This is a genomic window from Myxococcota bacterium (assembly GCA_039030075.1).
GTDB lineage: Bacteria > Myxococcota_A > UBA9160 > UBA9160 > SMWR01 > JAHEJV01.
The window spans coordinates 115,344-171,498 of sequence record JBCCEW010000007.1; the positions used below are offsets into that span (position 1 = coordinate 115,344).

Consider the following 56,155-nt stretch of genomic DNA (forward strand, 5'->3'; position numbering starts at 1 on the left):
TGTGAACCCGACGAATACGATCCAGGCCTTCAGCCTCTACGTCGCCGATCAGATCAAACGCAACCTCGAGACCCTCTTCGACTGACCATGCCCCCTCCCCTCGATCCGCAACTGGCGACGCGCTTCGCCGCCGTGCTCGACACGCTGCTCCCCGCGCACCCCAACGGGGGTGTCGCCGCGGCCGGCAGCCTCGGCATCGGACCCGAGGTCTGGGAACGCTGTGGACCGTCAGGCTGGGCGGACGGACTCGCCGCGCTCGATGCCTTCAGCCGCGCGCAGACGGGCCAGGCGTTCGCGGACCTGCCGGGTGCCGAGCGCGAGGCCGTGCTGCGTGGCTTCGACGCGGCAGACCCAGGCGCCCTGGGCGGGCTCGTGTTCCACACCTACGCGGTCTACTACCAGGAGCCCCGGGTGATGGAAGCGCTCGGGCTCGAGGGCCGGGCGCCCTTCCCGAAGGGTTACGCACTGGAAACGGGTGATCTCTCGGGCCTCGAAGCCGTGCGCGCCCGGGGCCCGCGCTACCGCGAGATCTAGACGCGGAACCCGGCAGGGGCGATGATGCGCGGGCCTTTTGCGCTGCCCGCCACAACTGGGAGACCCCCCCGATGTCCGACGCGATCCGCCCCTTCCGCATCGAAGCCAGCGACGAGGAACTCGACGACCTCCGTCGCCGCCTGCGCACGACGCGCTGGCCCGAAGCCGAAGCCGTCGACGACTGGTCCCAGGGCATCCCCCTCGCCTACGTGCAGGAAGTCTGCGCCTACTGGGCCGAGAAGTACGACTGGCGTGACCGCGAGGCGCGTCTCAACCGTTTCCCGCAGTTCCAGACCGAGATCGAGGGACTGGACATCCACTTCATCCACGTGCGGTCTCCCCACGAGAATGCCCTGCCCCTCGTGATCACCCACGGCTGGCCCGGCTCGATCGTCGAGTTCCAGAAAGTCATCGAGCCCCTCACGGATCCGACGGCCCACGGTGGCGACGCCGGTGACGCATTCCATGTCGTCTGCCCGTCGCTGCCCGGCTACGGCTTCTCGTCGAAGCCGGCGACCTCGGGAACCGGCGTCGAGCGGATCGCCGACCTCTGGGCCGCGCTGATGGCTCGTCTCGGCTACGACCGCTACGTCGCCCAGGGCGGCGACTGGGGCGCGATGGTCACCACGCGGATCGGCATCCAGGACACCCAGCACTGCGCGGGCATCCACCTCAACATGCCGATCGCCCCGCCGGACCCCGAGACGATGAACGATCTGACACCCGGCGAGCAGGCCGCGCTCGCGTCCATTCAGCACTACCAGCAATGGGACTCGGGCTACTCGAAGCAACAGAGCACGCGGCCCCAGACCCTCGGCTACGGCCTCGTCGATTCACCCACGGGCCAGGCCGCCTGGGTCCTCGAGAAGTTCTGGGCCTGGACCGACTGTGACGGTCATCCCGAGAACGTGCTCACTCGCGACGAGCTCCTCGACAACGTGATGCTCTACTGGCTGCCCGGAAACGCGGCCTCCTCGGCGCGTCTCTACTGGGAGAGCTTCGGGAGCGAGGGGGCGGCCCTCGATCCGGTCACGATCCCCACAGGCTGCAGCATCTTCCCGAAGGAGATCTTCCGCTCCTCGCGGCGCTGGGCCGAGAAGCGCTTCACGGATCTCCGCTACTGGAACGAGCTCGAGAAGGGCGGCCACTTCGCCGCCTTCGAAGTGCCCGAGACCTTCGTGAACGAAGTGCGCAGCTGCTTCCGCGGCCTGCGCTGAGCGCGCCCGGCACTGGCCGGGACGACGCGTCCGCGTGAGCGAAGGAGAGCCGGCGGCCCGCGACCCCGAGGTCGTCGATCCGCCGGCTCGTCCCGCAGCCCCGTCCGACCAGGAGAGTTAGGGACAGGGCACCGTGCCCGAACAGTTGTTCAGGAAGCCCGGGTCGCGTCCGGTCTGATTGACGTCGCTTCCACTGTTCGAGTTGAACGTGTTGTCCTTGTAGCTGCCCGTGAGCGAGGCAGCGTCGAGCACCAACCCGGAGCCGCCGTTCGCGATCGCGGTGTTGCCGACGAAGTGGCAGATCTCTGACCCGCCCGAGCAGCTGAAGCCCTGCAGGGTGTTGTTCGAGGACGTGTTGGCCACGACGTTCGCGCCGTCGTCGACCCCGATGCCGATGCCCGTGTTGTTCGCGGCGAGATTGCCCTTCACCACGCAGCGGCCGTTGCAGAGGATTCCCGCCGCAGCATCGTTGTCCGAGGCGTTGTTCCGCACGAGGACGACATCATCCCCGGCCGACAACCCGCCCCCGGCGGACGAGCCGATCGTGTTCCCGTCCGCGACGCTGCGCGAATCCAGGGCGATGCCGACACCGTTCCCGGCGACGACGTTGCCGAAGCTCACGGATTCGCTTCCGAGATCGAGGCCAGCGGAGTTGTTTCCCCGCGTGAGCGTCTGGCTCGTCACCGACCGCGCGCCCGCCTGGACGCCGTCGCCTGTGTTCCCCTCGGTGACCGTGCTGGAGACGCGGCTGCCGATGCCTGCGCTGACCCCGTTGAGCGTGTGGTCTCGCGCGTGACTCCGCGTGACGATGGAGTGGACGCCCGTGCTGATCCCGGTCTGACAGTCTTCCGTAAGCACGCGGTCTACGCGTCCTTCGTCGCCGACCCGGACGCACGAAACGGTGAAGTTCCGAACCACGCCGTTTCGCACCACCATCCCCGCGCCGGCGAGGGCCCCGTTGATGCCGCTGCCGACCTGACCGCCCCCGTCCACGGTGAAGCCGTTCAGATCGATCTCGACCGGGCCGACGCCGCTGGACACGGCAATGATGCCCGAGAGGTCCGAGGTCAGCCGGTAGCTTCCCGCAACCGTGATCGACACCGGATATCCCCCTGTGTCGCCTGGGGTGACGCTGCCCGCGACGGCGCGGTTGTCGTTGATCTCGATGACGCCGTCGACGGCCATCGCGCCGAGCGGAAACGACACGAGAGCACTCAGACAGAAGAATAGACTCGCGATTCGCATGGTCGAACTCCTCATCGACGCTACGGGCACGGAACCGTGCCCGCGCAGCTGTTCTGCATGCCCGGGTCGATCCCGGACTGGTTCACGTTGCCGAGCAGGTTCGACGTGAACAGGTTCTTCTTGTAGGTGCCCGACACGGCTCCGGCGGCGGTCAGGCGCAGCCCGAAGCCCGCCACGTTGTCCTGGGCGAAGTTCCCGACGACGGCGCAGGAGAACGCGGAGAGGGCGTCGCAGTCGATGCCGTCACCCGCGTTCGCGTGGGTCGCGTTGTGCTGCACCAGCCCGGAACCGCCCGTCTGGATGCCGTCGTTCGTATTCCCGGCGGACGCGTTCGCGACGATGCTGCAGCGGAAGTTGCAGTCGATGCCGTGGGAAGGCACCACCGAGCCGTTGCCGAAGGTGACGTTCTCGGCGACGGACATGTCGTTCTGCGCGAGGATGCCGGGACCCGACGGGTTCGAGGAAGCGACGTTCTGCTCGACCTGACCGCGGCTGTTGGTGTCGATCCCACCGAGTTCGTTGGCGGCGGCCACGTTGTGGCTGATCCGGCTCTGGCTCTCGGTGCTGATCCCGAAGCTGCCGTTGGCCTCGGTGACGTTCCCTGACACGAGGGCGTTCCCCGTGAGCCGGATACCGCGACCTCCGTTTCCGAAACTGACGTTGTCGACGGCCTGGACTTCGGTCGTTCCACCGATCCCGTCGCCGCCGTTCCGCGTCGTGATGTTCTCGCGCACCAGCGCGATCGCACCGGCATCGATGCCGCGCACCGAGCAACCGGTCACGTGGAGCCGCTCGGCGACCCCTTCGGTTCCGAGCGAGATGCAGTCGCTCGCGAAGTTGCGCAGGAAGCCGTTGCGCACCGTCACGCGCCTGCGGCCGATCGCGTTGATCCCGATCCCCGCGCCGCTTGGGCAGCTGATCGTGACGCCCGAGCCCGTGCACCCGCCCGAACCGCCGTCGATCGTGAAGCCGTTCAGGTCGATCGTCACGTCGTCGGCGATCACGAGCAGGGCCCCGGAACCCGAGGGCGGCGTCAAGCTACCGGTGAGCACGAAGCTGCCGCTCCCGATCTGGTACGGGAAGCCACCGCCTGCCGTGATGAAGGCCTGGTTGAGTTCGATCACGCCGTCCACGGCGCCGGCAGGGGCGGACCCGAGCAGGGCGCCCGTCGCGGCGACGGCGAGAAGAGAGCGAATGATGCGCTGCATGGAAGATCCTCCAGTCCAGAGAGAGGGAAGAGCGATGGTCACGACGCGTCTCCGTCGTCGCGTCGCCGGGCGAGTGCCGCGACGAGGGCCGCCCCGAGCAGAACGCTCGAGAGACCCGGTTCCGGGAGTGCCACCAGGTCGCCGGCACCCCAGTTCGCGTCGGACCCCGTGCCGTCGTAGGCGAGTGACCAGGTGCCGCTGCCCGGCGTGTAGTCGAGGGCGTCCTCGTCGTCGAAGAAGATCGAGCTGACTAGGCCGCTGCGATCGAAGGAGAGTCGGATGTCGCCGTTCGGCATGAGCTGGACGGCATCGGTGTCGAGGGTCAGTGCCGCACTGCCGAGGCCGCTACCGTCGTAGAAGACGCTGTAGCTACCGCCCGAGAACGCCACGACCTCTTCGTCGTCGACGGTTCCCGCGACCGGCAACGCCACCGTGGTGTCGAAGGAGAGCAACAGCTCGGACGCCGCCCCCACGCCGACCGCGTCGATCGCGACGCCGTCGGGAATGGACTCGGCGCTCCCGTCGAACTCGAGGCTGTAGGTGGACCCGTCCCAACGGACGACGTCGCGGCGCTCGGCAGTGACCCCACCGGGCGAGAGGGAGACGGTGGTGTCGAAGGCGAGCAGGAACTCTCCCCCGAGATCCTCGTAGCCCACGATGTCCGCATTCGCGGGCAGGCTGCCGAGGGGCAGCAGGCCGATCACGCCGCCCAGGTCTTCGGCCACGTCTTCGTCCTGGACGGTCACGCCGCCCAGCGACAAGGTGATGTCGGGGGAGACGTCGATCGCGCCGACCGGGGCGGCGAAGAGCGCCAACCCGATCGCGGCCCAGGCATGGCGCCATCCCGCGGATCGGCGGCGCGACGCGCGGGTACAGAACTCCCGTTTCCGCATGGCGGTCCCTCCTGGTCTGGGCGAGCCGGCTGGCTCGCATGGGAGGAGCGAACCACGGGCGGCTTAACGGAGGCGAAACGGGCGGCCGGCGAAGTCCCAACACCCCGATTCCGTGCTGGTTTCGGCGCCGCGACCCCGAACGCCGCGCCGTGCCCGGACGGCCCGCCCCGCCGTCGGTCGTGCGAGAATGCGCACGGCCCCGGGAGCCGGGCGCTGCCGGGGAGGAACCATGCACTTTGGCGTCTGCGTCGCGTCTCACATCGGCGACATCGACTACGTGGTCCGGGCGGAGGCGCTCGGCTACCACGCCGCCTGGTTGGCCGACAGTCAGATGCTCTGGTCGGACTGCTACGCCGCGCTCGCCCTCGCAGCGGACCGCACCGACCGGATCCGCCTGGGTACCGGTGTCGCCGTCTCGGGGACGCGCCCCGCGCCGGTGACCGCGGCCGCGATCGCGACGATCAACGCGCTCGCCCCGGGGCGCACCTTCCTCGGCGTGGGCGCCGGAAACACGGCGATGCGCGTGATGGGGGAACCGCCGCATCGGATCGCCGCGTTCGACCGCACCCTCGACACACTGCGGCCGCTGCTGCGGGGCGAGGAAGGCGTGCATCACGCGGCGGGCGGACCGCGTCCGATCCGGCACCTGATGCCCGACCACGGCTTCGTGAACTTCGACGACGCGATCCCGCTCTACGTTTCGGGCTTCGGGCCGCGCTCCCTCGGCCTGGCGGGAAAGCACGGCGACGGAGCCGTGCTCTCGCTACCGCCCAACCCCGCGGCGATCGAGCGCGTCTGGAAGTTCGTCGAAGCCGGGGCCACCGCGGCGGGCCGCGCCCTCGATCGCGCACGCTTCCGCACCACCGCCCTCACCACGATCTCGGTGCTCGATCCCGGCGAGGCCCTGGACTCGCCCCGGGTCCGTGCCGAGAGCGGCCCGTTCGCGATGGCGACGCTGCACTACGCCTACGATCAGTGGCGCCAGTTCGGACACCCGCCGCCCGCGGCCGTCGCCGAAGTCTGGGACGACTACTGCGCGCTGCTCGACACGGTTCCGAGTGACCGCCTGCACCAGCGCGTGCACGCGGGACACAACTGCTGGGTGCTGCCGGAAGAGGAGCGCTTCGTCACGCCCGCGCTGCTCGAGGCGTCCTGTCTGATCGGCACGCGCGACCAGCTCGTCGATCGCCTCGGCGTGCTCTCGGAGGCGGGCCTCGACGAGGTCATGATCCTCCCCGGCTGGGAGCCGCGCACGGCGGTGCTCGAACGGGTCGCGAGGGACCTCTTCCCGGCCTTCCGAGACGCCCGCTAGTGAACGCGGTGTCCCAGGAGTGGATCGAGACGCTACCCCTCACGTTTCGGTGGACCCAGCTCCTGGTCTGGACCGGCGTCGGCTTCGTCGTCGGGGCGGGGAGCACCTGGATCGGAGCGCGCCTCGCCACGGGACCGGTGCCGGACGCCAGTCGTCGGCACTGGACCGAGACCGCGCGCTGGCTCTACCCGACGCGGACCGTCTTCTCGGTGTCGGTCACCTGCCCGCTGGTCGCAATGGGACTCACGGCGCTGTTGCGGGTGGGGCCGTTCTCACCGCTCGGTGCCACCTCGTTCGCGCTGTTCGTCGCGGGGAGTACCTACCTCGGCGCCGCCTGGATGCGACGCGCCGTGCGACGACGCCTCGACCGAACCCTCGAACGCGCGCCGCGGCCCGGAAACTGGAACTGGCAAGCGGTGATCCTGGCCTACCCCCACGTGATCGTCGTGCTGGCGATGGCCTTCCTGGTGGGCCGCGATCCCTTCGCGATGCCCGACCTCGCCTGGGCGCTGCTCGGGACGGCGCTCTACCTCGGGTGTCTGGTTCGCGCCGGACTCCCCCTGCTGCGCGTGCTCGGTCAGGCAAAGCCCCCGAACGCCCGGCTCCAGGCGGTGGTCGACCGCGTGAGCGAGCGGGCAGGCGTCAGGCCGCGGGCCAGCTGGGTGCTGAACTGGTCGATGCCGAACGCCCTGGCCCTGCCATGGACCCAGGAGCTCGTATTCTCCACGCGGATCCTCGAGGTGCTCTCCGACGAGGAGCTCGAGGCCATCACCGCCCACGAAGTCGGCCACCTGCGGGAATCGACGCGAACTCGGGCCGCGCGCACAGCTTTCGCTCTCTGCCTCTTGCCACTCGGCTTCGCGCACTACGCCACACTGGAGCACGGCACGTCGTTCTGGTGGGTGATGGCCGGCCTGCTGGTGGCAGTGCTCGCAGCGTCGCGTTGGTCGCGGCGTCTCGAGGCCGCCGCCGACGCCCACGCGGTGGACCACGAGAGCGAAGAGGGCGTACACGCGCGCGCGCTCGAAGCGCTCTACCGCGCCGCCGACACACCGGCCGTGCTCAGCAAGGGCACCGGATCGCACCCCAACCTGTTCGACCGCATGGTCGCGTCCGGCGTGACGCCCGACTACCCGCGACCGGCACCGCCCGCGCGACACCGCATGCTCTTCGGCTTCCTCGGCGTCGTGGGCTCGATCCTGCTCGCCAACTATGCGCTGTTGCGTGCCCCCGGTTGGCTCGTGTCAGAGGAAGATCCGTCCCTCGAAGCCTACGAGCGCCAGGTGGCCTGGACGGCAGGACGCCGCGGGCTGCACGACCTCGGCCTGTGGGAGACGAACACCCGCGACTGGGAGACGGGCATCCGCTACCTCGACCTCGCCACCACGACGAATCCTCGCGGCCACCATGCCCCCGCCGATGCCGCCTTCCTGTTGGCCCACGCGGGACGCTGCGGCGAGGCGGCCGCGCGGCTCACCGTCTCCGAGGACCGCATGGCCGAGCCCGAATCCTGTCCGCGCATTCGTCGCGCGCGCGAGGCCCTGGTCAGCTGCGAAGAGGACGAGGCGGTGAGCGCCCCGCTCTAGCGCCAGCGCGGGGACGCGCCCTCTCCTCACCGCGCGCGCCACTCGCTAGGGTGGAGCGCCGGGGGAGGGGTGCATGAATCCGTGTCCGAACTGTTCCGCGGGCCTCTACGGCCACGCGTGCAAGATCCGCTGTCCGCGTTGCGGTTACTTCGAGAGCTGCTCTGATCTCGAGCCGCATCCGCCGCGTCCCGGCGCTGGAGAGCCCACGACGACCCCGCGACCGGGGCCTCGGAGTGCGGCAGAAAGCCCGCGCAAGTCCCCGTAGACGCTCAAGTCCCGGCCGCTTCCGGTCGATTCGAGCGGTGTGGAAGACCCGCCGCATTCCGAGCGCTCGCTCTCGAACCCGCCCGCGCGGCTGCACTCCGTGCAGGTGCTGCGCGCCGTAGCGGCGCTCGCGGTGCTGGGCTGGCACGCGGTCTGGGTCACCCGCGCGTTCCCCGAGGCCCTCCCCGCCCTGCCCGCCTTCCTCGCGATCGGCTACGCGGGCGTCGACCTCTTCTTCGTCCTGTCCGGGTTCATCGTCTGCCACATCACCGCGGGCCGGCAGGTTCGCTTCGGCGGGTTCGTCCTGCGCCGCTGGGTACGCATCGTCCCGCTCTACGCGGTGTTCACCGGACTCGCGCTGTTCGCGGTGGCGCTGCACCCCGCTTGGGATGGCAAGGGCACCCTCTCTTTCGGCTACGCCCTCGCCTCGTTCACGGTGTGGCCGATGCGCGAGACGCCCTATCTCGATGTCGGCTGGTCCCTCGAACACGAGCTGATCTTCTACGCGCTGGCCGGCGCGTGTTTCGCCTGGGCCTCACCGCGGGTTCTGCTGGCGGCGGTGCTCAGCCTCTTCGGCGTCGGACTCGTCGTCCACGTCGGATCGCCAACGGCGCTCGCCGGCCTCTGGGACGGGCACGTCTTCTCCCTCTTCCACGTTCAGTTCGCCATCGGTGTGGCGATCGCCCAGACCCGTCCGGTCTGGGCCCGCTTCGGCCACGCGCTTCCGATCCTGCTGGGCGTCGGCCTGGCCCTGGCGACGGGCGCCTGGCTCGACGGCACCGGCGCTGCGATCCATCCGACCGGCGCAGTCGGCCTGGTGCGGGTGCTCGGCTTCGGGTTCGCGGGGGGCGCGCTCCTCGTCGGCGCGCTCAACACGGAAGCGCGCGCAGCGACGGGTGCCCACCGGTTCCTCTCGAGTCGCGGGGGACGCGCCGCGATCGCCCTCGGCGACGCGTCCTTCGTCCTCTACCTCTCCCACTACTTCGTGTTCTCGATCGTGTCCAAGCTCGCCACCGGTGCGCCGGCCGCCTGGGCGATTCCGACGCTCGTGTTGGCCACCGCACTCGCCTGCGGCTTCGCCTGGGCGTTCCACGTCGCGGTCGAGGCGCCGTTCCTGCGCCGCGCCCGGGCTCATCTGACGCCGGAGAAGCCCCCGGCGCACGCTGCTTCCACGCCGACAGCCGCCCGCGCCTGGGCCGGAGGAAATCCCTGACATGCCCTTGTCCCTCGCACGCCGTGCGATCCGGGTGCCGCACCTCGGCCCCTTCCTGGTCGGGATCTACCGCGCGTGGATCGCACTGGGCGTCGCTGCGCGCGCGATCCGTGCGGCCGGCCTGTGGTGGTGGCGTTCTCGCGAGATCACGAACTTCACCTACGACCTCATGCCGCTGAACCGGGAACACCTGGTCGCGTCGCTGTCCGTCGTCACCGGAGAACCGCACGCGCGGATCCGTGGCTGGATCGCCGAGCTCGAAGAGGATCGAGAGCTCCTCGACGCGCTGCGCCTCGCCGCCGCTCGTGGCCCGGACTCGGCCATCAGCGACACCACGCCCCGCTTCGGGCGCCGCCTGGCCTGGTACGTGCTGGTGCGCTGGCGGAAACCGCGGAAGGTGGTCGAGACCGGCGTCGACCGGGGGCTCGGTGCGGCGACGCTCACGGCGGCCCTCGCGCGCAACCACGCGGAAGGGCATCCGGGCGAGTACATCGGGATCGATCCGAATCCGGCCGCCGGCGGGCTCCTGATCCCCGATCTCGCGCGCTTCGGACGGGTCCTGCGTGGCAGCTCCCTCGATCATCTCACCGAAATCGACGCGATCGATCTGTTCATCCACGACAGCGATCACTCGGAGGCCCACGAGCGCGCGGAGTTCGAGCTCGTGGAGTCGCGTCTGAGCGAGGGTGCGATCGTCGTGACCGACAACGCCCACGTCACCGGCGCGCTCCTCCAGTTCGCCGAGCGAACGAAGCGCCGCTACCTCTGCTTCTCGGAACAGCCCCGCTTCCACTGGCACCGCGGTGCCGGCACGGGGATCGCGTTCGACTGACGGGCGCCGTCGCTCAGTGCCAGAGGCGCTTCCACCAGGGCTCGTCTTCGGGCTCGGGCTGCGCGGCCTGCGTCTCGGCCTCGAGGCCGATGCGCTCGCGAATCTCGGCGATGTCCCAACCCGTCAGGTTGGCCAGGGTCTTCGCCTCGTCGTCCTGCCGCTTCGCGAGCCCGTCGAAGTAGCGCTGGGCCTCTTCGCAGCTCGCTTCGCCGGTAAAGGGATGGCGCAGCACGTAGCGCCCCTGAAAGTTCTGCCGGTCGCCCGTGCTCTGGAAGGCCAGGTCGTCGGGGAAGTGTTCGGCGTCGTAGCGCACGTGGAGCCGCGTCACGAAGACGTCCTGCGGCGCGGGCTGGGGCCGACGCGGCATCGGCATGGGCGTCGGCGGTCGGATCCCGGGCTTGGGTTCGTCGACCCAGAAGACACCGAGCTGACGGAGTTCTTGTGCCGACAGCGGGTCGGCCGCGCAGGGATCACACCAGGCCATGTCCCAGGCGTACTCGAGGAAGACCGCGTTGCCGTTCTCGCGAGCGACGGCGGTCTGGAACATGTCGCGGTAGAAGGGAGCGAAGTCGTCCTTGACGTAGGGTGGCAGGTCCATCCCGGTCGGCAGCTTCACGGTGCGGTAGTTCGTCGTCTCGACGCGACCGGTGCGGGTGAGCGCGTAGACGAAGAGCTCCTGGGGGCCATCGGCGTTCACCATGCCGAGGCGAATCGGCAGTACGAACTTCGGCGACTCGAAGGCGATCTGGAGCGGTCGCAGCTGCTGGTAGCCGAGCTTCGTCTGCTCTTCGAGGTTCACCTTCGCCACGAAGAAGCGCATGCCCTGCTTCAGATAGGAGGACACGACCGACTCGGCGCCCTCGGGAATCCGGTAGTCGTTCTGCACGAGCCAGGTGACGAGGCCCGCACTCTCCTTCGCCGACAGGATCAGGATGTCGTACTCACCGACGGTGTACTCGGCCTCGATGGTGACGCCGAGGCTCTTGGCGCTGCCGGCCCTGTCGACCGACAGGGCGGCCTGCGGGGGCAGCGCCGATTCGAGGCGTCGGTAGCGCAGGTTGCACGGATCGCCGTCGAAGTACTCGACCAAGCGCGGCGCGGTGTAGGCGTCGAGATGCTCGATCAGCGCGTGCTCGGCGACGTGAATCTGCTCGCGCTCGAGGAAGGTCGGCACCGGGATCACCATCGCGAACTCGGTGAGGCTGCCCTTGTAGTCGTTCGCCATGGTGAGGACCGTGCGGTCCTCGTCGCGCACCAGCACCACCTGCGAGGCCTGGTTGTAGAGGGTGGTGTCGGCGCGGGCGACGTAGAAGCCGCAAAAGGCGCTAGCGGGCGTCGCCCCAAAGAGCAGGGCGACCAGGGTCCAGACGAGGGCTCGCGGGGACATGGATCGGATCTCCTTCGTGGGATTCGGGGTCGGCGATCGGGACCGGTTCGAATTGGGGCGCAGCCGCCGGTTGGAGCTCTGGCGCGGCTTCGACGCGACGCGACGCCGGCCATTCATAGGACGCGCCGGGAAACCAGCGGTCGAGCGCGACGACCAGAGGCGTCATGCCCACCAGGGCATAGAAGAGGGAGGTGGGTTCCCAGAGCACGAAGCGGCCCCAGGCCGCCGCGGCGGCGACCGCCACGGCGAACGCGATGCGGCCGCGGCGCGACGCGGGGGTCGTGCGCGGATCCGAGATCATGAAGAACGCGAAGATCCAGAGTGCACCGCCCGACAGCTGGTGGAGCGGGATCCGCAGCGGATCGCCCAGCAGGAGCGCGCGCCCGAATACGAGGGCGGCGGTCGCGGCGAGGAAGGCCCAGGTGACGTCCGAGCGTTCGGCGCGGAAGACGACGAGGGAGCCGAGCCCCGCGAGCACGAAGACGCCGGTCGCCGTGCTGCCCCATTGGCCCGGCGAAACCCAGCTGGCCGGCCACGCGCCGAGGTTCGAACCGACGAGCATCACGACGATCGCGAAGGCCGTGGGGTTCCAGACGTGTTTGCCGTTCCAGCGCAGCAGGAACTTGCTCGCGATCGCGACGAAGGCGGCCAGCGGGACCAACCACGACACCTCGCTGCGGAGCAGCAGGCAGAGGGAGAGGCCCGAGATGAGCGCACTGCGCGGCTCGAACGGCGCTCCATCGATCGACCGCGCGAGCAGCGCCTGCGTCGCGAGTGCGACCAACAGAGTGGGCACCCAGACGGGAAGCGGGACGCCGAAATCGAGCGCCAGCTGACCGTAGACGAACAGCCCGCCGAGCATCGCGAGCTGGAAATGGCGCGGATCGGCCAGGCTTCCGAGTCTCCCCCGCATCGCGGCGAGGGTAACCAACGGCTGGTGACGCCGTGGCGGGGTCGAACGCGAATTTACGCAGCGCTCTCGTAGAGCCGGGCGCGATCGGCCTCGAAGCGCCGGCCCGCGAAGAAGAAACACGGAATCGCGAGACCCGCGAGCAATGTAAAGCCGATCAGGGTCCAGGTGTAGGGCTCGGCGACGCCCCGGGCCTGGAGCACGTCCACGAGGATGCCTCCACCGGTAATCCCGATCCCGAGCCCGACGAGGTTCAGGGCGAAGAGGTAGAAGGCCACGACCGTGGCGCGAATCTTCAGCGGCACGAGCTCCTGCACCGTCGAGAAGGTGGGGCCGTAGAAGCTGCCGAGCTGGAAGTAGCCGGCGAACACCCCCACCCAGAACCAGGTGCTGTCGGGGGGCACGAGCCGGTAGGCGATCCCGAGTGGCGCCATCACGAGCATCACCCAGAACAGGAACATCGGACGCCCCAACCCGAAGCGCCTCTGGACCCAGTCGCCCCCGAGACCGCCGAACAGATTGCCGAGCACGCCGCCCCCCATCCCGATCCAACCGGTCCAGCGGGCGATCTCGGCGCGCTCGAAGCCGCGTTCTTCCACGAACCAGAGCTGATCGAAGGCCGCCGCGCCCAGCACGAAGTGAAGCGAGACGCCGCCGGCGATCGTGAGTACGAGCGCGGGGGAGCGTCGCAGCGCGTCCTGCAGGACTGCGATGATCTCGCGCAGCGTCGGCTGCGGTTCGCGCTCCTCGGGGAGGATCTCGGTGTTCCCGTACCCCCGCGGCGTTTCCTTGACGAAGAGCAGGACGATGGCGAGACAGATCCCGATCGCGCCGAGCGCGTAGAAGCAGCCGCGCCAGCCGATCGCCGGTCCGAGATATCCGGCGATCAAGAGCGACACACCGACCCCGATCGGGACGCCCATGTAGTAGATGCCGGCGGCGAGGCCGAGCCGCGTCGCGGGGAAGCGATCGGAGAGCATCGACATCGAGGTCGGCGTGCAAACCGACTCCCCGATACCGATGAAGGTGCGCGGAATCGCCAGCGTTCCGAAGCCGCGGGCGAGGCCCGAGACTGCGGTCAACGCGCTCCACAACGCCAGCCCCGCCGCCATCAGGCGCGGCCGATGGAGTCGATCGGCGAGGGTGCCCGCGAACAGCCCCATCGTGCTGTAGAAGAGGATGAAGGCGAAGCCCGTGAGCAAACCGAACTGGGTGTTGGTGAGACCCAGGTCCGGAATGATGAAGTTCGCGAAGCTCGCCAGCAGCTGGCGGTCCACGAAGTTCATGACGTTGATCAGTGTCAGGAACGCCAGAAAGCCGTAGCTGCCGCGAGAGACCCGTTCTTCCATGGGGGCGGGAGTATGTCACTTCCCCGGGGGCGAATGCCGTCTTTCCGAAGCGGGATCGCGAGCCGCAGCGCCGGAATTGGTCCCTCTCCCAGGGGCCAATTGGACCTTGTGAGGGGTCCGCACCGGGACCATGCTCGCCGTGTGTCGTGTGATGTCCCGGCCTTCCTCGATCGTTTCTTCGCCTTCGGCGCCGAGCCGAGTGTCGACCGCTATCTCGCGCTCTTCCATCCCGAGGCCACGCTCTTCGATTCCGGTATGCCGGAACCGATCCCGGTCGCAGCGATCCCAGAGCACTTCCGAACCATCCTGGCGGTCATCCCCGACCTCCAGATGGTCCCCGAGCGCTGGCGGGAGGACGACGACACCGTCTTCGTCGAAGCGCGGAACACGGCCACCGTCGGGAACACGCCCATGGAGTGGCGCTCGATCTACTGCGTGGACCTCGACGGCGGACACGTGATTCGCGGCCGACGCTACTACGATCGGCGTGGACTCTTCGCGCGCCTCGACCCCCATCTCCCGGCGTTCCCCGCTACCACACCGCTTTCCGCGCCCACGCCGCCCGGCCCGATCCCGGCGATCACCGGCCGTGCCCTCGTCGATGCCATCGGCGAGCTGTGGAAGCGGGGGCGTCCCAGCGAGCTGCCGCTCTCCTTCCGCGAGGACGCGGCCGCCTGGTTCCCCGCCCAACCGGCGCCGCTGGGACGCGAGGCGCTCGCGAGCTACGCCGAGAGTTTCCTGGGGCGCTTCGAACGCTTCGACTTCACCCCCCTGCGCAGCGCCGGCGACGAGAACCTGGGCTTCCTCGAGTGGGAAGCCCGCGCGCAGATCGGGACCCTGTCCTTCGCGCTGCGCGGATCGGACCGCTTCGACCTGGCACCGGGCGGTGTGCTCGCCAGCCGCCGCTATTTCGACACCCTCGAGCTCGCCAACCTGTGGGCCGAGCATCTGGAACCGACTTCCTGACCGCGATCACCGCCCCACCCCGTTTCCCGCGCCACGAGGCCACCGCCCATGTCCGAGACGATCCATCGCACCTGCAACCTGTGCGAGGCCTGCTGTGGCCTCGACTTCGAAGTCGAGGCCGGGCGCATCGTCTCCGTGCGTCCCGATCCGGACGATTTCCTGTCGGCGGGCTTCGCCTGTCCGAAGGGCATCGCGAACGCGGACGTCCACCACGACCCCGACCGCATTCGTGAACCGCTGCGCCGCAACGCCCAGGGCGGCTACGACCCGATCTCCTGGGAGGAGGCCTTCGCCGAGATCGGGGAACGCTGTGGCGCGATCCGCAACGCCCATGGTGCCGACGCACTCGCGCTCTACATCGGCAACCCGGTGGTACACGACTTCGGGGCCGCACTCGTGCGCGCGGGGCTGGTCGCCGCCCTCGGCACGCGCAACTGCTACAGCGCCGGCACCCAGGACACGAGCCCGCGCTTCGCGACGTCCTGGCACCTCTATGGCAGCTCCTTCCTCACGCCGATCCCCGACGTCGAGCGCACCGACTACCTGCTTTGCATCGGCGCGAACCCGCTGATCTCGAACGGCAGCCTGCTCACCGCACCCAACATGCGCGCGCGCCTGCGTGCGCTGCGCAAACGCGGCGGAAAGCTCGTGGTGGTCGACCCGCGGCGGACCGAGACCGCGCGCGAGTGCGACGAGCACGTGGCGGTCCTCCCCGGCGGTGACACGGCCCTCCTGCTCGGGATGGTCCGCGCCCTGCTCGAGGCCGGACGCGTCGACCGAGGCGCCGTCGGCCGGATCGCCCAGGGCTTCGACACCGTCGCGGCACGGGTGCAGCGACTCGACCCCGCCGATCTGGCCCGGGCCAGTGGCGTCGACGCCGCCGTGATCGAGCGTCTGGCCCACGAGTTCGCCGACGCGCCGAGCAGCGTCGCCTACTCCCGCCTCGGGGTCTGCAACAACCGCACGGGCACCCTCGGCACCTGGGCCACGGACCTTTTGAACCTCGCCGCCGGACGGCTGGGAGCCGTCGGTGGCGCGATGTTCACCACGCCGGCGGTCGACCCGGCGCGGCTCTCCCAGCTGCCGGGCATGGACGGCCACGACCGATTTCGCAGCCGAGTGCGCGATCTGCCCGAGACCCTCGGCGACCTCCCCTCGGCGTGTCTCGCGGAAGAGATCGAGACGCCCGGGGAGGGCCAGGTACGCGCACTGATCACCTACGCCGGAAACCCGGTGCTCTCGGTGCCCAACGGCAAGCGCCTGGACGCCGCCCTCGCCTCCCTCGAGTTCATGGTGTCGGTGGATCTCTACCGCAACGAGACCACCCGCCACGCCGATCTCTTGCTCCCGCCTGCGGGTTCTCTCGCCGAGGAGCACTACGACCTGATCTTTGCGCCCGTGGCGATCCGCAACTTCGCGCGGCTCTCGCCGGCGGCGGTCGAGCCGGGCCCGAACGAGAAGGCCGACTGGGAGATCCTGCTCGGGATCGCCGAGGCCCTCGGCGGGGGCTTCTCCGGCATCGGCCCGCTCGACAAGCTGCTGGGCGTGGGTGCCCGGCTGGGCCGGCGCTTCACCCCCACCCATCTGCTCGACCTCTTGCTGCGCACCGGCGCGCACGGCGATGGCTTCCTGCCCGCGCCCCTGCGCTTCGGTCGCTTCAAGAACGGACTCTCGGTCGAGGCGCTGCGCAAGCACCCGCACGGGGTCGATCTGGGACCGCTCGAAGCCGGCGTCACGCGGCGGGTGCTGCACCGAGACAAGCAGGTGAACGCCGCGCCGGCGCCGCTGCTCGCCGCGCTGGATGCCTGGGCGCAAGACCCCACCGAAGGAGTTCCCGAAGAGGGCGAACTCCTGATGATCGGACGTCGCGAGACCCGCACCTGCAACTCGTGGATGCACAACGTGCCGGCGCTCGTGTCCGGTCGGGAGCGCTGCGTGCTGCTCGTGCACCCCGACGATGCGAAGCGCGCTGGCGTGAGCGACGGTGAGCTCGCGCTGCTCGAGAGCCGGGTCCATTCGGGGCCGGTGCCGGTGCAGCTCTCGAACGACCTGCGTCCCGGCGTCGTGAGCCTGCCCCACGGTTGGGGTCACGAACGGGCGGCCGACTCGCTGCGTACGGCGGGGAAGCGTCCCGGCGTTTCGTTCAACGACTGGAGCGACGATGCCACCACCGAGACGGTGGTGGGCCAGTCGATCCTGAACGGGGTGCCGGTGCGGCTTCGCCCCTTGTCGGACGAAGCCACCTGTTCGGCAGCCTGAGCGACGGAGCCTCGGCCCGGTTTCCCGCTAGTCGGCGAGGAAGCCGAGTTGGCGATCCGCGGCGTCGGCGTCGAAGTCCTCGAACTGGATCAGGCCGAGCTTCGTATAGGCCTCGCGCACCTTCGGCGTGAGCAGCCCGAGCTTCTTCAGGTTCGGGACGATGCGCTGGAAGAGCATGCTGCGGAAGGCCTTCCCGATCTCGGACTCGAGCACGACCTTCTGCACTTCCTTCTCGTTCCATCCCATGAGGTGCGCCAGGTCGGAGCCGACCAGCCGGTCGCGCATCAGCTCGGATGCGTAGATGATGAAGTCCTCGCGGTCGGCGAGCTCGTTCGCGGGCATGTCCTTGTAGTAGTCGCGAAGCGAGAGCACGCCGAACGCCACGTGCCGAGACTCGTCGCGCATCACGTACTTGAGGAGCTCCTTCAAGAGTGGCTCCTGGGCGATCTGGAACAGGTTGCCGAAAGCCGCCATTGCGAGGCCCTCGATCAGGATCTGCATGCCCAGATACTTGAAGTCCCAGCGGCTGTCCTGGATGGTGGCGTCGAGCAGCTCCTTCAGGTTGGCGTTGATCGGCCACTCCCACTCGAGCTTCTCGTGGACGTAGCGACTGAACACTTCGACGTGGCGTGCCTCGTCCATCGTCTGCGAGCTGGCGTAGTACTTCGCGTCGACCCAGGGCACGCCGCCGACGAGCTGGGACGCGACGATCATGGCGCCCTGCTCGCCGTGCAGGAACTGGGAGAGCTGGAGCGCGAGCTGCCCGTGCTGGACCTTCGCCCGCTCCTTCGCATCGAGCTTCTGGTAGGGGCCGTAGTCGTGCAGCGGGTTGATCGCCGCGGGCACGATCTCGCTCTCGGGCTCGACGTGGGTGTCCCAGGCGAGCTGGGTGGTGCCGTTCCACTGCTCGCGCTTCGACTTCTCGTAGAGGTCGCGGAGCCCTTCCTTGACGCTGCCGTAGTTCCAGGCGTAGCTCGAATCGAAAGACACGAGGATCGTCTCGAGCTCTTCGTCGATCCCGTCCAGCGTGTTCACCACCGGGTTGGCCATGGTCGCGTTCTCCTTCGCCAGAGCCCCTGGGCGCGGGAGCCCTCAACGAGCGTCGCGGATCCCAAGGTCGCCAGCAAGCGCGAGACCGTCGCGCGCATAGGCCCTGAAGCGCGATCGACGAAGCGTCTCGGCGCCCCGAAAAGGGCGACGCCCGAGAGAGCCAAGACTCTCCCGGGCGTCGAAGGTTCCAGCGAAGAACGGCGGGCTCCACCTCGCGTGCACCGCGCGTTCCCACGTCTCGCCGACGCCGCGCACCACGTGCGTTCGTCGCCAGGACGTTCGTATGCTCGTCTGCCGACCCACGGGATCGCGGCCTAGGGCGCGATCGACCACGGAACGAGCACACGCTGTGTTGGGGACCTCCACTGGAACCAGAACCGGCGCCGAGGATACGCAGACGCCGGGTTCGCGATCAATCGAAAACCGACACACCGGACCGATTCCCGACCGGCAACCCGCTCGCACCGACGGTGATTTTCCCCTTTTCCGTCGGAGACCTAGCGGATGAGTTACCGGTCGCTTGGGAACCGGGGCGTTCGGTGGTAAAAAGGGAGGCGAAGCTGCGCAGGCTGCTTTCGCTCTCCGGAGCGAGTCAGGGTTTCCCATGGTTTACGTACGCGACGATCTCGGCGACGAGAGCTACTACGAGCAAACCCGGCGACAGACCGAGGGCTTCGACGCCGGTCTCTTGCGCGAGCCCCTGGGCGTCGTCCCCGCACAACGTCCGATCACGCTCGCGCCGGATGCGAACGTCACCGAAGCCATGCGCATGATGCAGCGAGAGCACCGCGGCTGCGTCCTGGTCACCGACGACGGCACGATCGAGACGAAGCTCACGGGGATCTTCACCGAACGCGACGTGCTCTTCCGGATCGTCGACCGGGGTCGCAACCCGGCGGCACTGCCGATCGGCGACGTCATGACCGCCGACCCGGAGACGCTGTCGATCCACGCCACCGTCGCCTACGTCTTGAACAAGATGTCCGTCGGCGGCTTCCGCCACGTGCCCGTCGTGGACGACGAGCGCCGACCCGCTTGTGTGATCTCGGTGCGCGACGTCGTCAACTTCCTCGTCGACGCGTTTCCGAGGGAGATCCTGAATCTCCCGGCCGAGCCCGAGCCCGAGCCGCCGCGGTCACGAGAGGGCGCCTAGGGTCGACCGCGCCGCCTGCTCCCGAAGACGGAGCGGGGGTCACAGGGGGGACGCATGTTCGGACGCCGGCCCGACGCCCGGCTGGTGACGGATCTCGCGCCGGTGCGGCGCATCCTGCCCCACGTCTCGCCGCGTCGGAACGACTCGGTGTTCCATCTGGAGCAGCAGGTCGACGTCGAGGCGGCCCTCGAGTTCCTCGACAAGCACAACCTGAGCCGGCCGTCGGACCGTCCCGCCACCCTCTTCCATCTGCTGCTGCGATCGCTCTCCCAGGGCTTCGTCCTCCGCCCGGGCGTCAACCGCTTCGTGAAGGGCGGCCGCCTCTGGGAGCACGACTCGATCCAGCTGACCTTCTCGGCGAAGCGAGAGCTCGTCGACGGCTCGCCGCTCTTGATCCTGAAGCGGCGCTGCGACCCCGAACACGAGAGCCTCGACGACCTCGTCGACGACGTCTACGCGCGACTCCTCCCGGCCCGCGACGGCGAGGTCCTCACCAGCGACCGCGAAGCCTCGCTCCTCGTCCGGCTTCCCGCGTTCCTCACCGCGTGGCTGGTGCGCGGCGCGGATTGGCTCGATCACTTCGGACTGCTCCCGCGCGCCCTCATCGAACCGGATCCGCATTTCACGTCGCTCTTCGTGGCGAACCTCGGCTCGGTCGGACACGACGCGGGGTTCCACCATCTATGGGAGCGCGGCACCTGCTCGTCCTTCTGCGTGATGGGACGTGTGCAACCGGGTCCCTCGGGTCGAAGACGCGTGAAGCTCTGCTGGACCTACGACGAGCGCATCGAAGACGGGCTCTACTCGTACGGCTATACGAATGGGGTCCAGGAGCGACTCGAACGTCCCGAGCTCCTGCTCGAACCGCCGTCGGCTCTCGACGACGCGACACCCACCTGAGCAACCGAACCGGGCTTGTGCGAAGCTGTCCAACGACGGAGGGTGGGATGGCTTCGGGATCCGGTACCGGCGCAGCCCGGGACACCCGGTTGCGGAGCGACGACGGACGCTTGGTGCGCGGGCGGAAGAGTCGCGCGCGCATCCGAGCGGCGGCACGCAAGTTGTTTCGCGAGCGTGGCTTCGACGGTACGACCTTGCGCGCGATCGCGGCCGAGGCCGAGATGGGCGCCAGCTCGATCTACCGCCACGTTGCCTCGAAGCACGAGCTGCTGGTCCTGGAACTCGCGGAGCTCCAGGAAGAGGCGTGGCTCCAGTTCCGCAAGCGCGACGATCGCGGCGCCGCGACGGCCTCGCGCGTGCGGGACTTCCTCGACGTCCAGCACGGTCTGCTCGCCTCGAACGCCGACCTGGTGGTGATCGCCCTGCGGGCCACCACCTACCCGGACGCTCCCGTCGCGCGGCGCGCCCTGGCACTGCAGGACCGTACGATCGGCCTGCTCACCGAGATCCTGCAGTCCGGTCGACGCGATCTCGCACCGGGAATCGAGCCCCTGGCCGCCGCGCGGGCGCTGTTCCACGCAGCCAGCGGAGCTCGCATCAGCTGGGCGAATGGCCTCGTCTCCGAACAGGGGTGCCGCCGGGCGGTCGACGAGTGCGTCGCCCTGCTCTTCCGTGGGCTCTCGGTGGGTGCGCGCCCGGAACCGACGCGGCCCCTCCCGGCGCCACCTCCCGACGCGCCCTGAGCCCTTCCCTGACTGGCGCGGGCTCCCGCGCCGAGCCCTCAGAGGTCTGCGTCGCGCTCGATCTCGGCCGCCTTGGCCTCGAGCCAGCGGCGGTAGTCGGGCCCGGTCCAGGCGCGCTGCTCGCCGTTGCGCGTACGCTCGGCGTTGTAGTGGTACTGCCAGGCGTTGAGGCGGTTCGCGCGTGCGGAGTCGCGCTCGGCAATCACCTTCGCAGGAACGCCCGCAATGATCGAGCCGGGCGGATACTCGCGGCCCTCGGGCACCATCGCGCCGCCCGCGACGATCGACCCCTTCCCGATCACCGCTCCGTCCATGATGACGGCGTTGATGCCGACCAGACAGTGATCCTCGATCGTGCAGCCGTGCACCGTGGCGTGGTGGGTGATCGAGCAGAACGCGCCGATCCGCGTCGGGAACTCGTACCCGATGTGGATCATCACGAAGTCCTGGATGTTCGACATGCGGCCGACTTCGATCTCGTGGCACTCGGCGCGCATCACGACGTTGTGCCAGACGGAGACATCGGCCGCGAGGGTGATCTTGCCGGTCAGCTCCGCGGTCGGTGCGATCCAGCAGGACGGGTCGATGGTCTGCAGGTCGCTCACGCCCCGGCCTCGAAGATGGCCTGGCTGCGCGCGCGCAGATCCGGGTCGACGAGGTAGTCGAGCGCCGTCATCGCGAGAGACTTCGCGCCATCGATCGCCGCCGCGTCTCCCATCTCCGAGCCCGCCCACTCGGCGAACTCGGGGTTGTGGATGGTGCAGTGCGGTGGCGCTGCCGCCAGCATCGGATGGATCGACGGGACACGATGGCTCACGTTGCCCATGTCCGTGCTCCCCTGCATGCCATCGGGCAGCTTGTCGTAGGGGAAGAACTCGCGGCCGAGCGCTTCCGCGTTGTGACGGAACGCTTCCGCGAGCGGCTCGTTGTATCGGATGTCCAGGTAGTCGGCCTCGCCCCAGACGAGGTCGAGCTCGGCTCCGGTCGCCTCAGCGCCCGCACGGAAGCAGCCTTCGACGCGCGGTTTCAGCTCCAGGAGTTCGGCCTTGGTCGCGGCGCGGACATAGAAGCGCCCGGCCGCGCGGTCCGGGACCACGTTGGGTGCCTGCCCACCGTCGGTGATGATGCCGTGGATGCGTTCGGTGGATTTGATGTGCTGGCGCAGCGCGGCGATCCCCTGGTACGCGACGACGAGTGCGTCGAGGGCATTGATGCCCCGCTCGGGCATGGCCGACGCGTGCGCCGTTCGGCCCCGGTAGACCACTTCGGCTTCCGACATGCACACGCAGGGCATGTTCACCAGGTTGACGCTCGCCGGGTGCATCATCATCGCGGCGTCGACGCCTTCGAGGGCCCCCTTCCGCACCATCAGCTCCTTGCCACAGCCGTGCTCTTCCGCGGGCGTCCCCAACACCCGCACCCGGCCCGGCAGCCGCTCGCCGAGGGCCGCCAGGGCGATGCCCGCGCCGACCCCGGAGGTCGCGATCAAGTTGTGCCCGCAGGCGTGCCCCACGTCGGGGAGGGCATCGTATTCGGCCAGGACGGCCACCGTCGGCGGCTGGCTGGCACCGGCGCCGCCGAAGTCCGCCGAGAAGGCGGTCTCGAGGCCGTAGGCCGGTGCCTCGACGTCCAGACCCGCGCTGCGAAGCCATCCGACCAGGTGTTTCGCCGCTTCGTGCTCCTGGAACGCGAGCTCGGGATGGGCGTGAATGGCGCGGGATATCCGCAGGAGCTCGGGCCGCAGCCGCTCGACGGTCTCGCAGACTTCGCGCTTCAGCGCCTCGAGGTCCTGGGTCATGCGCTCCTCCGCGTTGCATCCCCGGCACGGTAAGCCTATCTCAGATGCCCCGTCTCGGGCGCGACGCCCGTCGGAAGTGAGGTCCGAACCCCTGCCATGCGTGCCATCGTCGTCGAGAAACCGACCCCCCACTCCGAGCTCCGCGTAGGCGAAGCTCCCGAACCGACCGTGGGCCCGCGCGACGTGAAACTGGAAGTGCACGCGGCCGCGTGCAACTTCTTCGACACCTTGATCGTGCAAGAGCGCTACCAGGTGAAGCCGGGCTTCCCCTTCGTTCCCGGCGGCGAAGCGGCCGGCGTCGTCATCGAGGTCGGCCGCGACGTGACGCGCTTCTCCCCCGGCGACCGGGTCCTCGCCCTCGGTTCCACGGGCGGCTACGGCGAACGCGCCGTGTTTCCCGAAGCGGCCGTCCAACCGATCCCGGATGCGATGCCCTTCGACGATGCGTCAGCGATCCCGATCACCTACCCCACCTCCTACGCCGCGCTCGTCTACCGGGCGGCGCTGCAGCCGGGCGAGACGCTGCTCGTGCACGCCGCCGCCGGCGGCGTCGGGCTCGCAGCGGTGCAGATCGGCCGGGCGCTCGGGGCGCGCGTCATCGCGACCGCCGGCGGTGCCGACAAGTGCGCCGTCACCGTCGAGGAAGGCGCGGAGGCCGCGATCGACTATCGCTCCGAGGACTTCGTCCAGCGCATCCAGCAGCTCACCGACGGTCGCGGTGCCGACGTGATCTACGACTCGGTCGGCGGCGAGACCACCCAGAAGAGCCTCAAGTGCATCGCCTGGAACGGTCGGCTGCTGATCGTCGGGTTCGCCGGTGGCGACATTCCCGAGATCCGCGCGAACCGGATTCTGTTGAAGAACATCGCGGTCACCGGCGTGCACTGGGGCGCCTACGTCGAACACGAACCCGAGCGCGTCCCCGAGTGCTTCCGGGAGATCTTCGCGCTCTACGAACGAGGCGCGCTGCGACCCCGCATCTTCGGCGAATACCCGCTCGCCGAACTTCCCGACGCCCTCGAGCTGTTGGCCTCTCGCAAGACCCACGGAAAGCTGATCATCCACCCGCAGGAAGGCGGCGCCTAGCAGGTTGCTGGAGAACCCTGCTAGCTCTCGCGCAGCGCCTCGAGGATAGCGAGGCGCAAGAGCGGCAGGTTGACCTCGTGGTGTCCGATCACCTCGAGGCCACGCGCCACGGGGCGCCCGATCACGTTGGCCCCCGTGCGGTAGTGACGCTGCATGTCGAGGTTCGCCGCCGTGACATCATCGAGAGCAACGCCCTGGTTGCGGGCAATCGAAACCAGCTTGAGGAACACCTCGGGCATGATCACGGCCGAGCCGATGTTCAACCACACGCCGCCTTCGAGTTCGGTGGCGATGCGCGCGGCGATCCGGAAGTCGATGTGGGACGCCTCGCCGACGTCCGCACCCGATACCGACGGGTGCATGTGCACCGTGTCGGTGCCGACCCCCACGTGCACCGTGATCGGCACCTCGAGCCGCGCGCAAGCCGCCAACACCGAGTGATCGGCGTGGGGCAGCTTCTCGGCTTCGAGGCACATCGCGTGGCCGAGCCCGATGCCCTCGCGCGCCCCGCGCGTTGCAGCCCGCGCGTAGGCCTCGGCGGTCTCTCGCGCCCAGCCGAAACTCCCGTCGCGAATCGTCACTTCGACGTGCTCGCTGGTTCCCCCGATGAGCGCGATCTCGTAGTCGTGGATCACGAAGGCGCCGTTCACCGCGAGGGCGTCGATGATGCGCCGCTCCAGGAGATCGATCAGCACGGGCCCGCAGCCGACCTTCACGACGTGCCCGCCCATCGCCGCCACCACCCGAGCACCCGCGCGGTGGGATCGGGCGATGGTCTGGGCCAGCTCGCGCAGGCTCGACGCCCCCAGGAAATCGGGCAGCGATTCGAGGAACTCGCCCACCGTGGCGTCTTCCGGAGCGACCGGACGGAAGCCCTGGAGCGTCGACTTGTTGCGGCGGGCCCCCAGCGCCCGATCCTTACCGACGGAGAGATCCAGCGGTCCCGGCCGCTCACGACGACTCATCGACGGCGGCCCTCTGGGGCGTGCAGGCGAACCTGCCCCCATACGTCGACGCACCACCGCCGGGTGGGGGAACAGCGGACCCTCATGGGGGCGGAGTGGCTACGGGGTGTCGACATCGAACGACGGGCCGTACGTGGGCCCTCGACGCTAGCAAAGCTGTGCCGGCTCCGACCCGTGGCGCTGCTCTGCTAGGCTTCGCGGCTCCGCTTCGGCGGAGTGCCCTCCCCTGACAGGGCCCCGGCCCGTGCGCCGCCCTCGCCCGTCCGAGACCAAGGAGTTGCCGTGAGCAGCGAAGAACAGTCGCAAGACCCCCTCCAGAGCCTCGCCGAGGTCAAGGTCGATCTGGCGAACCTGTACAAGGAAGAGGTCTTCACCGACCTGCGCATCGCCACGATCCGGCGACTGACCCCGGTGCGTCCCGACGGCACGCCCGACGAGAGCCGTCCGGCGCTCTACTCGGCCCAGACGACGCTGATGTCCCAGGCCGGGCCTCTGCCGGTCGAATCGCCGATCGAAGCGGCTTCCCTCGAAGAGGCCGCAGAGAAGTTCCCGGCCGCGATCCAGGAAGCGGTCGACCGCCTGGTCGAGGAAGCGAAGGAGATCCGGCGACGCGAGGCGTCGCGCATCGTGGTGCCCTCGGCGGTGCCGCCGGGTGGCGGTCAGGGTGGCCCGGGCGGCGGAATCATCGGCGGAGGCGGCGGCAGCGGCCTGCTCTAGTGGCCACCGCCGCAAAGCCCCGGTGACCCCCGACCCCACACCGCTGGACGTCGAGGTCAGCGCGTCGATCGGCCGCGTGTCGGCGCTCTTCACACGGCCGGCGGACGCCCGAGCGCAGCTGGTGCTGGCCCACGGCGCCGGCGCCGGCATGCGACACGCGTTTCTCGAAGGTGTGACCGCGCGCCTCGCCGAGAACGGCATCGCGTGCTTCCGGTACCAGTTCCCCTACTGGGAGGCAGGACGTCGTGCGCCGAACCCGCCGCGCGTCCTCACGGCCACGGTGCGCGCGGCGGTCGAACGCGCCCACGCGGAGGCCCCCGACCTGCCTCTGTTCGCCGGCGGGAAGTCCCTCGGCGGTCGGATGACGTCGACGGCGATGGCCGCAGAGCCCCTGCCCGCAGTGCGGGGGCTCGTGTTCTTCGGTTTTCCACTGCACGCACCCGGAAAACCCGGCAACGAACGCGCCGCACATCTGGCGTCGGTGCCCTGTCCCATGCTGTTCCTCCAGGGCACGCGCGACAAACTCGCGGACCTCGACCTCTTCGCGCCGGTCTTCGACGAGCTGGGCGCGCGTGCGACGCCACACATCGTCGAGGGCGCCGACCATTCCTTCCAGGTGCTGAAGCGGTCTGGGCGCACCCACGAGGAGGTGCTCGACGAACTCGTGGCCCAGGTCGGTGCTTTCGCGGACCGGGTGGGGAGCGCCTAGCGCGCGCGCCTGGATTCACGCCGCCAGACTCACGCCGCCAGGCGCAGCTCGAGCCGCGACCGTCCGCGCACCAGGAACGAGTCGAGGAACTCCACCTCCGGGCAGGCACGCTCGCAGCGCATCAGGTGGGGCAGCAAGGCCTCCAGCGCGACGCGGGCCTCGAGGCGCGCCAGCCCGGCTCCGACGCAGAAGTGATGCCCCTGACCGAAAGCCAGGTGGCCGCGCGTGTCGCGCTCGATGTCGAAGGTGTCCGGCGCAGCGAAGCGTCGCTCGTCCCGGTTGGCGGCGCCGACCAACAGGACGACGTGCGCATCTGCCGGGATCTCGGCGCCGTGCCGCGACAACGTACACCGCGTCGTTCGGTTGACGATCTGGATCGGGCCGTCCCAGCGAAGCGACTCCTCGATCGCCGCCGGGAGCCAGCGGTCGGGGGCCGCGTGCACCATTGCCAGCTGTTTCGGGTGGGCGAGCAGGGCGTCGACGGCGTTGCCGATCAGGTTCGTCGTGGTCTCGGTACCCGCCATGAGCAAGAGCTGGACGAAGAGGTACACCTCGAACTCGCTGAGCTCGAGACCACCGTCATCGGCCTGAAGGAGCTGGCTCAGCAGGTCGTCCCCCGGATCGGCCGCGCGCTCGCGGATGATCGGCTGCAGGTAGTGACGGAACTGGGCCATCGCCTCGATCATGCCTCCATCCAGGGAGGCCTCACCGGTCCCCGCCGCGAGGATGGTGTCGGCGAGCTGCTTGAACTTCTCGCGCCGGCTCGACCCCAGCCCGAGGAGCTCCCCGAGAATGCGCACCGGCAACGGATCGGCCAGGCGCCCGATGACGTCGATCGGGTGGTCTCCCACCATCGGCTCCAGACAGTCATCCACGATCTCGCGCACCTGCTTCTCGAGATTCTCGATCCGGTCCCGGCGAAAGCTCGGACGCACCAGCGCGCGCATCGCCGCATGGGTGGCGCCGTCCTGATGGGCGAGCATGCGTGCGCCCCGCGCCTCCAGGGGTGACGTGCGCATGAAACGGAAGTACTGGATGGCCATCCGCAGCCAGTGGAAGGGGCTCGGGCGATCTCCGGCAGCCAGACCCATCGGCCGCTTCCACTGGGACGAGAACCACTCGGGGTGCCGCAACGCCCAGGAGACATCCTCGAACCGCGACAACACCCAGGCGTTGGACTCAGGCGCGTAGTGGATGGGTGCGGTGTCGCGAAGAGCCCGGTAAGCCGAGTATGGGTCGGTCTTGTGCGCGTGAGAATACGGCTCGAACAGCAGCGGCATCCGCATCACCCCTGCAAGCAATCATATGGAGCCAGCCAGCGAGCATCCACCCCAAAAACGAGTGACGGGCGTCACCAGGCAGTGATGGGGCCGGCCGGTCAGACAGCGCCGAGGATCAACCCGCTGGTGGGGACGCCCGTGCCCGCCGTGACCAGCACGTGCTCGACCCCGTCGACCGGGTTGTGCGAGGTTCCGCGCACCTGACGGACGCCTTCGGCGATGCCGTTCATCCCGTGGATGTAGGCCTCCCCCAGCTGGCCCCCATGGGTGTTGATCGGGAGCCGACCGCCGAGCTCGATATGGCCTTCGCGCACGAAGTCCTTCGCCTCGCCGCGGCCACAGAAGCCGAACTCCTCGAGCTGCGTGAGCACGAAGGGCGTGAAGTGGTCGTAGATGATCGCGGTCTGGATGTCCTCGGGGCCGACCTCGGCGGTCTCGTAGAGCTGGCGGGCCACCAGCCCCATCTCGGGAAGCCCCGTGATTTCCGGCGTGTAGTAGCCGGTCATCATCTGCTGTTCTGTGATGGCGCCCTGGGCGGCGGCCGCGACGCGGACCGGCGGCTGACGCAGATCTCGCGCCCGCTCGAGGCTCGTCAACACGACCGCCACCGCTCCGTCACTCTCCTGACAGCAGTCCAGCAGGTGCAACGGCTCGACGATCCAGCGGGAGTTCTGGTGGTCCTCGAGGGTGATCGGCTTCTCGTAGAACCAGGCCGAGGGGTTGGTGGCGGCGTGCTTGCGATCCGCAACGGCAACCCGACCGAAGTCTTCGCTGGTCGCCCCGTACTCGTGCATGTAGCGCTGGGCATTCATCGCCACCCAGGACGCGGGGGTGAGCAACCCGTAGGGCGAGTGCCAGCCGAAGTGGATGGTTTCGGTGCGAGGCGTCAGCGCCTGCCCCTGCACGCCGGTGCCGAAGCGCTGCTCGGAGCGTTCGTTCATGGCGCGATAGCAGACGACGACTTCACAAACGCCGGACGCGATCGCCATCGCCCCCTGCAAGAGCGGAGCACAGGCGGCACCACCGCCGAAGTGGGTCCGCCCGAAGAAGCGCAGGTCACCCCCGCCCAGAGCGCGGTTGACCTCGATCTCCGGGTTGTTGTCCATCGTGTAGGTGGCCATGCCGTCGACGTCGCTCGGCGGGATGCCGGCATCTTCGAGCGCAGCGGAGATCGCCTCGACGGCGAGCCTCAGCTCGGAGCGGCCCGAGGCCTTCGAGAACTCGGTGGCGCCGATCCCGACGATCGCCGCTTTGTCCTTCAGGTCGTTCGCGAAGCCGGTCACGAGGGAAGCACCACCACCACTTCGCCCCGCACGTGATGACCGAGGTCGTTCTCGCCGACCACGGCCACCGTGACCTCCCCGCCCGACGCCTTCGACTTGACCTCGCCACGCAGACGCATCGTGTCGCCGGGGTAGTTGGGCGCGCCCAGGCCGATGTCGACCGAGCGGATCAGCGCTTCGGGCCCGGCCCAGTCGGTCACGTATCGCCCGACGAACCCGTTCGTCGTCAGGATGTTCATGAAGATGTCCGTCGAGCCGCGCTGCTTGGCGAGCTCGGCGTCGTGGTGGACATCCTGGTAGTCGCGCGAAGCGATGGCACCGGCGACGATCGTCGTCCGGGTGATCGGGACCTCGAGGGTCGGCAGTGCGTCCCCCTCCGCGATCTCGGGGTAGCGCAGCGTCGCTCGGCTCTCGCTCATCACGCCTCCGGAGTCGCCCTGGACCTCTAGGCCTCGAGCTGGGCGTAGGCGTCGCTCACCAGATGGCTGCCGAGATCGGCCAGGGTCTGGTTGGCCCCGCCGATCAACAGCTCGTTCTGCTTCGCCCACAAGAAGTAGCGGTGGATCGGATACTCGATGTCCGAGCCGATGCCGCCGTGCAGGTGCTGCGCGGTGTGCACGACCCGGTGGCCGGCCGTGGCCGCCCACCACTTCGCCGTCGCGATCTCGGCCGTGGCGTCGCGCCCTTCGGCGATGCGCGAGGCGGCCTGCATCACCACGCCTCGCAGCGCCTCGACGTCGATCCACGCGTCGGCAGCGCGCAGGGCGACCCCCTGGAACGTGCCGATCGGCTTCCCGAACTGCTTGCGCTCGGAGACGTAGGTCGCCGTCTGCTTCGTGGCGCCCGCCGTCACGCCGACCTGGATCGCGGCCAGCGCGATCGCCGTTCGCTGTTCGAGGAAGCGCACGATCTCCTGCCCACCGTCGGGCGCGCCCAGCACATCGAGGGCCATCGCACCCGACAACTCGACCCGCCACTGCGGCTCGCCGTTCGTGATCACCTGGCGCTCGAGGGTCACACCGGGACCCTTCGGGTCGACCAGGAACACCCCGACGCCGCCGCCGCAGCGGGCCGGCACCAGCAGCGCGCGTGCGAGATCGGCCGCGGCAACGCAGTGCTTCTCGCCGTCGAGGCGCCAGCCGTCTCCGGAACGAATCGCTTCGGTGCGCGGCTGCGCGGCATTGGAGCTCGCGTACTCGACGAGGGCGGCCGAGAGCACCGCCTCGTCCTCGGCCACCGGGCGCAGCCAGGTCTCCTGCTGTTCGGGCGTGCCGAACTCGGCGATCGGCATGGCACCGAGGACGGCCGTCGCGAGGAGCGGCACGGGCGCGAGGTGACGTCCCTGCTCTTCGAGCACGACGCACAGCTCTTCGATCCCGAAGCCGCCGCCGCCGAGCTCTTCGGGAATCGCCAGGGCCGTCAGGTTGGCGCGCGCGAGCTCACCCCAGAGCTCGAGATCGAACCAGGCTTCGCCCTTTTCGAGCTCGAGCAAGCGGTCGTGCGTGACGCGGTCGCCGAGGATCTGCTGGGCGAGCGCGCGAATCGCTTCTTGTTCTTCGGTGAGTGCGAAATCCATGGATCCACCTCTGGGCGATTGGGTTTGGGACTAGGCGTCGGGAACGGCGTGGAACAGGGGCAAGACGAGGTCTTCGTCCACGCGGGTGAATTCGACTTCGACGGGCATGCCGATCGTGATGTCGGCCGGGTCGACGCCGACCAGGTTCGACACGACCCGCGTACCCTCTTCGAGCTCGACGAGGACGATCGCGTTCGGGTATGCGAAGGGCGGGATCGCCGGGTGGTGGGCGACGACGAAGCTGTAGACCTCGCCCCGCCCGGAAGAGACCACGAAGCCCCGCTGGAGCGATTGACACTTCGGGCACATCGGTGTCGGCGGATGCTGCAGGTGCCCGCAGTCGAGACAGCGCTGGATGCGCAGCTCGCCCTGGGCCACGCCCTCCCAGAAGAAGGCGTTGTCCGTATTCTGCGCGGGCTTCGGGCGCGGGAGCGCTGCTGCCGACGGTTTCGCAGCGGGCGGTATGAACTTCAGCAGGCGGAAGGTCATGCGAGCGACCTCTTCGCCCTCGGCATCGCGATAGACCAGCAGCTCGTCGACGAAGCGACCGATGCCGAGCGCCGTCTTCTTCTCCGGGGAGACGCTCGCCACCTGGGTGGTGACGCTGAGCCGGTCTCCATCGCGCAGGTAGCGCGCGTAGTCCTGGCGACAGTTGGTGGCGACCACCGACGTGTAGCCGGCTTCGTCCAGGAGTCGGAGCACCTCTCCCGCAGGCTCGACCCCGCCCTCTCGGGCCGGCGGTCGGAGCCCGCGCATGGTCCAGGCCTGCAGCATGGTGGGCGGCGCGACGCACTCACCGTGCACCGACTTCGCCGCGAAATCGGCGTCGAGGTACACCGGGTTGTCATCGCCGACCGCGTCGCACCAGTGGCGCACCATCGGCGTGTTGACGGCGTCGCGCGCCTGCTCGGCCGGTCCCTCGCGTCCCAACCAGGGCGCGAGCTGTTCTTCCAAGGCGTCGGGGGGCACGGGGGAAGCGCTAGCGACCCGCGCGGGGCAGACCGAGCCCGAACATACCGATGAGCTCGCGTTGCACCTCGTTCACGCCGCCGCCGAAGGTGTTGATCTGGCAGGCGCGCCACTCGGTCTCGAGCTCGCCGCGCAGCACGTCGCCGGCGCTGCCGCGCTTGACGGCGCCCGGCATCCCGACCACTTCGAGCAGCAAGCGGTAGACCTCGATCACGGCCTCGGTGCTGTGCACCTTCGATGCCGACGCCATTGCAGGATCGACGACGCCCTGTTCGAGCTGCCACGCCATGCGCCAGTTGAAGACCTTCATGGCTTCGAGGCGGGCGTGGGCCTCCCCGAGGCAGGACTGCACCCAGGGCTTCTCGGCCACCGACTGGCCGTCTTCGGCCTCGGTCTTGCGCGCCCACTCGAGGGTGTCCTCGAAGAGCTTCTGCGCGTAGGTGCTGAACGCCGCGAGCCCGATGCGCTCGTGGTTGAGCTGCAGGGTGATCAGCCGCCAGCCCTTGTTGACCTCTCCGACGACCATGTCGACGGGAACCCGCACGTTCTCGTAGTAGCTCATGCAGGTGTGACCGCCGCCGACGGTGTGGATCGGCGCGCTCGAGAAGCCCGGATCCTTCGTGTCGACGATCAACATCGTGATGCCCTTGTGCTTCGGGGCGTCGGGATCGGTGCGCACGGCGAGCCACACGTAGTCGGCAGAGTCGGCACCACTCGTGAACATCTTCGTGCCGTTGATGACGTAGTGGTCCCCGTCGAGCACGGCTTCGGTCTTGAGTGCGGCGAGGTCCGTGCCGGCGTCGGGCTCGGAGTAGCCGATCGCGAAATGGATCTCGCCGGCGAGGATGCCGCGCAGGAACTTCTGCTTCTGCGCTTCCGTGCCCGCTTCCATCAAGCAGGGCCCGACCGTGTTGAGCGTGACGAAGGGGATCGGCGCGCCGGCACGGCGTGCTTCCTCGAACCAGATCATCTGCTCGATCGCCGTGCGGCCCTGACCGCCGTACTCGGTGGGCCAACCGACGCCCAGCCAGCCGTCCTTGCCCATCTGGCGGACGATTTCCTTGTGCAGCGGGCCGTTCTCGAGCCCCACCAGCTTCGGCCGGACCTCGGGCGTGATCAGCTTCGCGAAGTAGTCGCGGAGTTCGGCGCGCAGCGCCTTCTGTTCGGGGGTGTAGTCGACATGCATGGGAGAACTCTCCGGCTGCGCGGACGGCGGGCCCGCTCGAAATGGCACTTAGTCAAGCGACCAAGTTGGGAAAGGATAGCGTGTCGCCCGGAAACGGCCCCGCGCCGGGCGGCGGGTCCGTAACTTGCTGATTTTGTTCTGAGAACTCGGCCTCCTGCGAGGCGGGCGAGGGGCTCAGTCCGGGTACACGAACGCGGGCGTGGGCGTCAGCTCGATCCACAGCGGCTCGTCGCCGAGTTCGCGGACGCTGGCTTCGGAGCTCGTCACGCCGACCTCGGTCACCGTGTGCTCGACGCGCACCCGGTCCGCATCGATGTCGAGCTGCACCAACACGGGCGGCAGCGGATCCCCGGGGCCCACGAAGTGGGGCGGTTCGTACCATCCCACCCAGGCGCGACCGTCGTTGCCGTCGAGCGCGTAGACGTGCACCTGCTGCGAGTCGAGGGGCAGTCGTTCGATCTCTTCGCGACGCGCCAGTGCGCGCTCGAGCTGGCGGTAGGCGAAGAAGGCGGGATAGCCGCGGTGCCCATCGCGCTCGAGGAGGCCCGACCAGGCCGCGAGACCCGCTGCCGCGTGGAACGAAGGATCGCTCCACCAGGTGGCGTCGGTCGCGCTCGCCAACTCTGCGCGCCGCACCCCGCGACGCGCGAGCACCAGTCCCTTGGTCACCACGTTGCGTGCCGCAGACGCCCGTGCCCAGGCGATCGCCTCGGGGCTGCCGCGCAGCAGCGCATCGAAGGCCGCGGCGATCGCGCAGCGGTCCGACTCCGGGGTGGCCGGGCCGAGCCGGGCGCGCTCGGGTCCCTTCTGATCGCAGCGGGAAGGCGCGCCTTCCTCGGCGACCGGTGCGGTGGTTCCGCCGATGACCTGGATCGGTTTCCCTCCGCCGTTCACCGCCAACCAAGCGAGCCACGCGTCCAGCTCTTCGGCCGAACCCGACGCTTCGATCGTCCACTCGTCGAACACGTCCGTCGCCGTCGCCAACGCATCGAGCCGCGCGGCCACCGCGCCCGGCGGTGCGCCGCGCGCGCGCAAGGGAGGCAGCACCACGACCACGCGATCCGAGGCCTCGCGGAATGCGGTCTGGAACCGCACGAGAAGCTCGGGATAGTCGGCGAAGGGCTCGATCCCGCCGGCGTGAAGATCCGAACCGATGCGAAAGCGGCGCACGGACCCGTCGAGCCCGGGCGCGTCGAAGTCGCCGTCGTCGTCGTAGCGTTCCACGACGCTGGCGGCCCACTCGGCGAGCGCCGCGCGCTGCTCCGGATCCGCCGGGAGATCGCTGCGGGGTTTGAGCAGCGTGTCCGACGCCCTGAGCGCGTGGAAGTCGAGACACAGCTCGAGGTCGCGAATCCCTGCGCTCTGGAGCGCCACCACCCATGCGTCGACGCGTTCCCAATCCGGCACAGCGCCGGGCTCCCAGCGCAGCCAGGCGCAGGGCGCGTTGGCGACTTCGAGCCCCACGCCCGCGAGGGCCTTGCCCACCGGAGCGAGTTCTCGCGACATGGTGCGCGCCGTGCCCCAAGCGAAGGGCGCGTCCGACTCGACCCGGGGCGGCGGCTCGGGAAGCGGAGCGGCCCGCTGGGGCTCCGTCGCGCAACTCGCGCACAAGAGTGCCGTGAGCCCGAGGGCCGCTGCGCGCGCCTGGCGTACGCCGATTCCGTGCCCAGCCATCTCGCCGGCGGAGGTTACTCGGGTTGGGTCGACGTCGCTGCCGGCGGGGGCACCTCGGGCAGCCAATCTTCCGAAGGCGCCTCGTGGCAGGTCCTCAGCAGCTCCGCTGCACGCTGGTTCGCCGGAGCCGAGAGCCCCTCCCGCTCCGCAATCCGGACGACCGCGCCGTTCCGCGCCTCCACTTCGAGCGGCCGCCCTGCCAGGCGATCCGCCAGCGTCGATGGAGCGCCCCCGGACATCAGCGTCGTCAGCCGCTCGCGGATCTCCTCGGCGAGCCTTGGATCCAAGGCGATTCCGCGCGCCGCCGCGACGCGCACGGTTTCCGTCGCCAGTGCCCCGCACCAGCGACGCCGCCGCGCGCCGTCGATCTCCGGCAGAGGACGACCGGCCAGCGCCGCGACGGCTCCACTCGCCGCGTTCCAGGCGAGCTTCTCCCAGGCGGCGCGCTCGGGATCCGCCACGCACTCCACCTCGAGATCGGTGTCCGCGAACCACGCCGCAAACGCCTTCGCGTCGGGCGCCGTGGGCACCTGCAGCCGCGCCCGGCGCCGCTGCACCACGTGTCCCGGCGCGATCCGCTCGGCGGGACAGTCGATCACCACCGGCACGACCCGCTCGGCGGGAACCCAGCGCGACACCCGCTCGGCGTGTTCGACGCCGTTCTGGATCACCGCGACGCGGGTGTGCTCGCCGATCGCCGCATCGAGCCAGGGCCTGGCGCCCTGTACCTGGTGCGCCTTCGTCGACAGCACGACCCAGTCGGCGGGCGCCAGACGCGAGGGATCGACAAGGGTCTGGGGGCGGACCTCCCAGCGCGCGTCCGGCGCATCCACCACCAGGGTCTCGACCGGCGTTCTCACGCAGAACACCAGGTCGGGTTGCCTTCCGACGAGACGCGCTCCGCAGACCCCGCCAATCGCGCCCAATCCGATCCAGGCGATGCGAGCAGCGGTGGACACGCGGCGAGTATACTCGCGCGATGGCGAGCCCCCTGGTCTTCATCTCCGGCGCATCGAGTGGCATCGGGCAGGCACTCGCGGATACGGTGCCGTTCCCCGCAGCGCGCTCGATCGACATCAGCCGACGGGGCAACCCGAATTGCGAGCACTTCGCCGCTGATCTGTCGAAGCCGGCCGAGTGGCCGCGCGTCGCGGAGCACTTTCGCAAGGAGATCGAGGGCTTCACCGGGGACCGCGTCGTGTTCATCCACAACGCGGGAACCCTCGACCCGATGGGCTTCGCGGGTGAGGTCGACCCGACGGGCTACGCCGAGCAGGTGTTGCTGAACTCGGCCGCACCCCAGGTGCTGGGCGACGCGTTCCTCCGCGCTGCGGCGCACACCGAAGCGCCTTGCACCCTGCTCTTCATCGGTTCGGGGGCCGCCAACTCGGTCTATCTCGGCTGGTCGGCCTACGGCGCCGGCAAGGCCGCGGCGGACCATTGGGTGCGCACCGCAGGTGCCGAATGCGAGCAGCGCGGCGGGCGCTGCCGGATCGTGTCGGTCGCGCCCGGCGTCGTGGAGACCGACATGCAGCGGGACATCCGTGCGATGACCGAAGAAGCCTTCCCCGACGTCGAGCGTTTCCGCGAGCTGCATCGCGAGGGTGCGCTGCGGTCGCCGGAAGAAGCGGCGCGCGACCTCTGGAAGCTCGTGGTCGAAGACCGCTTCGACAACGGCGCCACGCTGGACCTGCGGGACGGCTGACAGAGAGGGAGCCCACGGTGCGCAGCAGCTGGCGTTGGTTCTTCGTGGCTTCCGCGGTCCAGACCGTGCTCTTCTTCGGGGTCCTCGCCGCCTACGGAACTGAAGAGAACGGCCTGCGCACGCTGGTCCGTTCCACGGCGCGCAGCGGTTGCCTGGTGTTCCTGGCCGTCTACGCCGCGTCTTCCCTGCGTCGGATCTGGCCCTCGGACGCCACCGGTTGGCTCGTGCGGAACCGCCGACCGCTCGGCGTGAGTTTCGCATGGGCCCACGGTCTGCACGCGATCGCCATCGCGATGCTGGCCACGCTGCAGGGCGACGCCTTCGAGAGCGATCTCGTGACCCTGGTCTTCGGTGGGATCGGCTACCTGCTGCTCACCGCGATGGCCGCTACGTCCTTCGACGGCGCGGCGCGCAAGATCGGCCCCCAGCGCTGGGCGCGACTCCATCGCACCGGGATGCACTGGCTGTGGACACTCTTTGCGTTCAACTGGACCCTGCTCAGCCTGCAGTCGCTCGGCTACCTGCCGATGGCGATCGCGACCTGGGCGGCCGCGGCCGTTCGTTTCGCCGCCTGGCGCGCGCGCCGTGTGGGGCGGCGGGGGTCCGAGCCGCGCGCGGACGACCCCCTCGAAGCGGCAGCGAGCTGAGCCCCTAGGGGCGAGGCGCCCGCGTCCCGATGCACCGGGCGGGGATGCGCTAGGCTGCGCGCCGCCGCCGCGAGAGTGCCCCCGACCATGATGAACCTCGACTCCGAACGCGTCGCCCAGTCCGTATCCGAGACCGACTGGCAGGACGCCATCCGCACCTGTCATCTCCTCCGCGTCGCCGAGACGATCGAGGAGACCCACGACACGCTCTCGATCGTGTTCGAGGTTCCCGCCGCGCTGCAGGACGCGTTCGCCTATCGCGCGGGTCAGTTCCTGAGCTTCAAGGTTCCGCACGAGGGCAAGGTGCTGGTGCGGAGCTACTCGCTCTCGAGCTCGCCGGAAACCGACTCCGCGCCCAAGGTGACGGTGAAGCGGGTCGAAGACGGTCGCATCTCCAACTGGATGAACGACCACGTGCGCGCGGACGTCTCCTTGATGGTGGTGCCGCCCGCGGGACTCTTCGTGCTCGACCCCCAGTCGACGCGCGACGTGGTGCTGTTCAGCGGCGGCAGCGGGATCACGCCGTGCATCTCGATCATCAAGACGGCACTCGTCAGCTCCCAGCGCAAGCTCACGCTCTTCTACGCGAACCGCGACGCGCGCTCGATCATCTTCTCGAAGGAGCTCGAGTCGCTGCAGCAGCAGCATCCGGGCCGCCTCGAAATCACCCACTCGCTGGACGCCGAGCGGGGCTTCGTCACCGCCGACGACGTGCGCGGCGTCGTGGGGAGCGCGCCCGACCGCGACTTCTTCCTGTGCGGACCGGGCGAGTTCATGGACACGGTCGAGGCGGCGCTCCAGAACGCCGGCGTCGCCCGGGACCGCATCGCCATCGAGCGTTTCGTGTCACCGACCGATCCGGGCGACGACGCGACCACAGACACGGCGGCGAGCGAAACCAGCGGAGATGCGCCCGCCACCATCACGATCGCGCTCGACGGCCAGGAACACGAGGTGCCCTACGAACCCGGTGAGCGGATCCTCGAGGCGGCGCGTCGCGCGGGTCTCGACCCGCCGTTCTCCTGCGAAGAGGGCTACTGCTCCTGCTGCATGGCGAAGGCCCCGAGCGGCACGCTCGAAATGGCCACGAACGACTGCCTCACGCCCGACCTGCTCGAAGAGGGCTGGGTGCTGACCTGCCAGGCCCGCTGCAAGGGCGGCGGGAAGGTCCGGATCGAGTACCCGGACTGAGCCACGGCTCGCCCAGGATGCGGGCACCGGCCGCGCGTCCTACCTTTGAGCAACCCTCCCCCCGCATGAGGGATCTCGCGTGACCCAGCGTCTTTCGCGTCACCGGTCACGAACGCTCCGAACCGCTCGGAAGAACCGAGTCGCCGCGCGTTCGCTCGCCGTCCTCTTCGTTTCGTTCGTGATCATCGCCGCCTCTGCCGCGCACGCCTACGAACCGATCTACGACCCCACCTACTACGGCCCGGCTCCGCAGGAAGACCCGGGCCTGCTTCGCGAGGGGGGCATGGGTGCCGCTTCGGCGGCGGCGAGCCTGGTCTACGGACCGCTGAAGCTCGGCTACGCCGTGGGCGGTCTCGTCCTGGGAGGCTCGACCCTGCTCTGGACCTGGGGCGATCAGGAGACGGCCATGACCCTCGTGCACATGTCGCTCGGCGGCGACTACGTCATCACGCCGGCGCACCTCGGCGGCGCCGACGACATTCGCTTCACGGGCGAATTGCCCGCGCGTCAGTAGCCCGTCGCCAGCGCGGGCTTCAGAGGCCCGAGACGGTGCGATCGTCGTGGGCGGTCGCCGCGTCGAGGTGAGCGGTGCAGCCGACGCGCTCGACGCGAAACGGCGGCCTGGGGTCGATCTCGGTGAGCGCGGTGTTGCCGAGACCACGCGGGGCCACCGCATCGCCCAGGTCGAGCACCCGGGAGAACAGCGAGTGGCACACCAGTCCGTGGGTCACCACCACGAGGTGCCCCTCGGTGCGTGACGCGGCCGCGATCACGCGCTCCCACACCGCATCCACCCGCGCGTGCAGCTCTTCCCAGCTCTCGCCGCCCGGCGGGTGGTAGTCGGGCGCGAACGGATCGGTTTCGAGGTCGGCGTAGGCGCGGCCACGCAGCTCTCCGAAGTGCCGTTCACGCAGGCCCGGGTCGAGGGTGAGGGTCGCGCCAGTCACCGCGCGCACCGCTTCCGCCGTCTGCTGGGCCCGGGCGTAGTCACTCGCGAGCAGCCCGCCGATGGGCGCGCCCTTCAGGCGCTCCGCCAGCCGCGCCGCCTGGGCGTGGCCGCGTTCGGAGAGCGGCGTGTCCGGAAACTGCAGCACGCGCTTCGCGTTGCCATCGGTCTCGCCGTGGCGAACCAGCAGGATCATCCGTCGGCCACGCAGCGATTGTGCAGGGTGCCGATCCCCGGAATGTGGCTCGTGATCTCGTCGCCCGGCTTCAGATAGCGCCGCGGATCCCGGACGCTTCCGACACCCGAGGGCGTTCCCGTGAAGATCAGATCGCCGGGCTCGAGCGCGCAGTAGCGCGACAGGAAGGCCACGAGCTCGGCCACCGAGAAGATCATGTCGCGGGTGCGGTCCTCCTGAAGACGCTCACCGGAGACCTCGCACCAGAGCGGCACGTCGTCGGGATCGTCGAACGCCGCGAGCTCCACCAGCGCCGGCCCGATGGGACCGTACCCGTCGGCCGACTTCCCCATCGAGAACTGGGGCGGCTTGTCCGAAAACTGGAGCGCGCGGTCCGAGATGTCCTGCCCCACGCAGTAGCCCGCCACGTACTCCATTGCGTCGGCCCCCTCGACGCGTCGCGCTGGGCGCCCGATCACCGCCACCAGCTCGACTTCGTAGTCGACGCGCTCGGACGTCAGGGCGACGTCGGCGCGCGGTCCGGCCAGGCAATTCGGGAACTTCGTGAAGATCATCGGCTGCTTCGGGAGATCGAGACCGGCTTCGGCGGCATGCGCCCGGTAGTTCAAGCCCACCCCGAAGACCTTCGAAGGGCGCGGGACGCAGGGTCCGAGCTCGCTCTCGTCGAGGGCAGGATCGTCGGCGCCTGCGCGGATGTCTTTCGCCCAGGCGCAGAACTCGGACCAGGCGGCGATCACGGCCATCGGGTCTGCGGGGAAGCGACCCTCGGAACGCTCGGCGACGTCGACGAAGCGCCCGTCGCAATCGAGTCCGGCGCGGCCAGCGCGGTTGACGAGACGAACTCCCATGGGATGCTCCTGCGTGCGTGGGGCGCCCAGTCTAGGCGAGGCCAGGGCCTCTGCGGGAGCACCCGACGACCTCCATGCAGATTTCTCGCGTACCCCACTCCTGGAACCTCTCGCCGCGGCGCGCAGCCGAAGTGCAGCGGACGCTCGCCCCGCGTGTGCGCACGCGCCCGACGCGGCGCCGACTGCGCTTCGTGGTGGGCGTCGACTGTGCGTTCGCCGAGCAGCGGGGACAGGCGCCCGCGGCCCTCGGCTCGGACTGTCTGGCGGCCGCGGTGGTGTGGGACGCCCAGGAGGGGTGCGTCGTCGAGGAACGCGTGGCATCCCGTCCCCTGCGTTTCCCCTACGTGCCCGGCCTGCTCTCGTTCCGCGAACTGCCGGCAGTGCTCGCGGCCCTGCGCCGCGTGCGATCCGAGGTCGATGCGATCTTCGTCGACGGCCACGGGTTCGCGCATCCGCGTCGCTTCGGGATCGCGTGTCACCTCGGCGTGCTCGCCGACCGCCCCTGCGTCGGCGTTGCGAAGAGTCGTCTGGTCGGGTCCCACCGCGAACCCGGACGCGCGCGGGGCGACCGCACGCCGCTCCTCGACGAAGGCGAACGCCTCGGGACCGTGCTGCGCTCGCGCGACGACACGCGCCCGCTCTTCGTGAGCGTGGGTCACGCGATCGATCTGGCGACCGCCGAGTCGCTCGTGCTGCAGTGCGGCGTCGGCTACCGGCTGCCCGAGCCCACCCGCCGTGCAGATCGTCTGGTGGCTCTGGAGAAGCGCGCCCGCCGCGAACGCCGCTAGCCGTTGAAAAGATCCTGCAGGATCGACAGGGTCTCGCGCTCTTCGGCGGAGACCTCGCCATCCGCCGCGATCACGCCTTCGATCGCTTCCAGGAAGATCTTGCGGTGCGCCTGAGGGATCGTCATCGGGTCGACGCTGTCGACCGCCGGCGGCACTTCGAGCCACTGGCGCACCTGGGCCCGATCCTCGTTGTCCAGATCCAGGCGCTCGACCAGACGCGCTACGAACGCACGCTCCTCGGCCTGCACCTCGAGATCCGCCCAGGCGAACGAGCACACGAACTTGATCAGATGCATCCGCTGGCGACGATCGAGACCTTCGAACACAGGGTTCTCCTGATGCCCGCTGGCCGCGCCCGCGGCCCCGGGTGGAACGCGCATTATACGCGCCGCCGCAACACGGGAGGGGAAGCTGCGATCGAGGCCGCGTCCGGAAGCCCGAGCGGAACCGGGAGCGCTGGCCCCGCCTAGCCGGTCGCCACCAGACGCGGCAGCAGCTCGCTGATCGAACCCCGCAGCACCGCGTCGGCGAGATGGTCCATCTCGGTGGCCTCGCCGTTCAGGATGATCACCCGGGCGCCCCGCTCCTTCGCGATCGGGACCACTGCGGCAATCGGATACACGGCGAGGGTGCTGCCCACCGCGAGCATCAGATCGCAGGTCTGGGCGGCGATCTCCGCGCGGCGCAGGTCCTCCATCACCAGACTCTGGCCGAAGGAAATCGTCGCCGACTTGAGGATGCCGCCGCAGCTGCGGCAATCCGGATCCTCTTCGCCTGCGCGCACGCGCTCGAGGGCGCGCTCCATCGGCGCCCGTTCGTTGCACTCCATGCACACGACGTCGCTGAGCGTGCCGTGGATCTCGACCAGCTTGTCGCGGTCGGTTCCGGCCCGCTCGTGCAGGCCGTCGACGTTCTGGGTGATCAGCGTGTCGAGCTTGCCGCGTCCCTCGAGATTCACGAGGGCGCGATGACCGTCGTTCGGCGCCAGGTTCCAGTCGCCCATCTCCAGGCGCGTCTGCCAGGCACGTTTGCGCACCTCGGGATCGGCCATGTAGTGGCTGATCGTGGCCATCTTCTCGGCCTCGGGATTCTTCGTCCACACCCCCTGCGGCCCGCGGAAATCGGGGATGCCCGAGTCGGTGGAGATGCCCGCGCCGGTCAGCACCACGACGCGCTCCGCGGCGTCGATCCAGGACCGGGCCTGCGAAAACGCCGCTTCGTGTTCGCTCATCTCCGCAGTGTGCCCGAGAACGCGCGGAAGCGTCCATGCCGCGTCCTGCTGCCCTCCGGCGACCGCGGGCGTGCGCCCAGCTACCTTGCCCCGGCCGAAGCCCGATCTGGAGGAAGCGTCATGGAGAAGCTGGTGTATCTCGCCTGGTGCCCGGCACCGCTCGAGTCCTGGAAGGAAGCGCTGCTCGGCCCGGTCGCCCAGGCCTGGCTCGACGCCGGTGTCGCCGCTCTCAACGTCAGCGTATCCGACCTGGTCGGGCGCGAGATCGAAAAGCCCTCGCTCCTGATGGGCGACGGCGCCACGGTCTCCGCCGCGATCTCGGTGTGGCTCGACAGCATCGACGACCGCCGCGCGCTCGAGGGCTCTCTCGCGCCCCATTGCGAACGCCTCGAGGGCTACCTCGTGACCGAGTCCATTCCCCAGCGCTGCGACGACCGCGACTGGCCCGACGGCGCACGCAGCCCAGGCGTCACTCACTTCACCTGGTTCCCGAAGCCCGAGCGCCTCACCGACGGCGACTTCTACCGCGCCTGGCACGAAGTCCACACGCCCTTCTCCTTCGACCTGCACCCGCTTCGCTGGGAGTACGTGCGCAACGCCGTGGCGCGTCCGCTCACGGCGGGCGCGCCCCCGATCCGAGCGATCGTCGCCGAGCGGTTCCGCAGCCTCGAGGACTACACGGATCCGAAGCGGCTGTACGGTGGACGTGAGGTCCTTTCGAAAGTGATGGAAGACACCGAGCAGTTCGCCGACGTCTCGGACATGCACTCGGTGCCGCTGTCCGAGTACATCCTGCGCAGCTAGTCAGCCCTCTTCGGCGACGGGCTCCCCTTCACGGGCCGGCGGGAACTCGGCGAGAATGCCGTCGATCACCCGCTGCAAGCGGGCCGCGTCGAGGTGACCGTCCCGGGTGCGCGTCGCCGCCCAGCCGCGCCAGATGATGCGCCGGGTCTGGGCGTCGATGACGTCGACGATCAGCGTGCCCTCGTCGTAGGTTCGCACCAACGGCGGATAAACCGTCGACCCGGCGTAGAAGCCCCGACGCCCGAACGCGCCCGGCGACACGAAGCCGGGCGAGGTACGGGTCACTTCCCGGTTCACGAGGTCGTAGCGCAGGGCGAAGTCCGAGTCCTCGGCCTTGCGATAGCCGCGCTGTTCGAGCGCGGCTTCGACGCCCGAGCGCACGCGCTGGTCGACGAGGGTGTTGTGGGTGAAGGGATCCACCTCGGGCGCGCCCGCTTCGCGGGGCGTCTCGACGAGCGGCGGATCCAACCAGGTGAAGGTCTCGTAGGCGACGAAATCGACCTCGGGGTCGAAGTCGCTCTCGACGCGGAGCGTGGCGCAGGCGGTGAGGGCGAGCCCGGCCAACAACACCCCGACGAGTCGGACGCATGCAGGCATGGGAACCTCCGGAAGTGAAGGAGGGCGGTCGCTGCGAGCGAGTATGACAAACCCGCGAGCCGGGTTTCGGGTACCGTGCGGTCCATGACGCACACGATCCGCACCGCACGTCTCCTCCGGGCCGCTGGCCTGCTGGGAATCGCCGTCTGCATCGGGGGGCTCGGCGCCTGCCAGAGCCTGGCTCCCCCCGAGGAGCGCGCGGTGCCGGCCCTGACCGAAACGGAGGTCCGCGACCGGCATCTGCCCCTCGACGGCGCCGCCAACGCCCGCGATCTAGGGGGCTACACGACGCGTGACGGACGCCAGCTCCGCTGGGGCGTCCTGTATCGCTCGGACACGCTGGGGGAGCTGAGCGACGACGACCTGCTCTACCTCGAGCGACTCGGCGTGCGCCGCATCGTGGATTTCCGATCCGAACTGGAACGCGACCGCGAACCCGACCGGGTTCCGGGCGGCGCCGCGGTCACCTGGCAGCCGATTTCCGGCGACGGTCTCGATCCGCGCGAGCTGCAGGACCAACTCATGTCCGGCGAGATCACCGAGGAGGAAGCCAGCGGGTGGCTGATCGAGGGAAACCGGGCCTTCGTCACCGAGTTCGCCCCGGTCTACGCGCGCTTCTTGCGGGAGTTGGCCGAACCCGACGCCACTCCGACGCTCTTCCACTGCACGGCCGGCAAGGATCGCGCGGGCTTCGCCGCCGCCCTCGTCCTGATGGCACTCGATGTCCCGCGCGACGCGATCATGCAGGACTACCTGCTCACCAACGACTACCTCGAGCCGAAGACTCAGCGCATGCTGCGCCTGATCCGCTGGGCCTCGCTCTTCCGCGCCGATCCCGTCGCCGTCCGCCCGCTCTTCGAGGCGCGACCGAGCTACCTCCAGGCCGCCTTCGACACGATCGACGCCGAGTACGGCGGGGTCGATCGCTACCTGCGCGAAGGGCTCGGCGTCGACGATGCGATGCTGGCGCGCCTGCAAGCGAACCTTCTGGACTGAACCGCGGGTCTGGACTGACGCGCGCGCCCTCACCTCAAGACGCGGGCCACTGCACCTCGACGGGGACGCCCTCGCGCAAGCGCTCGAGGGCCGTTTCGAGCGCCTCGCGTCGCCGCTCGGCCAGCCAGGCGTAGCGCACCTGGTCGCGCACCTCTTCGAAGCGCTGGGCGCGCTCGGGGGTGCGCTCGTGCACCCACACGAGGTGGGTTCCGTAGGCCGACGCCACGGGTCCACTCCAGGTTTCCGCTTCGCTCGCGAACACCTCCGACGCGAAGCTCGCCCCGAAGCGATCACCGAGCTCGCGCTCGGTCTGGGACGGTTGCTCGGCCGGGTGCAGGAAGGCATCGCCACGGGGACGCCCGTCTTCGGAGTTCGTCGCGCCCCGCAGCTCGGCCAACGCCGCCCGCGCGTCGGCCTCGCCGCGAAAGTAGAGCTGGCGCAGCCGCACTCGCGCCGGGCTGCGGTAGCGGTCGGCGTGGGTCTCGAGGTAGGAGCGCAGTGCGTCCTCGGCCGGTTCCTCGGTCACGCCCGCCGCCTCGAGATCGAGCCGCATACGCTGCACCAGCCGGCGACGCACCACGATGTCGGTGCGATGCATGCCCATCTCGATCGCCTCCGCATAGAGCGCGGCGTCATCGCGGCTCTCGTCGGCCCCGGCGAAGCGGAGATTCTGGACGAGGCGGCGGAAGATCACCGGATCCCCGCGGTCGTAGCCGCGCGCCAGGGCTTCGCGGTAGAGGAGGGTCTCGTCCACCTCGGGCGCGAGGGCGCGTTCGAGCTCGGCGCGCTCGGGGGCCCGCCGCAGCGCGCGGGCCAGCTCATCGTGGACGGCTCGTACCCGAGCCTCGGCGATCACCACCGGCTCGGCCCGCGGCGGATCCCACCACAGGCGGTCGAAAGTAAAGAGCGCCGTACCCAACAGGGCGAACTGCAGGAGGGGTCGCCACACGGCGGCGCAGCATAGCGAGCCCCGCGCCCGCCCGGAGGGGCCGACCCGGGACGCGGGTTTGACGAGCCAAGTGTGGCCTGTCTAGTTTGGTCCGCACCCGAGCCGCCGCCGCAGCGGCCCAAGGAGATCTGCATGCCGGCCACGCCCCTGCGCACCCCGATGGAACGCGCGCCCGATCCGGGCCTCGGCACCGCCGCAGTTCCGAAGGACCGCTACACCTCGCGCTCCTTCATGGACCTCGAGTGGGAACGCATGTGGAGTCGGGTCTGGTTGATGGCCGGTCGCGTGTCGGACCTCGAGCGACCGGGCGATTACTTCACCTTCGAGATCGGGCCCGAGTCGATCCTGATCATTCTCCAACCCGACGGCAGCCTGGCGGCCCGCTACAACGTCTGCATGCACCGCGGCAACCGGCTGCGCGAGCCTGGTCGCGGCCACGCCGAGAGCTTCTCTTGCCTCTTCCACGGCTGGAAGTACGGGCTCGACGGAAAGCTCCTCGAGGTACTCGACCCCGAGTCGTTTCCCCAGGGCTGCGAGGGTCTCGACCTGCGGCCGGTGCGCTGCGAGACCTGGGCCGGCTTCGTCTTCGTGAACCTCGACCCGGACGCCGTGCCGTTGCACGAGTACCTGGGCGTGATCCCCGAACACCTCGACCCCTACCACTTCGAGGAATGGAAGGTCGCCTTCGAGTGCACGATCGAGATCGAGTGCAATTGGAAGACGAGCGTCGATGCGTTCAACGAGGCCTATCACCTGGCGGCCACCCACACCTGGACGCTCGAGTTCAGCGACGACGTCGGCACGCTCTATGACTGCTACGACAAGCACACGCGCATGATCTTCCCGGAGGTACAAGCGAGCCCGCGCCACGAGGGCGCCGGCACCGTCACCCCGGGCATTCGCGACATGTTCCTCGCGCGCGTCGGCGTGGACCTCGAGAAGTTCGAGGGCGGGCCGGCGGAAGCCCGGACCGCCTACGCCGACGCGATCCGCAAGCTCGGACCGACCCTCGGCTGCGACTTCTCGGAGCTGAACGAGTCGCAGATGTGCGACGACTTTCACTACACCGTGTTTCCGAACGTCACCTTCAACACCCACTCGATGTTCACCTGGGTCTTCACCCACAGGCCCCACCCCGAAGACCCGAACAAGATGTACTTCGACTTCTGGAGTCTCTTGCGCGCACCCGCGCAGGACCTCCCGCGTCCGGAGAAGCGCCTCTACCGCACCGCCGACGGAGACACCCTGGCCGGAGAATGCGAGGGCGGAGATCTCCTCGACGAGGATCTCTACAACCTGCCGAGGATCCAGGCGGGCATGCGCTCGAAGGCCTTCGAGTCGCTCCACCTCGGCGAGCAGGAGATCCGCATCCGCCACTTTCACCGCACCCTCGAGCGCTATCTGGAAGGCAGCCTGTGAGCGCCCCTTCCGAGCGGGCCGACGTCTGCCACGTCGACGTCTCGGGCCTCGCGCCGGGCCAGACCCGCGCCGTCGAAGCCGAGGGGATCAAGCTCCTGGTGTGCAACGTCGACGGCGCGTTCTTCGTGATCGAGAACCGCTGCCCCCACGCGATGGTCACCCTCGATCAGGGAACGCTGCGCGGCTGCGTCCTCGAATGCCCGGTCCACGGCGGCACCCTCGACGTACGGGACGGATCCCCCCAGAGTCACCCGATCCGCCGGTCCGCGCAGACCTTCTCGGTGCGCGAGGTCGGGACCACCCTCGAGGTTTCGCTCTCCTGAGCGACCGAACCCGGGTCGCGCCCCGCGATCCGATGGGAGTCTTCAATGCACGATCTCGCGATTCGCGGCGGTCTCCTGGTCGATGGCAGCGGCGCACCGCCGCGCGCTGCCGACGTTGCCGTCGACGACGGACGCATCACGGCGGTGGCACCCGAGGTCGGGACGGCCCGCGAGACGATCGACGCCACCGATCGTTGGGTGCTCCCCGGCATCGTCGACATCCACACCCACTACGATGGACAAGCGACCTGGGACTCGTTGCTCACGCCCTCGTGCTGGCACGGCGTCACCACCCTGGTGATGGGCAACTGCGGCGTCGGGTTCGCGCCGGTGCGACCGGGCGACGAGGACTTCCTCGTCGGACTGATGGAAGGCGTCGAGGACATCCCCGGGACCGCCCTGTCGGCCGGGATGAAATGGGGTTGGGAGAGCTTCCCGGAGTACCTGGACGCGCTCGACGCGATCCCCCACGCCCTCGACCTGGGCACCCAGGTGCCCCACGGCGCCGTGCGCGCCTACGTGATGGGCGAACGCGGCGCCCGCAACGAGCCGGCCAACGCCGAAGACATCGCCCGCATGGCCGAGGTCGTGCGGGAGGGGATGCTCGCCGGCGCGCTCGGTTTCAGCACGTCGCGCACGATCGTGCACCGCGCCGTCGACGGCGAGCCGGTACCCGGCACCTTCGCGGCCGAGGACGAACTCTTCGGGATCGGGCGCGTCCTGCGCGAGGTGGGACGCGGACTCTTCGAGCTCGCGCCGGCCGGCGTGATGGGCGAAGACCTGGCGGCACCGGCGAAGGAAGTGGCCTGGATGCGCCGGCTGTCCGCGGAGACGGGACGACCCGTGAGCTTCGCGCTCTCCCAACACGAGCTCGACAAGGACCAGTTCCGCGAGGTGCTGGCCCTCGCGCGAGAAGCGAACGCCGACGGGGCGCAGCTCCGACCGCAGGTGGGTTCCCGACCGACGATGCTCTTGATCGGGCATTCGACCTTCCACCCGTTCTCGTTCAAGCCGAGCTACCAGGCCCTCGAAACGCTCCCGCTCCCCGAGCGGGTGCGCGCGCTACGCGACCCCGAGACGAAGCGCCGCATCCTGGCCGAGACCTCGGTGGCGGGCGACGACCCGCGCGTCGGCTTCGTGATCCAGCTGATCGAGCAGGGCATGGACAAGATCTTCCCCCTCGGTGATCCGCCGAACTACGAGCCCAGCCCGGATCAGTCGATCGCGGCGATCGCCGCCCGCGAGAACCGCGACCCCTTCGAGGTGCTCTACGACCGCATGCTGGAGCTCGACGGACGCCAGCTCTCGATGCTCGCGATCCTCTCCTACGGCGAAGGCGACCTCGAGGCCCTGCGCGAGATGCTCGAACACCCGGACAGCGCCTTCGGTCTCGGGGACGGCGGCGCCCACTGCGGCTCGATCTGCGACGCGAGCATGACGACCTTCCTGCTCTCCCACTGGGTGCGCGATCGCACCCGCGGCCCGAAGCTCCCGCTCGAGTGGGTGGTGCGGAAGATGACCCGCGACACCGCCGAGCTCTACGGCCTGCACGACCGCGGCGTCGTGGCCCCGGGTCGCAAGGCCGACCTGAACGTCGTCGACGGCGAGCGTCTGGAGCTGGCCCTCCCCGAGCTGGTGCACGACCTGCCCGCCGGAGCGCGGCGCCTGATCCAACGCGCCCGCGGCTACGACGCGACGATCGTGTCGGGCGTGGTGACCTTCCGCGACGGCGAACACACCGGCGCGCTGCCGGGACGCGTGCTCCGCGGGCCCCAGTCGGCCGCGTAGACGGGAGCTAGAAGCCCGGGATCTCGGAGACCGGTGCGGGGTCGGCCGGCCGGTTCTCGCCGGGCACGAGTGCCACCGTGGCGTGGTTGCCGAGCCCGCCCGGCAGCCAGCTCATCGCCCAACCCGCCGCCAGCAGCGCTTTGCGGACGCGGGGTGTGCGGGCCATCAAGATCCGGGTGGAGAGCCAGCCGACGTCGACCTCGGCGCGCTCCCCCGAGTCGATGTAGTAGCTCGCCAGGAGCGACTCGATTCCGCGCGCACTCCAGCGGTAGACGAAGTTGTCGCGCCCCTGGAGATTCGCGTCGAGATTGCGCTCAAAGCGCGTGGTGAGTCCGAGTCGGTCGAAGCCAGCCAGCACGGCGCAGTCCCAAGGCTCGAGGAACACGGCCCGGTGCCGACAGACGCGCAGCATCTCATAGAGGCCGAGTGCGGGGCGCGGCAGATGGTGGAGCGACTCCTTGCAGAGGACGAGGTCGAAGGAGCTCCCCGCGTAGGGCAGGGCCTCGGCGTTCGCCAACTCGTAGGTCAGGCGCGGATGGCGCGCGGTCGCCGCCTGAATGCGTTCGTCGGGCTCGAGGATTCCCGAGAGCACCACGCGCTGGAACGGGTAGGTCGCCAGGGCCTCGGCTTCGCGCCAGCCCGCGCCGATCGCCAGCACGTGCCCGGGCTCGCGGCCCGCACGCTTGCAGTCTTCGAGGTAGGGGTCGAGCGCCTCCCGGAACAGGTGCGCGTGGTACGCCTGATGGCTGTCGATCGACAGCAGCGTCTGGAGCGAACGACGCCGGATGCGAACGCGGGCCAAAGCGAGAGTCCCCCCACCCCTTGCATCGGCACGGCAGGGATCCACCTGAGCTGAAAATCGCCCTGACACCCGGGGGCGTCACGGCGGCGCGCTAGCCGTCGGTCGCGCGCGACCACACGGGCTCGCCGCTGCGCCAGGTCTCGACGACCGCTCCTTCGGCGTCGAGCAGCGCCAGGTCCGCAAGCGCGCCCGGTCGCAGGGTGCCGCGTTCGGCCTCGACGCCGAGCTGCCGGGCCGGTCGCAGGGTGACGGCGGCGATCGCCTCGGCGAGCCCGACGTCGGCGAATCGCCGCAGGTTCGCGACGGCCCGGTCGAGGCGCAGCTGGCTGCCCACCAGGGTGCCGTCGGCGCGCCGGAACGGCGCATCCGGACCCTCGGCTGCGGCGGCGCCCAGCGCCGATGGACCGTTGCTCGGAACCGCCACCCGGTCGCTGATCAGCATCAGGCGCTCGCCCAGGGCCGCCGCGCTGAGACGTACCACCGCCGGCGCGACGTGATGGCCATCGCAGATGAGGTCGCAGCGGATGCGGTCGTCGGCGAGCACCGCACCGGCCACACCGGGGGCACGGTGGTGGAAAGGCCCCATGGCGTTCCAGAGATGGGTGGCGTGACAAAGCCCTTCGCTCGCCGCCGCCTCGATCTGCTCCGCGGAGGCGGCGCTGTGACCGAGGGCCGGCACGACGCCCTGGGCCATCAGGGCCGCGAGCAGTGCGTCCGCTCCGGGGAGTTCGGGGGCGAAGGTCACCATGCACAGGCGTTCGCCCAATCCGTCGATCAGGGGCCGGTCGCGCGCTGGATCGAAGGGACGGACGCCGCCCGGATCCATCGCGCCGGGCGCCGCAGCGCTGATCCAGGGCCCTTCCAGATGGAGGCCCAGGCAGGCGGCGCCACCCTCGGCCGTCGCCTCGGTGGCCTGGGCGAGCGCGTCGAGGCGCGGAGCCAGATCCGCGTCCGGCCAACACACCGTCGTGGCGAGGAACGCGGTGGTCCCGCTCTCGACCTGCTCGCGCGCCGCCCGCGCGAGGGCGGCGGAGAAGTCGTCCGGACCGGCCGACACGAGCTCGCCGTGGAAGTGCAGATCGAGAAAGCCGGGCGCGCCGACGGCGCCGGTCCGGTCGACCCGGCGCCAGTCGGTGAGGTCGGCATCGGTCGACGCGAAGCCGGCGAGGCGGCCGCCTTCGATGAGGAGCGTGCCGGGCCGGGCGGCCCCCGCCTCCGGGTCGATCCACTCGGCTCCGACGATCGCGGTGCGCCCCACCCCGTTCCCCCCGATCGCGGAGGCTAGTTCCGGGCCGCGGCGCGTGCACGGTCGCCCAAGACGACGACCGAATGCACTACTGGATCGCGAGCACCTTCACCTGGAACTTCAGCGTGCGCCCGGCGAGCGGATGGTTGAGGTCGACGACGACATGGGTGTCGGTCACCTCGAGCACCTCGACCCGACGACGGTCACCCGTCTCGGCCTGCGCCACGAGGACGGCACCTACCTGGCGCGCGTCCTCGGGAATCGCGTCGAGCGGCACCTCTTGTTTGAGGTCGGCCCGCACCGGTCCGTAGGCCGCCTCGGGCGGTAGCTCGAACTCGCGGCTCTCCCCTGCGCTCGCACCGGCGATGCCCTGCTCGAAGCCGGGGAGCATCTGCCCCGCTCCCAGCTCGAAGGTGAGCGGGTCGCGCCCGACGTTCGTATCGGCCACGGTGCCGTCGTCGAGTGTGAGGGTGTACTCCACCGAGACGGTGCGGCCCGTTCCTACCTTGAGTGTCGCCTCCTCGTCTTCGGCCAACGCCGGAGTTCCGGCCAAGAGGATTGCCAGAAGCGACACACGCGCCACGCGAACCATCGACTCGAGATGCACCGGGGACCTCCGGAGTGCCAGCGGCGGCGTCGGGCACCGGGTGGCCCGATCACCGCTTCGTCTGCGCTCCGTCGACGGCGTCCCCGCCCGGGACACCTGGGTTTCCCGCGAAACGAGGCGGGCAAGAGGACCCTAGCAGCCTTCGTACCCGCGCGTCGGTGACCCGCGTACCGCCGCGCCTTGGTACTGTGTCCCCGAGAAGGAGACCCGCGATGATCGACCTGCACTACTGGCCCACGCCCAACGGCAAGAAGGTGACGATCCTGCTGGAGGAAGCCGAGATCCCCTACCGGATCGTCCCCTGCAGCATCGGTCAGGGCGATCAGTTCAAGGATGCGTTCCTGTCCATCAGCCCGAACAACCGCATGCCCGCGATGGTCGACACTGCGCCCGCCGACGGCGGCGAACCGATCGCCCTGTTCGAATCGGGGGCCATCATGCTCTACCTCGCCGAGAAGGTCGGCCGCTTCTACCCGCCGGAGCTGCGCGAGCGGCACGAAGTGAATCAATGGCTGATCTGGCAGATGGCGAACCAAGGGCCGAAGACCGGCGAGTCGGGTCACTTCCGACGACTCGGGGATCGAGAGGGCGATCAGTCCTACGCGCTCCGCCGCTTCACCGATGAGGTCAATCGCCTCTACGGCGTCATGAACAACCGGCTCTACGACCGGCGCTACCTGGCTGGTGACGCGTACACGATCGCCGACATGATCTCCTACCCGTGGACCGTGGGTTGGGAGGACCAGGGACAGGACCTCGACGAGTTCCCGTACTTCAAGCGCTGGTTCGAGGAGCTCTCGGCGCGCCCCGCCCTGCAGCGCGGCATGGACGCGGGGAAGGACCTCCAGGTCGACTACGCGAGCCTTCCGAAGGAAGAGATCGCGCGTCTGACGAAGCTGCTCTACAACCAGCGCGCGCGGCCGGCCCCGGCGGGCGGCCTGCTGTAGCCCGGAGCCACCCACAGCGGTCGAGACGGCCGGTACACTTCCGGCGCTCGCGAGCCGATGAGGAACGCGCGCGGCGCCCATCGCGCCCGCCTGCCCTTGGGAGAACTCCGCTGGACGTCGATCACGCGCAGAAGAAGGCACCCCGGGTTTCCGCGATCATCATCAGCTGGAACACCCGGGAGCTGCTCGACGCCTGCCTCGCCAGCCTCGCTGCGAACGACGTGACCGGCGGCCTCGAGACGATCGTGGTGGACAACGGTTCCGCCGACGGCTCGGCCGACTGGGTGGAATCCCACTTCCCGGACGCGACGCTGATTCGCAACCGCGACAACGCGGGCTTCGCCCGCGCCTGCAACCAGGGCTACGACGCCTCGCGCAGCGAGTTCGTGCTGCTGCTCAACAGCGACACCGTGGTCCCGCCGGACGCGCTCGAGAAGACCCTCGCCTTTCTCGATGCTCAGCCCTCGGTCGGGGCGGTGGGCTGCCGGCAGGTGTTCTCGGACGGCCGTCTTCAGAGCACCTGCTTTCGCTTCCCGACCCTGCGCGCCGTGGTGCAGAACGCGCTCTACCTGGGACAGGCGTGGCCCGACTCGCCCCTCTTGAACTGGTCGCGCTACGGCACCGAGGACTTCGCCGAGGCCCGACCCGTGGATTGCGTCGCCGGCAGTTTCCTCTTGCTCCGTCGTGCGGCAGTGGGCGGGGAGCTCTTCGACCGCGGCTACTTCATGTACGGGGAAGAAGCGGATCTCCTCTACCGCCTGCATCGCGCGGGGAACCCCACCTTCTATCTGCCCGACGTCGAGATCGTGCACCACCACAGCGGCAGCTCGAAGCGCCCCGGAGTGGGCGCCTGGGCCTACGAGGCGAAGCAGCGCGCGATCCTGCGCTTCCTCTGGAAGTGGCGGGGCGTGGCGGTGGCCAGCCTCGCCAACGCGGTCATGCTGCTCGCCACGCTGCCGCGAGCCGCGGGCTGGGTGCTGTCGGACCTCATCGGCATCGTGCGCGGCCAGCAGTCGGGCTGGGAGCGCGCCCTCAAGTGCCGGGCCCTGGGTTTCCACGCTCGCGCGAGTCTCTCGCCGGCGTGCTTCGACGAAGATTGGGCACCTGACTTCGGGCCGCCGCCGGACGATCGCTAGAGGGCATCTCACGAACCCCGATCGAGACAGGGGTCCGATGTCGGCCCGAGGTCGAGGCGCGAAACCGCGGGCATAGCACCGCTACCGCGAGGTTTCGTAACGAAGAGATCGGGGCGAAGGCGTGTGCCTGGCGACCGAGGGGTCGATGAGATGCCCTCTAGACCGCGACGCCCTCGCTGCGCAGCCGCTGGACCCCTTCGCCGTAGCAGGCGAGCAGGCGTCGCCCCGCGGCCTTCCAGCTCAGCGTGTCGATCTCGGCCCGGGCACCTGCGCGCAGCTCTCGAACCTTCTCCGGGTGCTCGGTGAGATCGCGCAGCTGTTCGGTCAGCGCCGCGACATCGCCCGGCGCGTGCACCAGGCCATGGCGTCCGTGTTCGCAGCGCGCGCCACTCGCCTCGGAGACGAGCAGGAGACACCCCGACGCGCGCGCTTCGTAGGTCACCAGCGCACTGCCCTCCTCGATCGTCGGCAGCACCAGTGCATGGCATTCGGAAAGCAGCGCCGATGGATCGTCGACGAAGCCAGTCTCCTCGACACCGGGTTGGGGAAGCAGGTCCTTCAGGGCGTCGCGGTAACCCGGTTCGAAGCGGCCACAAATCCGAAAGCGTCCGCGCGCACCGGCACCCGAATCGCGCCAGGCGCGTAGCGCATGGTGCAGGCCCTTCCGCGGTTCACAGCTCCCCAGAAACACGACCTGGAGGCCGCCCGACGGGTCGGGAGCGACGTCGCCACTGGCTCCGAAGCGACTCGCGTCGTAGCCGTAGTGGTGTTCGAGGAGGCGTTCGGGTGGGAAGCCGCGATCGAGAAAGGACTGGCGGACGAAGGGCGACGGCACCAGCAGGTAGTCGGTCTCCTGGAACTCGAGCTCTTCTCGCTCGAGGCGCCACGGGTCGAGGGTGTGCGATGCGCCCGGGACCGGCTTCAAACCGAGTCGCTCGCGCTCCTCGGCGACGAGCTCGTAGGCCGTGCGCGTGTGCGCATTCGGCACCTCGCGGAAAACGGGGATGCCCAGCCGGCGGGCAGCGCGAATCGTCGCCAAAGCCCCCGAGGGCCACACGTGGACCGCGTCGATCTCTTCCGCGTGTCGTCGCAACCACCGCGCGGTCATCTTGTCGTGCCACGCGATCGCGCGATTCACCCCGAGGGCGGTATGCGGGATGCGCGCGGGTCCGAGCGAAAGGCTGCGAACCACGCGGACGTCGGACGGGAACGGGCGGGCCACGCTGGTGCACGAAAGGGTCACGCGCGCGCCGGCCGCACGAATCCCATCGACCTGGAACCAGGCCGTCGTACCGATTCCGGGACGCCCGATGGCGTGCGGAAAGCTGTAAAGAACGCGCAGACGCGAGGCGTCGGGCGTACTCGAAGCGGGGACCGAAATCGCGCTGACCTCCGGAAGAAGCGGAAAGCATAGCCAAGCTCAACCGCCGTTTGTGGGGAGACCGGTCGCTTGCGGCGCCCGCGAGCCGTGTCTACCGTGGTTGCCGGAGGAACTGGCCCGCCTCTCCCATACGCCCTTATGTGTCCCCCGCACAACGAGCCGCTCGTCTCCGTCGTCATCGCTGCCTACAACGCAGGCGACTACCTGCGTCCGGCCGTGGAAAGCGTCCTACAGCAGAGTCACCGCGAGCTCGAGATCCTGCTGATCGACGACGGGAGTACGGACGGTTCCGTCGAGAAGCTGTCCCACATCGACGATTCGCGTTTCCGCATCCTTCATCAGGAGAACTCGGGAAAGCCGGCAGCGGTCAACCGGGCCCTCGACCTCGTGGAGGGCGAGTTCTACGCCATCCAGGACGCGGACGATCTGAGCCATCCGCGCCGGATCGAGCGGCAGCTCGCGTGCTTCCAGCAGCACCCCGAACTGGCCGGCGTGTTCACCGGCTACGAGCTCCTGATCGACGAGCGTCCGGTCGCGCCACGCTTCCGCGCAAAGAGCGCCGCCGAGTGCGCTACCGACATCGACCAGTTTGCAATGCCCTCTCACGACCCGACCGGCATGTATCGCATGTCGATGGTCGGCGAGTTCCGCTACGCCGAGGACCTGCAGATCGGCGAAGGCCACGACTACATCCTGCGCATCGGCGAAGCCCACCCACTGATGGTGGTGGGTGAGTGCCTCTACTCGTACCGGATCCTCCCCGACTCTCTCACCCGCAGCGATCCGGAACGCCGACGCCGCTTCGTGCACGAGGTGCTCGGTCGCGCGTGCGAGCGACGCGGTCTCGACGTGAAGACGATCATCCAGGACCTCGATCACGGCTTCGACCAGAACGAGAAAGACAACAACCTCGTGGCCCACTTCCTCGAGAGCGCGGTCGACCAGCGCGAAGCCGGGGAGTGGATGGGCGCGGTGCAGACCGGCGTCTACTGCCTCTCGCGCCATCCCGCCGACCCGGTGTTCTACAAGCCGCTGGCCCTGGCGCTGCTGCCCGGACCGATCGCGCGCCGCGTCCGACGCCGCTCCCGCTGACCGGCGGTATCCTCCGTCCGGCCCGAGCGGAAGTCTCGTTCGCGAGCAGAAGCGCGACCCACCGTTCAGCCGAAGCCCGGGTCGGTCGAAGGCCCCTCTGCGAGGCGTTTCCGCCTCCCCGATTCCCTGGAACGACGCTTGCCCACCGCGACGACGTCTCTGCCCGCCCGATCGAGCACGATGCTCGCGTGGCTGCCGTGGCTCGGGCTCGGCGTGGCGTTCTGGCCGGCACTGCAGGATCTCGCCCGGCAT

Annotated in this window: 57 protein-coding genes (2 of these 57 only partly in view); 29 read left to right on the forward strand and 28 right to left on the reverse strand. The window is 69.5% G+C overall.

The window, feature by feature from the left end:
* The 3 genes from AAF430_09725 to AAF430_09735 form a co-directional block, all read left to right on the forward strand.
* Positions 1-85 carry the 3' end of a GMC family oxidoreductase gene (locus AAF430_09725; GenBank protein MEM7410497.1) on the forward strand. It extends 1,532 nt beyond the left edge of the window, so only the last 85 of its 1,617 coding nucleotides appear in the window; the start codon falls outside the window, past its left edge; it ends in the stop codon at positions 83-85.
* A 2-nt stretch (positions 86-87) separates the two neighbouring features.
* Complete coding sequence (locus AAF430_09730) at positions 88-534, forward strand: gluconate 2-dehydrogenase subunit 3 family protein (protein MEM7410498.1); 447 nt, start codon at positions 88-90, stop codon at positions 532-534.
* Positions 535-605: 71 nt separating this feature from the next.
* A complete protein-coding gene (locus AAF430_09735) occupies positions 606-1,751 on the forward strand; it encodes an epoxide hydrolase family protein (protein ID MEM7410499.1) in 1,146 nt (381 codons plus the stop codon).
* 117 nt (positions 1,752-1,868) lie between these two features.
* Here the strand turns inward: AAF430_09735 and AAF430_09740 are convergent, their stop codons facing one another.
* Genes AAF430_09740 through AAF430_09750 form a run of 3 tightly spaced genes read right to left on the reverse strand, consistent with a single transcriptional unit; the run spans position 1,869 to position 5,097 of the window.
* Positions 1,869-2,996: a right-handed parallel beta-helix repeat-containing protein gene (locus AAF430_09740; GenBank protein ID MEM7410500.1), complete on the reverse strand. Its 1,128-nt coding sequence runs from the start codon at positions 2,994-2,996 to the stop codon at positions 1,869-1,871.
* A gap of 20 nt (positions 2,997-3,016) precedes the next feature.
* Positions 3,017-4,204, reverse strand: a complete 1,188-nt coding sequence (locus AAF430_09745) for a right-handed parallel beta-helix repeat-containing protein (GenBank protein MEM7410501.1) — start codon at positions 4,202-4,204, stop codon at positions 3,017-3,019.
* Between the two features lie 38 nt (positions 4,205-4,242).
* Positions 4,243-5,097 carry a hypothetical protein gene (locus AAF430_09750; protein ID MEM7410502.1) on the reverse strand — a complete coding sequence of 285 codons (855 nt, stop codon included), beginning with the start codon at positions 5,095-5,097 and terminating at the stop codon, positions 4,243-4,245.
* 229 nt (positions 5,098-5,326) lie between these two features.
* Here AAF430_09750 and AAF430_09755 point away from each other — a divergent pair, with 229 nt between their 5' ends.
* The 4 genes from AAF430_09755 (at position 5,327) to AAF430_09770 (ending at position 10,304) form a co-directional block, all read left to right on the forward strand.
* On the forward strand, positions 5,327-6,409 hold the full coding sequence (locus AAF430_09755) for an LLM class flavin-dependent oxidoreductase (GenBank protein ID MEM7410503.1): 1,083 nt from the start codon (positions 5,327-5,329) through the stop codon (positions 6,407-6,409).
* Positions 6,409-7,995: a M48 family metalloprotease gene (locus AAF430_09760; protein MEM7410504.1), complete on the forward strand. Its 1,587-nt coding sequence runs from the start codon at positions 6,409-6,411 to the stop codon at positions 7,993-7,995. The genes AAF430_09755 and AAF430_09760 overlap by 1 nt, the downstream gene beginning before the upstream one ends.
* 304 nt (positions 7,996-8,299) lie before the next feature.
* A complete protein-coding gene (locus AAF430_09765; GenBank protein MEM7410505.1) occupies positions 8,300-9,472 on the forward strand; it encodes an acyltransferase in 1,173 nt (390 codons plus the stop codon).
* A 1-nt stretch (position 9,473) separates the two neighbouring features.
* Positions 9,474-10,304: a class I SAM-dependent methyltransferase gene (locus AAF430_09770; GenBank protein MEM7410506.1), complete on the forward strand. Its 831-nt coding sequence runs from the start codon at positions 9,474-9,476 to the stop codon at positions 10,302-10,304.
* 13 nt (positions 10,305-10,317) lie between these two features.
* On the opposite strand, the gene AAF430_09775 is transcribed toward AAF430_09770, so the two are convergent.
* Genes AAF430_09775 through AAF430_09785 form a run of 3 tightly spaced genes read right to left on the reverse strand, consistent with a single transcriptional unit; the run spans position 10,318 to position 13,950 of the window.
* Complete coding sequence (locus AAF430_09775) at positions 10,318-11,691, reverse strand: DUF2330 domain-containing protein (GenBank protein ID MEM7410507.1); 1,374 nt, start codon at positions 11,689-11,691, stop codon at positions 10,318-10,320.
* Positions 11,630-12,604 carry an RnfABCDGE type electron transport complex subunit D gene (locus tag AAF430_09780; protein MEM7410508.1) on the reverse strand — a complete coding sequence of 325 codons (975 nt, stop codon included), beginning with the start codon at positions 12,602-12,604 and terminating at the stop codon, positions 11,630-11,632. Before AAF430_09780 ends, AAF430_09775 begins: the two co-directional genes overlap by 62 nt.
* A gap of 53 nt (positions 12,605-12,657) precedes the next feature.
* Positions 12,658-13,950, reverse strand: a complete 1,293-nt coding sequence (locus AAF430_09785) for an MFS transporter (protein MEM7410509.1) — start codon at positions 13,948-13,950, stop codon at positions 12,658-12,660.
* Between the two features lie 141 nt (positions 13,951-14,091).
* Between AAF430_09785 and AAF430_09790 the strand changes: the two genes are divergently transcribed.
* Both AAF430_09790 and AAF430_09795 read left to right on the forward strand, forming a co-directional pair.
* Positions 14,092-14,916: a nuclear transport factor 2 family protein gene (locus AAF430_09790; GenBank protein MEM7410510.1), complete on the forward strand. Its 825-nt coding sequence runs from the start codon at positions 14,092-14,094 to the stop codon at positions 14,914-14,916.
* Between the two features lie 48 nt (positions 14,917-14,964).
* Entirely contained in the window at positions 14,965-17,175 is a 2,211-nt protein-coding gene (locus AAF430_09795; protein ID MEM7410511.1) for a molybdopterin-dependent oxidoreductase, read from the forward strand.
* A 27-nt stretch (positions 17,176-17,202) separates the two neighbouring features.
* On the opposite strand, the gene AAF430_09800 is transcribed toward AAF430_09795, so the two are convergent.
* Entirely contained in the window at positions 17,203-18,225 is a 1,023-nt protein-coding gene (locus AAF430_09800) for a ferritin-like domain-containing protein (GenBank protein ID MEM7410512.1), read from the reverse strand.
* A gap of 604 nt (positions 18,226-18,829) precedes the next feature.
* Here AAF430_09800 and AAF430_09805 point away from each other — a divergent pair.
* From AAF430_09805 to AAF430_09815, 3 genes are read left to right on the forward strand one after another with little or no spacing between them, the layout of a single operon-like run.
* Positions 18,830-19,378, forward strand: coding sequence for a CBS domain-containing protein (locus AAF430_09805; protein ID MEM7410513.1), 549 nt, complete (start codon positions 18,830-18,832; stop codon positions 19,376-19,378).
* A gap of 54 nt (positions 19,379-19,432) precedes the next feature.
* On the forward strand, positions 19,433-20,278 hold the full coding sequence (locus AAF430_09810) for a hypothetical protein (GenBank protein ID MEM7410514.1): 846 nt from the start codon (positions 19,433-19,435) through the stop codon (positions 20,276-20,278).
* 47 nt (positions 20,279-20,325) lie between these two features.
* Positions 20,326-21,021 carry a helix-turn-helix domain-containing protein gene (locus tag AAF430_09815; GenBank protein ID MEM7410515.1) on the forward strand — a complete coding sequence of 232 codons (696 nt, stop codon included), beginning with the start codon at positions 20,326-20,328 and terminating at the stop codon, positions 21,019-21,021.
* Between the two features lie 38 nt (positions 21,022-21,059).
* Here AAF430_09815 and AAF430_09820 read toward each other — a convergent pair whose 3' ends face one another.
* Both AAF430_09820 and AAF430_09825 read right to left on the reverse strand, forming a co-directional pair.
* Positions 21,060-21,626 carry a gamma carbonic anhydrase family protein gene (locus AAF430_09820; protein ID MEM7410516.1) on the reverse strand — a complete coding sequence of 189 codons (567 nt, stop codon included), beginning with the start codon at positions 21,624-21,626 and terminating at the stop codon, positions 21,060-21,062.
* Entirely contained in the window at positions 21,623-22,819 is a 1,197-nt protein-coding gene (locus tag AAF430_09825; GenBank protein ID MEM7410517.1) for a M20 family metallopeptidase, read from the reverse strand. The genes AAF430_09820 and AAF430_09825 overlap by 4 nt, the downstream gene beginning before the upstream one ends.
* Positions 22,820-22,915: 96 nt before the next feature.
* Here AAF430_09825 and AAF430_09830 point away from each other — a divergent pair, with 96 nt between their 5' ends.
* On the forward strand, positions 22,916-23,905 hold the full coding sequence (locus AAF430_09830; GenBank protein ID MEM7410518.1) for an NADPH:quinone oxidoreductase family protein: 990 nt from the start codon (positions 22,916-22,918) through the stop codon (positions 23,903-23,905).
* 20 nt (positions 23,906-23,925) lie between these two features.
* On the opposite strand, the gene AAF430_09835 is transcribed toward AAF430_09830, so the two are convergent.
* Positions 23,926-24,870, reverse strand: a complete 945-nt coding sequence (locus AAF430_09835) for a hypothetical protein (GenBank protein MEM7410519.1) — start codon at positions 24,868-24,870, stop codon at positions 23,926-23,928.
* Positions 24,871-25,152: 282 nt separating this feature from the next.
* Here AAF430_09835 and AAF430_09840 point away from each other — a divergent pair, with 282 nt between their 5' ends.
* Together AAF430_09840 and AAF430_09845 are read left to right on the forward strand one after the other, a co-directional pair.
* Entirely contained in the window at positions 25,153-25,587 is a 435-nt protein-coding gene (locus AAF430_09840) for a hypothetical protein (protein ID MEM7410520.1), read from the forward strand.
* 22 nt (positions 25,588-25,609) lie between these two features.
* Positions 25,610-26,296, forward strand: coding sequence for an alpha/beta family hydrolase (locus AAF430_09845; protein ID MEM7410521.1), 687 nt, complete (start codon positions 25,610-25,612; stop codon positions 26,294-26,296).
* Positions 26,297-26,325: 29 nt separating this feature from the next.
* Here AAF430_09845 and AAF430_09850 read toward each other — a convergent pair whose 3' ends face one another.
* From AAF430_09850 to AAF430_09885, 8 genes are all read right to left on the reverse strand, one after another.
* Positions 26,326-27,576, reverse strand: coding sequence for a cytochrome P450 (locus AAF430_09850; protein MEM7410522.1), 1,251 nt, complete (start codon positions 27,574-27,576; stop codon positions 26,326-26,328).
* 98 nt (positions 27,577-27,674) lie between these two features.
* Complete coding sequence (locus AAF430_09855) at positions 27,675-28,859, reverse strand: lipid-transfer protein (GenBank protein MEM7410523.1); 1,185 nt, start codon at positions 28,857-28,859, stop codon at positions 27,675-27,677.
* A complete protein-coding gene (locus AAF430_09860) occupies positions 28,856-29,278 on the reverse strand; it encodes a MaoC family dehydratase (GenBank protein MEM7410524.1) in 423 nt (140 codons plus the stop codon). The genes AAF430_09855 and AAF430_09860 overlap by 4 nt, the downstream gene beginning before the upstream one ends.
* A gap of 26 nt (positions 29,279-29,304) precedes the next feature.
* Positions 29,305-30,435, reverse strand: coding sequence for an acyl-CoA dehydrogenase family protein (locus AAF430_09865; protein MEM7410525.1), 1,131 nt, complete (start codon positions 30,433-30,435; stop codon positions 29,305-29,307).
* 30 nt (positions 30,436-30,465) lie between these two features.
* Entirely contained in the window at positions 30,466-31,404 is a 939-nt protein-coding gene (locus tag AAF430_09870) for a bifunctional MaoC family dehydratase N-terminal/OB-fold nucleic acid binding domain-containing protein (protein ID MEM7410526.1), read from the reverse strand.
* Between the two features lie 10 nt (positions 31,405-31,414).
* A complete protein-coding gene (locus tag AAF430_09875; protein MEM7410527.1) occupies positions 31,415-32,590 on the reverse strand; it encodes an acyl-CoA dehydrogenase family protein in 1,176 nt (391 codons plus the stop codon).
* A gap of 174 nt (positions 32,591-32,764) precedes the next feature.
* Positions 32,765-34,264, reverse strand: coding sequence for a hypothetical protein (locus AAF430_09880; protein MEM7410528.1), 1,500 nt, complete (start codon positions 34,262-34,264; stop codon positions 32,765-32,767).
* Positions 34,265-34,278: 14 nt separating this feature from the next.
* A complete protein-coding gene (locus AAF430_09885) occupies positions 34,279-35,223 on the reverse strand; it encodes a 2-dehydropantoate 2-reductase (protein MEM7410529.1) in 945 nt (314 codons plus the stop codon).
* A gap of 20 nt (positions 35,224-35,243) precedes the next feature.
* Here AAF430_09885 and AAF430_09890 point away from each other — a divergent pair, with 20 nt between their 5' ends.
* The 4 genes from AAF430_09890 (at position 35,244) to AAF430_09905 (ending at position 38,321) form a co-directional block, all read left to right on the forward strand.
* Entirely contained in the window at positions 35,244-35,969 is a 726-nt protein-coding gene (locus tag AAF430_09890; GenBank protein ID MEM7410530.1) for an SDR family NAD(P)-dependent oxidoreductase, read from the forward strand.
* Between the two features lie 17 nt (positions 35,970-35,986).
* On the forward strand, positions 35,987-36,616 hold the full coding sequence (locus AAF430_09895) for a hypothetical protein (GenBank protein ID MEM7410531.1): 630 nt from the start codon (positions 35,987-35,989) through the stop codon (positions 36,614-36,616).
* 87 nt (positions 36,617-36,703) lie between these two features.
* Positions 36,704-37,807: a ferredoxin--NADP reductase gene (locus tag AAF430_09900; GenBank protein MEM7410532.1), complete on the forward strand. Its 1,104-nt coding sequence runs from the start codon at positions 36,704-36,706 to the stop codon at positions 37,805-37,807.
* Between the two features lie 79 nt (positions 37,808-37,886).
* On the forward strand, positions 37,887-38,321 hold the full coding sequence (locus tag AAF430_09905) for a hypothetical protein (protein ID MEM7410533.1): 435 nt from the start codon (positions 37,887-37,889) through the stop codon (positions 38,319-38,321).
* A 19-nt stretch (positions 38,322-38,340) separates the two neighbouring features.
* Here the strand turns inward: AAF430_09905 and AAF430_09910 are convergent, their stop codons facing one another.
* Both AAF430_09910 and AAF430_09915 read right to left on the reverse strand, forming a co-directional pair.
* Complete coding sequence (locus AAF430_09910) at positions 38,341-38,949, reverse strand: histidine phosphatase family protein (GenBank protein MEM7410534.1); 609 nt, start codon at positions 38,947-38,949, stop codon at positions 38,341-38,343.
* Positions 38,946-39,797, reverse strand: coding sequence for a fumarylacetoacetate hydrolase family protein (locus tag AAF430_09915; GenBank protein ID MEM7410535.1), 852 nt, complete (start codon positions 39,795-39,797; stop codon positions 38,946-38,948). Before AAF430_09915 ends, AAF430_09910 begins: the two co-directional genes overlap by 4 nt.
* A 74-nt stretch (positions 39,798-39,871) precedes the next feature.
* Here AAF430_09915 and AAF430_09920 point away from each other — a divergent pair, with 74 nt between their 5' ends.
* Positions 39,872-40,585 carry an endonuclease V gene (locus AAF430_09920; protein MEM7410536.1) on the forward strand — a complete coding sequence of 238 codons (714 nt, stop codon included), beginning with the start codon at positions 39,872-39,874 and terminating at the stop codon, positions 40,583-40,585.
* Here the strand turns inward: AAF430_09920 and AAF430_09925 are convergent.
* Positions 40,582-40,911, reverse strand: coding sequence for a TerB family tellurite resistance protein (locus AAF430_09925; protein MEM7410537.1), 330 nt, complete (start codon positions 40,909-40,911; stop codon positions 40,582-40,584). The genes AAF430_09920 and AAF430_09925 overlap by 4 nt on opposite strands.
* Before the next feature lie 140 nt (positions 40,912-41,051).
* Positions 41,052-41,816, reverse strand: a complete 765-nt coding sequence (locus AAF430_09930; GenBank protein ID MEM7410538.1) for a Sir2 family NAD-dependent protein deacetylase — start codon at positions 41,814-41,816, stop codon at positions 41,052-41,054.
* Positions 41,817-41,936: 120 nt separating this feature from the next.
* On the opposite strand from AAF430_09930, the gene AAF430_09935 reads away from it, so the two are divergent.
* Positions 41,937-42,620: an EthD domain-containing protein gene (locus tag AAF430_09935; protein MEM7410539.1), complete on the forward strand. Its 684-nt coding sequence runs from the start codon at positions 41,937-41,939 to the stop codon at positions 42,618-42,620.
* Here the strand turns inward: AAF430_09935 and AAF430_09940 are convergent, their stop codons facing one another.
* Positions 42,621-43,217: a DUF4136 domain-containing protein gene (locus AAF430_09940; GenBank protein MEM7410540.1), complete on the reverse strand. Its 597-nt coding sequence runs from the start codon at positions 43,215-43,217 to the stop codon at positions 42,621-42,623.
* 84 nt (positions 43,218-43,301) lie between these two features.
* On the opposite strand from AAF430_09940, the gene AAF430_09945 reads away from it, so the two are divergent.
* The gene (locus AAF430_09945; protein ID MEM7410541.1) at positions 43,302-44,213 is read left to right on the forward strand and encodes a tyrosine-protein phosphatase; all 912 of its coding nucleotides are present in this window, start codon (positions 43,302-43,304) and stop codon (positions 44,211-44,213) included.
* Between the two features lie 34 nt (positions 44,214-44,247).
* On the opposite strand, the gene AAF430_09950 is transcribed toward AAF430_09945, so the two are convergent.
* Positions 44,248-45,162, reverse strand: coding sequence for a peptidyl-prolyl cis-trans isomerase (locus AAF430_09950; protein MEM7410542.1), 915 nt, complete (start codon positions 45,160-45,162; stop codon positions 44,248-44,250).
* Between the two features lie 132 nt (positions 45,163-45,294).
* Here AAF430_09950 and AAF430_09955 point away from each other — a divergent pair, with 132 nt between their 5' ends.
* The 3 genes from AAF430_09955 to AAF430_09965 are packed head-to-tail and all read left to right on the forward strand — an operon-like array spanning position 45,295 to position 48,692.
* Positions 45,295-46,581, forward strand: a complete 1,287-nt coding sequence (locus AAF430_09955; GenBank protein MEM7410543.1) for an aromatic ring-hydroxylating dioxygenase subunit alpha — start codon at positions 45,295-45,297, stop codon at positions 46,579-46,581.
* Positions 46,578-46,904, forward strand: a complete 327-nt coding sequence (locus AAF430_09960; protein ID MEM7410544.1) for a Rieske 2Fe-2S domain-containing protein — start codon at positions 46,578-46,580, stop codon at positions 46,902-46,904. The genes AAF430_09955 and AAF430_09960 overlap by 4 nt, the downstream gene beginning before the upstream one ends.
* A 45-nt stretch (positions 46,905-46,949) precedes the next feature.
* Positions 46,950-48,692, forward strand: coding sequence for an amidohydrolase family protein (locus tag AAF430_09965; protein MEM7410545.1), 1,743 nt, complete (start codon positions 46,950-46,952; stop codon positions 48,690-48,692).
* Positions 48,693-48,699: 7 nt separating this feature from the next.
* On the opposite strand, the gene AAF430_09970 is transcribed toward AAF430_09965, so the two are convergent.
* The 3 genes from AAF430_09970 to AAF430_09980 all read right to left on the reverse strand — a co-directional run bounded on the left by AAF430_09970 (position 48,700) and on the right by AAF430_09980 (position 51,347).
* The gene (locus tag AAF430_09970; GenBank protein MEM7410546.1) at positions 48,700-49,494 is read right to left on the reverse strand and encodes a class I SAM-dependent methyltransferase; all 795 of its coding nucleotides are present in this window, start codon (positions 49,492-49,494) and stop codon (positions 48,700-48,702) included.
* A gap of 91 nt (positions 49,495-49,585) precedes the next feature.
* A complete protein-coding gene (locus AAF430_09975) occupies positions 49,586-50,752 on the reverse strand; it encodes an amidohydrolase family protein (protein ID MEM7410547.1) in 1,167 nt (388 codons plus the stop codon).
* Between the two features lie 76 nt (positions 50,753-50,828).
* Positions 50,829-51,347, reverse strand: a complete 519-nt coding sequence (locus AAF430_09980) for a peptidylprolyl isomerase (GenBank protein MEM7410548.1) — start codon at positions 51,345-51,347, stop codon at positions 50,829-50,831.
* Positions 51,348-51,559: 212 nt separating this feature from the next.
* Between AAF430_09980 and AAF430_09985 the strand changes: the two genes are divergently transcribed.
* A complete protein-coding gene (locus AAF430_09985) occupies positions 51,560-52,294 on the forward strand; it encodes a glutathione S-transferase N-terminal domain-containing protein (GenBank protein ID MEM7410549.1) in 735 nt (244 codons plus the stop codon).
* A 110-nt stretch (positions 52,295-52,404) separates the two neighbouring features.
* Complete coding sequence (locus AAF430_09990; protein MEM7410550.1) at positions 52,405-53,430, forward strand: glycosyltransferase family 2 protein; 1,026 nt, start codon at positions 52,405-52,407, stop codon at positions 53,428-53,430.
* A gap of 157 nt (positions 53,431-53,587) precedes the next feature.
* Here the strand turns inward: AAF430_09990 and AAF430_09995 are convergent, their stop codons facing one another.
* Positions 53,588-54,811 (reverse strand): glycosyltransferase family 4 protein, encoded by a 1,224-nt coding sequence (locus AAF430_09995; protein MEM7410551.1) that lies wholly within the window; start codon positions 54,809-54,811, stop codon positions 53,588-53,590.
* A 138-nt stretch (positions 54,812-54,949) separates the two neighbouring features.
* Between AAF430_09995 and AAF430_10000 the strand changes: the two genes are divergently transcribed.
* Together AAF430_10000 and AAF430_10005 are read left to right on the forward strand one after the other, a co-directional pair.
* A complete protein-coding gene (locus AAF430_10000) occupies positions 54,950-55,903 on the forward strand; it encodes a glycosyltransferase family A protein (GenBank protein MEM7410552.1) in 954 nt (317 codons plus the stop codon).
* Positions 55,904-56,041: 138 nt separating this feature from the next.
* Positions 56,042-56,155, forward strand: the 5' portion of a protein-coding gene (locus AAF430_10005; protein ID MEM7410553.1) for a hypothetical protein. It continues 690 nt past the right edge of the window; only the first 114 of its 804 coding nucleotides appear in the window; its start codon is at positions 56,042-56,044; its stop codon lies beyond the right edge, outside the window.

Excerpts from the sequence above, each read along its gene's own strand:
- AAF430_09730 (MEM7410498.1), top strand. The coding sequence starts at position 88 with ATGCCCCCTCCCCTCGATCCGCAACTGGCGACGCGCTTCGCCGCCGTG.
- AAF430_09735 (MEM7410499.1), top strand. The coding sequence starts at position 606 with ATGTCCGACGCGATCCGCCCCTTCCGCATCGAAGCCAGCGACGAGGAA.
- AAF430_09740 (MEM7410500.1), bottom strand. The coding sequence starts at position 2,996 with ATGCGAATCGCGAGTCTATTCTTCTGTCTGAGTGCTCTCGTGTCGTTT.
- AAF430_09745 (MEM7410501.1), bottom strand. The coding sequence starts at position 4,204 with ATGCAGCGCATCATTCGCTCTCTTCTCGCCGTCGCCGCGACGGGCGCC.
- AAF430_09750 (MEM7410502.1), bottom strand. The coding sequence starts at position 5,097 with ATGCGGAAACGGGAGTTCTGTACCCGCGCGTCGCGCCGCCGATCCGCG.
- AAF430_09755 (MEM7410503.1), top strand. The coding sequence starts at position 5,327 with ATGCACTTTGGCGTCTGCGTCGCGTCTCACATCGGCGACATCGACTAC.
- AAF430_09770 (MEM7410506.1), top strand. The coding sequence starts at position 9,474 with ATGCCCTTGTCCCTCGCACGCCGTGCGATCCGGGTGCCGCACCTCGGC.
- AAF430_09775 (MEM7410507.1), bottom strand. The coding sequence starts at position 11,691 with ATGTCCCCGCGAGCCCTCGTCTGGACCCTGGTCGCCCTGCTCTTTGGG.
- AAF430_09780 (MEM7410508.1), bottom strand. The coding sequence starts at position 12,604 with ATGCGGGGGAGACTCGGAAGCCTGGCCGATCCGCGCCATTTCCAGCTC.
- AAF430_09785 (MEM7410509.1), bottom strand. The coding sequence starts at position 13,950 with ATGGAAGAACGGGTCTCTCGCGGCAGCTACGGCTTTCTGGCGTTCCTG.
- AAF430_09795 (MEM7410511.1), top strand. The coding sequence starts at position 14,965 with ATGTCCGAGACGATCCATCGCACCTGCAACCTGTGCGAGGCCTGCTGT.
- AAF430_09800 (MEM7410512.1), bottom strand. The coding sequence starts at position 18,225 with ATGGCCAACCCGGTGGTGAACACGCTGGACGGGATCGACGAAGAGCTC.
- AAF430_09805 (MEM7410513.1), top strand. The coding sequence starts at position 18,830 with ATGGTTTACGTACGCGACGATCTCGGCGACGAGAGCTACTACGAGCAA.
- AAF430_09810 (MEM7410514.1), top strand. The coding sequence starts at position 19,433 with ATGTTCGGACGCCGGCCCGACGCCCGGCTGGTGACGGATCTCGCGCCG.
- AAF430_09815 (MEM7410515.1), top strand. The coding sequence starts at position 20,326 with ATGGCTTCGGGATCCGGTACCGGCGCAGCCCGGGACACCCGGTTGCGG.
- AAF430_09825 (MEM7410517.1), bottom strand. The coding sequence starts at position 22,819 with ATGACCCAGGACCTCGAGGCGCTGAAGCGCGAAGTCTGCGAGACCGTC.
- AAF430_09830 (MEM7410518.1), top strand. The coding sequence starts at position 22,916 with ATGCGTGCCATCGTCGTCGAGAAACCGACCCCCCACTCCGAGCTCCGC.
- AAF430_09835 (MEM7410519.1), bottom strand. The coding sequence starts at position 24,870 with ATGAGTCGTCGTGAGCGGCCGGGACCGCTGGATCTCTCCGTCGGTAAG.
- AAF430_09850 (MEM7410522.1), bottom strand. The coding sequence starts at position 27,576 with ATGCCGCTGCTGTTCGAGCCGTATTCTCACGCGCACAAGACCGACCCA.
- AAF430_09860 (MEM7410524.1), bottom strand. The coding sequence starts at position 29,278 with ATGAGCGAGAGCCGAGCGACGCTGCGCTACCCCGAGATCGCGGAGGGG.
- AAF430_09865 (MEM7410525.1), bottom strand. The coding sequence starts at position 30,435 with ATGGATTTCGCACTCACCGAAGAACAAGAAGCGATTCGCGCGCTCGCC.
- AAF430_09875 (MEM7410527.1), bottom strand. The coding sequence starts at position 32,590 with ATGCATGTCGACTACACCCCCGAACAGAAGGCGCTGCGCGCCGAACTC.
- AAF430_09880 (MEM7410528.1), bottom strand. The coding sequence starts at position 34,264 with ATGGCTGGGCACGGAATCGGCGTACGCCAGGCGCGCGCAGCGGCCCTC.
- AAF430_09890 (MEM7410530.1), top strand. The coding sequence starts at position 35,244 with ATGGCGAGCCCCCTGGTCTTCATCTCCGGCGCATCGAGTGGCATCGGG.
- AAF430_09900 (MEM7410532.1), top strand. The coding sequence starts at position 36,704 with ATGATGAACCTCGACTCCGAACGCGTCGCCCAGTCCGTATCCGAGACC.
- AAF430_09910 (MEM7410534.1), bottom strand. The coding sequence starts at position 38,949 with ATGATCCTGCTGGTTCGCCACGGCGAGACCGATGGCAACGCGAAGCGC.
- AAF430_09915 (MEM7410535.1), bottom strand. The coding sequence starts at position 39,797 with ATGGGAGTTCGTCTCGTCAACCGCGCTGGCCGCGCCGGACTCGATTGC.
- AAF430_09920 (MEM7410536.1), top strand. The coding sequence starts at position 39,872 with ATGCAGATTTCTCGCGTACCCCACTCCTGGAACCTCTCGCCGCGGCGC.
- AAF430_09930 (MEM7410538.1), bottom strand. The coding sequence starts at position 41,816 with ATGAGCGAACACGAAGCGGCGTTTTCGCAGGCCCGGTCCTGGATCGAC.
- AAF430_09935 (MEM7410539.1), top strand. The coding sequence starts at position 41,937 with ATGGAGAAGCTGGTGTATCTCGCCTGGTGCCCGGCACCGCTCGAGTCC.
- AAF430_09940 (MEM7410540.1), bottom strand. The coding sequence starts at position 43,217 with ATGCCTGCATGCGTCCGACTCGTCGGGGTGTTGTTGGCCGGGCTCGCC.
- AAF430_09945 (MEM7410541.1), top strand. The coding sequence starts at position 43,302 with ATGACGCACACGATCCGCACCGCACGTCTCCTCCGGGCCGCTGGCCTG.
- AAF430_09955 (MEM7410543.1), top strand. The coding sequence starts at position 45,295 with ATGCCGGCCACGCCCCTGCGCACCCCGATGGAACGCGCGCCCGATCCG.
- AAF430_09965 (MEM7410545.1), top strand. The coding sequence starts at position 46,950 with ATGCACGATCTCGCGATTCGCGGCGGTCTCCTGGTCGATGGCAGCGGC.
- AAF430_09985 (MEM7410549.1), top strand. The coding sequence starts at position 51,560 with ATGATCGACCTGCACTACTGGCCCACGCCCAACGGCAAGAAGGTGACG.
- AAF430_10000 (MEM7410552.1), top strand. The coding sequence starts at position 54,950 with ATGTGTCCCCCGCACAACGAGCCGCTCGTCTCCGTCGTCATCGCTGCC.